This window comes from Acidimicrobiales bacterium, assembly GCA_041394185.1.
Taxonomy (GTDB): Bacteria; Actinomycetota; Acidimicrobiia; order Acidimicrobiales; family Poriferisodalaceae; genus JAAETH01.
This window is the reverse complement of record JAWKIQ010000006.1, coordinates 57672-111547: the sequence shown is the minus strand read 5'-3', so window position 1 is coordinate 111547 and position 53876 is coordinate 57672. Positions and strand designations below refer to the sequence as shown.

General features: G+C 65.7%; 62 protein-coding genes (1 of these 62 only partly in view). 20 read left to right on the top strand and 42 right to left on the bottom strand.

Going from position 1 to position 53876, the window contains the following annotated elements; genetic code table 11:
• Positions 1-109 precede the first annotated feature (109 nt).
• Both R2770_22255 and R2770_22250 read right to left on the bottom strand, forming a co-directional pair.
• Positions 110-526 (bottom strand): cyclic nucleotide-binding domain-containing protein, encoded by a 417-nt coding sequence (locus R2770_22255; protein ID MEZ5283191.1) that lies wholly within the window; start codon positions 524-526, stop codon positions 110-112.
• A gap of 13 nt (positions 527-539) precedes the next feature.
• Positions 540-953 carry a Fur family transcriptional regulator gene (locus R2770_22250; protein ID MEZ5283190.1) on the bottom strand — a complete coding sequence of 138 codons (414 nt, stop codon included), beginning with the start codon at positions 951-953 and terminating at the stop codon, positions 540-542.
• 135 nt (positions 954-1088) lie between these two features.
• On the opposite strand from R2770_22250, the gene R2770_22245 reads away from it, so the two are divergent.
• Genes R2770_22245 through R2770_22220 form a run of 6 tightly spaced genes read left to right on the top strand, consistent with a single transcriptional unit; the run spans position 1089 to position 5747 of the window.
• Positions 1089-1505 carry a rubrerythrin family protein gene (locus R2770_22245; protein ID MEZ5283189.1) on the top strand — a complete coding sequence of 139 codons (417 nt, stop codon included), beginning with the start codon at positions 1089-1091 and terminating at the stop codon, positions 1503-1505.
• Between the two features lie 51 nt (positions 1506-1556).
• Positions 1557-2918, top strand: a complete 1362-nt coding sequence (locus R2770_22240) for a heterodisulfide reductase-related iron-sulfur binding cluster (protein MEZ5283188.1) — start codon at positions 1557-1559, stop codon at positions 2916-2918.
• Positions 2919-2925: 7 nt separating this feature from the next.
• Positions 2926-3483 (top strand): DUF3501 family protein, encoded by a 558-nt coding sequence (locus tag R2770_22235; GenBank protein ID MEZ5283187.1) that lies wholly within the window; start codon positions 2926-2928, stop codon positions 3481-3483.
• A 47-nt stretch (positions 3484-3530) separates the two neighbouring features.
• The gene (locus tag R2770_22230; GenBank protein ID MEZ5283186.1) at positions 3531-4259 is read left to right on the top strand and encodes a hypothetical protein; all 729 of its coding nucleotides are present in this window, start codon (positions 3531-3533) and stop codon (positions 4257-4259) included.
• Between the two features lie 9 nt (positions 4260-4268).
• On the top strand, positions 4269-4898 hold the full coding sequence (locus tag R2770_22225; protein MEZ5283185.1) for an FMN-binding negative transcriptional regulator: 630 nt from the start codon (positions 4269-4271) through the stop codon (positions 4896-4898).
• A gap of 12 nt (positions 4899-4910) precedes the next feature.
• The gene (locus tag R2770_22220; GenBank protein MEZ5283184.1) at positions 4911-5747 is read left to right on the top strand and encodes an enoyl-CoA hydratase/isomerase family protein; all 837 of its coding nucleotides are present in this window, start codon (positions 4911-4913) and stop codon (positions 5745-5747) included.
• A 7-nt stretch (positions 5748-5754) separates the two neighbouring features.
• On the opposite strand, the gene R2770_22215 is transcribed toward R2770_22220, so the two are convergent.
• Positions 5755-5970 (bottom strand): amphi-Trp domain-containing protein, encoded by a 216-nt coding sequence (locus R2770_22215; protein ID MEZ5283183.1) that lies wholly within the window; start codon positions 5968-5970, stop codon positions 5755-5757.
• 55 nt (positions 5971-6025) lie between these two features.
• Here R2770_22215 and R2770_22210 point away from each other — a divergent pair, with 55 nt between their 5' ends.
• On the top strand, positions 6026-7486 hold the full coding sequence (locus R2770_22210; protein MEZ5283182.1) for an SDR family oxidoreductase: 1461 nt from the start codon (positions 6026-6028) through the stop codon (positions 7484-7486).
• On the opposite strand, the gene R2770_22205 is transcribed toward R2770_22210, so the two are convergent.
• The 5 genes from R2770_22205 to R2770_22185 form a co-directional block, all read right to left on the bottom strand.
• Positions 7483-8496 (bottom strand): HNH endonuclease signature motif containing protein, encoded by a 1014-nt coding sequence (locus tag R2770_22205; GenBank protein ID MEZ5283181.1) that lies wholly within the window; start codon positions 8494-8496, stop codon positions 7483-7485. The two genes, R2770_22210 and R2770_22205, sit on opposite strands and share 4 nt — an antisense overlap.
• A gap of 195 nt (positions 8497-8691) precedes the next feature.
• Entirely contained in the window at positions 8692-9021 is a 330-nt protein-coding gene (locus R2770_22200; GenBank protein ID MEZ5283180.1) for a hypothetical protein, read from the bottom strand.
• A gap of 64 nt (positions 9022-9085) precedes the next feature.
• Complete coding sequence (locus R2770_22195) at positions 9086-9268, bottom strand: hypothetical protein (GenBank protein MEZ5283179.1); 183 nt, start codon at positions 9266-9268, stop codon at positions 9086-9088.
• A 20-nt stretch (positions 9269-9288) separates the two neighbouring features.
• Entirely contained in the window at positions 9289-9651 is a 363-nt protein-coding gene (locus tag R2770_22190; protein ID MEZ5283178.1) for a hypothetical protein, read from the bottom strand.
• Positions 9638-10951 carry a replication-associated recombination protein A gene (locus R2770_22185; GenBank protein MEZ5283177.1) on the bottom strand — a complete coding sequence of 438 codons (1314 nt, stop codon included), beginning with the start codon at positions 10949-10951 and terminating at the stop codon, positions 9638-9640. Before R2770_22185 ends, R2770_22190 begins: the two co-directional genes overlap by 14 nt.
• A gap of 157 nt (positions 10952-11108) precedes the next feature.
• Here R2770_22185 and R2770_22180 point away from each other — a divergent pair, with 157 nt between their 5' ends.
• On the top strand, positions 11109-12182 hold the full coding sequence (locus tag R2770_22180) for a hypothetical protein (protein ID MEZ5283176.1): 1074 nt from the start codon (positions 11109-11111) through the stop codon (positions 12180-12182).
• 863 nt (positions 12183-13045) lie between these two features.
• Here the strand turns inward: R2770_22180 and aspS are convergent.
• The 8 genes from aspS to queA form a co-directional block, all read right to left on the bottom strand.
• Positions 13046-14791 carry an aspartate--tRNA ligase gene (gene aspS / locus R2770_22175; GenBank protein MEZ5283175.1) on the bottom strand — a complete coding sequence of 582 codons (1746 nt, stop codon included), beginning with the start codon at positions 14789-14791 and terminating at the stop codon, positions 13046-13048.
• Positions 14792-14836: 45 nt separating this feature from the next.
• Positions 14837-16102, bottom strand: a complete 1266-nt coding sequence (gene hisS / locus R2770_22170) for a histidine--tRNA ligase (GenBank protein MEZ5283174.1) — start codon at positions 16100-16102, stop codon at positions 14837-14839.
• 45 nt (positions 16103-16147) lie between these two features.
• Entirely contained in the window at positions 16148-18358 is a 2211-nt protein-coding gene (locus R2770_22165; protein MEZ5283173.1) for a bifunctional (p)ppGpp synthetase/guanosine-3',5'-bis(diphosphate) 3'-pyrophosphohydrolase, read from the bottom strand.
• A 19-nt stretch (positions 18359-18377) separates the two neighbouring features.
• Positions 18378-19424, bottom strand: coding sequence for a protein translocase subunit SecF (gene secF / locus R2770_22160; GenBank protein MEZ5283172.1), 1047 nt, complete (start codon positions 19422-19424; stop codon positions 18378-18380).
• Positions 19421-21169 carry a protein translocase subunit SecD gene (gene secD / locus R2770_22155; GenBank protein ID MEZ5283171.1) on the bottom strand — a complete coding sequence of 583 codons (1749 nt, stop codon included), beginning with the start codon at positions 21167-21169 and terminating at the stop codon, positions 19421-19423. The genes secF and secD overlap by 4 nt, the downstream gene beginning before the upstream one ends.
• Positions 21170-21255: 86 nt before the next feature.
• Positions 21256-21648 carry a preprotein translocase subunit YajC gene (locus R2770_22150; protein MEZ5283170.1) on the bottom strand — a complete coding sequence of 131 codons (393 nt, stop codon included), beginning with the start codon at positions 21646-21648 and terminating at the stop codon, positions 21256-21258.
• Positions 21649-21680: 32 nt separating this feature from the next.
• The gene (gene tgt, locus R2770_22145; GenBank protein MEZ5283169.1) at positions 21681-22766 is read right to left on the bottom strand and encodes a tRNA guanosine(34) transglycosylase Tgt; all 1086 of its coding nucleotides are present in this window, start codon (positions 22764-22766) and stop codon (positions 21681-21683) included.
• Complete coding sequence (gene queA / locus R2770_22140; GenBank protein ID MEZ5283168.1) at positions 22753-23787, bottom strand: tRNA preQ1(34) S-adenosylmethionine ribosyltransferase-isomerase QueA; 1035 nt, start codon at positions 23785-23787, stop codon at positions 22753-22755. Before queA ends, tgt begins: the two co-directional genes overlap by 14 nt.
• A gap of 30 nt (positions 23788-23817) precedes the next feature.
• Between queA and R2770_22135 the strand changes: the two genes are divergently transcribed.
• A complete protein-coding gene (locus R2770_22135) occupies positions 23818-24093 on the top strand; it encodes a DUF167 domain-containing protein (protein ID MEZ5283167.1) in 276 nt (91 codons plus the stop codon).
• Here the strand turns inward: R2770_22135 and R2770_22130 are convergent.
• From R2770_22130 to pdxS, 8 genes are all read right to left on the bottom strand, one after another.
• Entirely contained in the window at positions 24090-24707 is a 618-nt protein-coding gene (locus R2770_22130; GenBank protein MEZ5283166.1) for a hypothetical protein, read from the bottom strand. The genes R2770_22135 and R2770_22130 overlap by 4 nt on opposite strands.
• Positions 24704-25810 carry a Holliday junction branch migration DNA helicase RuvB gene (gene ruvB / locus R2770_22125; GenBank protein ID MEZ5283165.1) on the bottom strand — a complete coding sequence of 369 codons (1107 nt, stop codon included), beginning with the start codon at positions 25808-25810 and terminating at the stop codon, positions 24704-24706. Before ruvB ends, R2770_22130 begins: the two co-directional genes overlap by 4 nt.
• Positions 25811-25812: 2 nt before the next feature.
• Positions 25813-26421, bottom strand: coding sequence for a Holliday junction branch migration protein RuvA (gene ruvA, locus R2770_22120; GenBank protein ID MEZ5283164.1), 609 nt, complete (start codon positions 26419-26421; stop codon positions 25813-25815).
• Positions 26418-26924 (bottom strand): crossover junction endodeoxyribonuclease RuvC, encoded by a 507-nt coding sequence (ruvC, locus tag R2770_22115; GenBank protein ID MEZ5283163.1) that lies wholly within the window; start codon positions 26922-26924, stop codon positions 26418-26420. Before ruvC ends, ruvA begins: the two co-directional genes overlap by 4 nt.
• 20 nt (positions 26925-26944) lie before the next feature.
• On the bottom strand, positions 26945-27418 hold the full coding sequence (locus R2770_22110) for a redoxin domain-containing protein (GenBank protein ID MEZ5283162.1): 474 nt from the start codon (positions 27416-27418) through the stop codon (positions 26945-26947).
• Between the two features lie 20 nt (positions 27419-27438).
• On the bottom strand, positions 27439-28191 hold the full coding sequence (locus tag R2770_22105) for a YebC/PmpR family DNA-binding transcriptional regulator (protein ID MEZ5283161.1): 753 nt from the start codon (positions 28189-28191) through the stop codon (positions 27439-27441).
• 128 nt (positions 28192-28319) lie between these two features.
• Complete coding sequence (gene pdxT, locus R2770_22100; protein MEZ5283160.1) at positions 28320-28931, bottom strand: pyridoxal 5'-phosphate synthase glutaminase subunit PdxT; 612 nt, start codon at positions 28929-28931, stop codon at positions 28320-28322.
• Between the two features lie 104 nt (positions 28932-29035).
• Positions 29036-29914, bottom strand: coding sequence for a pyridoxal 5'-phosphate synthase lyase subunit PdxS (gene pdxS / locus R2770_22095; protein MEZ5283159.1), 879 nt, complete (start codon positions 29912-29914; stop codon positions 29036-29038).
• A gap of 243 nt (positions 29915-30157) precedes the next feature.
• On the opposite strand from pdxS, the gene R2770_22090 reads away from it, so the two are divergent.
• From R2770_22090 to R2770_22060, 7 genes are read left to right on the top strand one after another with little or no spacing between them, the layout of a single operon-like run.
• Positions 30158-31381: a glycosyltransferase gene (locus tag R2770_22090; protein ID MEZ5283158.1), complete on the top strand. Its 1224-nt coding sequence runs from the start codon at positions 30158-30160 to the stop codon at positions 31379-31381.
• On the top strand, positions 31374-32609 hold the full coding sequence (locus tag R2770_22085) for a glycosyltransferase (protein ID MEZ5283157.1): 1236 nt from the start codon (positions 31374-31376) through the stop codon (positions 32607-32609). Before R2770_22090 ends, R2770_22085 begins: the two co-directional genes overlap by 8 nt.
• Positions 32606-33700 (top strand): glycosyltransferase family 4 protein, encoded by a 1095-nt coding sequence (locus tag R2770_22080; GenBank protein MEZ5283156.1) that lies wholly within the window; start codon positions 32606-32608, stop codon positions 33698-33700. Before R2770_22085 ends, R2770_22080 begins: the two co-directional genes overlap by 4 nt.
• On the top strand, positions 33697-34221 hold the full coding sequence (locus tag R2770_22075) for an ABC transporter transmembrane domain-containing protein (GenBank protein ID MEZ5283155.1): 525 nt from the start codon (positions 33697-33699) through the stop codon (positions 34219-34221). Before R2770_22080 ends, R2770_22075 begins: the two co-directional genes overlap by 4 nt.
• On the top strand, positions 34221-35432 hold the full coding sequence (locus R2770_22070) for an ABC transporter ATP-binding protein (GenBank protein ID MEZ5283154.1): 1212 nt from the start codon (positions 34221-34223) through the stop codon (positions 35430-35432). Before R2770_22075 ends, R2770_22070 begins: the two co-directional genes overlap by 1 nt.
• Positions 35429-36700 (top strand): aminoglycoside phosphotransferase family protein, encoded by a 1272-nt coding sequence (locus R2770_22065; protein MEZ5283153.1) that lies wholly within the window; start codon positions 35429-35431, stop codon positions 36698-36700. The genes R2770_22070 and R2770_22065 overlap by 4 nt, the downstream gene beginning before the upstream one ends.
• Positions 36697-37689, top strand: coding sequence for a phosphotransferase (locus R2770_22060; protein MEZ5283152.1), 993 nt, complete (start codon positions 36697-36699; stop codon positions 37687-37689). The genes R2770_22065 and R2770_22060 overlap by 4 nt, the downstream gene beginning before the upstream one ends.
• Here the strand turns inward: R2770_22060 and R2770_22055 are convergent.
• Together R2770_22055 and R2770_22050 are read right to left on the bottom strand one after the other, a co-directional pair.
• Positions 37654-38898: a HAMP domain-containing sensor histidine kinase gene (locus tag R2770_22055; protein ID MEZ5283151.1), complete on the bottom strand. Its 1245-nt coding sequence runs from the start codon at positions 38896-38898 to the stop codon at positions 37654-37656. The genes R2770_22060 and R2770_22055 overlap by 36 nt on opposite strands.
• 23 nt (positions 38899-38921) lie before the next feature.
• Positions 38922-39611, bottom strand: coding sequence for a response regulator transcription factor (locus R2770_22050; protein MEZ5283150.1), 690 nt, complete (start codon positions 39609-39611; stop codon positions 38922-38924).
• A gap of 102 nt (positions 39612-39713) precedes the next feature.
• On the opposite strand from R2770_22050, the gene R2770_22045 reads away from it, so the two are divergent.
• Positions 39714-40391, top strand: coding sequence for a hypothetical protein (locus tag R2770_22045; protein MEZ5283149.1), 678 nt, complete (start codon positions 39714-39716; stop codon positions 40389-40391).
• Positions 40392-40401: 10 nt separating this feature from the next.
• Here R2770_22045 and R2770_22040 read toward each other — a convergent pair whose 3' ends face one another.
• The 4 genes from R2770_22040 to R2770_22025 all read right to left on the bottom strand — a co-directional run bounded on the left by R2770_22040 (position 40402) and on the right by R2770_22025 (position 42902).
• The gene (locus R2770_22040; protein MEZ5283148.1) at positions 40402-41064 is read right to left on the bottom strand and encodes a zf-HC2 domain-containing protein; all 663 of its coding nucleotides are present in this window, start codon (positions 41062-41064) and stop codon (positions 40402-40404) included.
• The gene (locus tag R2770_22035; protein ID MEZ5283147.1) at positions 41061-41576 is read right to left on the bottom strand and encodes a sigma-70 family RNA polymerase sigma factor; all 516 of its coding nucleotides are present in this window, start codon (positions 41574-41576) and stop codon (positions 41061-41063) included. The genes R2770_22040 and R2770_22035 overlap by 4 nt, the downstream gene beginning before the upstream one ends.
• A 31-nt stretch (positions 41577-41607) precedes the next feature.
• Positions 41608-42429 (bottom strand): cupredoxin domain-containing protein, encoded by an 822-nt coding sequence (locus tag R2770_22030; GenBank protein ID MEZ5283146.1) that lies wholly within the window; start codon positions 42427-42429, stop codon positions 41608-41610.
• Between the two features lie 92 nt (positions 42430-42521).
• Positions 42522-42902, bottom strand: a complete 381-nt coding sequence (locus R2770_22025) for a DUF3048 C-terminal domain-containing protein (GenBank protein ID MEZ5283145.1) — start codon at positions 42900-42902, stop codon at positions 42522-42524.
• Positions 42903-43430: 528 nt separating this feature from the next.
• Between R2770_22025 and R2770_22020 the strand changes: the two genes are divergently transcribed.
• Positions 43431-43679, top strand: coding sequence for a hypothetical protein (locus R2770_22020; GenBank protein MEZ5283144.1), 249 nt, complete (start codon positions 43431-43433; stop codon positions 43677-43679).
• A 34-nt stretch (positions 43680-43713) separates the two neighbouring features.
• Here the strand turns inward: R2770_22020 and R2770_22015 are convergent, their stop codons facing one another.
• Together R2770_22015 and R2770_22010 are read right to left on the bottom strand one after the other, a co-directional pair.
• Entirely contained in the window at positions 43714-44496 is a 783-nt protein-coding gene (locus R2770_22015) for a M48 family metalloprotease (protein MEZ5283143.1), read from the bottom strand.
• Positions 44497-44572: 76 nt separating this feature from the next.
• Positions 44573-45730, bottom strand: a complete 1158-nt coding sequence (locus tag R2770_22010; GenBank protein MEZ5283142.1) for a glycosyltransferase family 4 protein — start codon at positions 45728-45730, stop codon at positions 44573-44575.
• A gap of 58 nt (positions 45731-45788) precedes the next feature.
• Here R2770_22010 and R2770_22005 point away from each other — a divergent pair, with 58 nt between their 5' ends.
• Positions 45789-46223, top strand: a complete 435-nt coding sequence (locus tag R2770_22005; GenBank protein MEZ5283141.1) for a hypothetical protein — start codon at positions 45789-45791, stop codon at positions 46221-46223.
• Here R2770_22005 and R2770_22000 read toward each other — a convergent pair.
• Genes R2770_22000 through npdG form a run of 7 tightly spaced genes read right to left on the bottom strand, consistent with a single transcriptional unit; the run spans position 46205 to position 52256 of the window.
• Positions 46205-47104, bottom strand: a complete 900-nt coding sequence (locus R2770_22000) for a phosphatidylinositol mannoside acyltransferase (GenBank protein MEZ5283140.1) — start codon at positions 47102-47104, stop codon at positions 46205-46207. The two genes, R2770_22005 and R2770_22000, sit on opposite strands and share 19 nt — an antisense overlap.
• 22 nt (positions 47105-47126) lie before the next feature.
• Positions 47127-47816 carry a CDP-alcohol phosphatidyltransferase family protein gene (locus R2770_21995; protein MEZ5283139.1) on the bottom strand — a complete coding sequence of 230 codons (690 nt, stop codon included), beginning with the start codon at positions 47814-47816 and terminating at the stop codon, positions 47127-47129.
• Between the two features lie 53 nt (positions 47817-47869).
• Entirely contained in the window at positions 47870-48406 is a 537-nt protein-coding gene (locus R2770_21990) for a hypothetical protein (protein ID MEZ5283138.1), read from the bottom strand.
• 58 nt (positions 48407-48464) lie between these two features.
• Positions 48465-49001, bottom strand: a complete 537-nt coding sequence (locus R2770_21985; GenBank protein MEZ5283137.1) for an HIT domain-containing protein — start codon at positions 48999-49001, stop codon at positions 48465-48467.
• Positions 49002-49036: 35 nt separating this feature from the next.
• Positions 49037-50278 (bottom strand): hypothetical protein, encoded by a 1242-nt coding sequence (locus R2770_21980; GenBank protein MEZ5283136.1) that lies wholly within the window; start codon positions 50276-50278, stop codon positions 49037-49039.
• Positions 50279-50307: 29 nt separating this feature from the next.
• Positions 50308-51447 (bottom strand): cysteine--tRNA ligase, encoded by a 1140-nt coding sequence (locus R2770_21975; protein ID MEZ5283135.1) that lies wholly within the window; start codon positions 51445-51447, stop codon positions 50308-50310.
• A gap of 23 nt (positions 51448-51470) precedes the next feature.
• Entirely contained in the window at positions 51471-52256 is a 786-nt protein-coding gene (gene npdG / locus R2770_21970) for an NADPH-dependent F420 reductase (protein ID MEZ5283134.1), read from the bottom strand.
• Positions 52257-52369: 113 nt separating this feature from the next.
• Between npdG and fabI the strand changes: the two genes are divergently transcribed.
• Positions 52370-53140: an enoyl-ACP reductase FabI gene (gene fabI / locus R2770_21965; protein MEZ5283133.1), complete on the top strand. Its 771-nt coding sequence runs from the start codon at positions 52370-52372 to the stop codon at positions 53138-53140.
• Here the strand turns inward: fabI and R2770_21960 are convergent.
• The 3 genes from R2770_21960 to R2770_21950 form a co-directional block, all read right to left on the bottom strand.
• Positions 53119-53457: a WXG100 family type VII secretion target gene (locus R2770_21960; GenBank protein ID MEZ5283132.1), complete on the bottom strand. Its 339-nt coding sequence runs from the start codon at positions 53455-53457 to the stop codon at positions 53119-53121. The two genes, fabI and R2770_21960, sit on opposite strands and share 22 nt — an antisense overlap.
• Positions 53457-53738 carry a hypothetical protein gene (locus R2770_21955; GenBank protein ID MEZ5283131.1) on the bottom strand — a complete coding sequence of 94 codons (282 nt, stop codon included), beginning with the start codon at positions 53736-53738 and terminating at the stop codon, positions 53457-53459. Before R2770_21955 ends, R2770_21960 begins: the two co-directional genes overlap by 1 nt.
• 115 nt (positions 53739-53853) lie before the next feature.
• Positions 53854-53876 carry the 3' portion of an FtsK/SpoIIIE domain-containing protein gene (locus R2770_21950; GenBank protein MEZ5283130.1) on the bottom strand. 4111 nt of this gene lie beyond the right edge of the window, so the window shows 23 of its 4134 coding nt (coding positions 4112-4134); the start codon falls outside the window, past its right edge — the gene reads right to left on this strand; the stop codon is at positions 53854-53856.

Sequence of the window (53876 nt, the reverse complement as noted above, 5' to 3'; positions counted from 1 at the left end):
TGGGCCTCGAACCGATCGCCGGGCCGGGCGTACATCTGCTTCAGGGCAGCGTGAAGTGAGCCCTCGTTTAGTGTTCCGATATGAGGGACCGCACCCTCGTCGCCCAGGGTCAGTGAGCCACCGAAGGATCAACGGTGTGGAGATGGCGCATCGTGGCGGCGAGGATCTTTCGGGCGATGCCGGGGAACTCCTCGAGCAGCGACGAGAACTCGCGCCGATCGAGCACCTCGACCGTCATGTCGGTGTCGGCGGTGACGGTGGCGCTGCGGGGCTCGCCCGAGATCAGTGAACCTTCGCCGACGACATCGCCCGGACCGACGGTGGCGATGACACGCGACCCCTTGCGAACCGTCGCCTTGCCGTCGCGGATCACGAACACCTCACGTCCCACGGTGCCCTCGGTGACGAGGTTGCGCCCGGCTTTGACGACCGTCTCGGCCATCAGTTTGTTGACGCGCTTCATGTCCGACTTCGAGAGGTCGGCGAAAATCGGCAGCAGGGAAAGCGGGTCAGGGGTTTGGCTCATGCCAAAGGTTGGCCTAGTTGGTGCAGGTCGGGCAAGTACCGTGGTGAACGATTTCGGCCCGGCCCAGCTTCATGCCGTGGGTTTCGGTCGCCGCGAGCGCCGGAGCCTCGACCTCGAACTGCACGTCGAACACCATTCCGCAGCCGTCACACACCAGGTGGTGGTGAGCGCGGGTGACGTTGGGGTCGTAGCGCTTAGAGCGGCCGTCGAGATTGAGCTCGAGGACCTCTCCCAACTCGGTCAGCTCGCGCAAGGTGTTGTACACCGTCGCACGGCTGATCTCGGGGAGCCTGCCCACCGCCGCCTCGAGCACTTCGTCGGCCGTCATGTGAACGTGGTCGCCGTCGAGAACCTCGGCCACGACGCGACGCTGCGACGTGAGGCGATAGCCCCTGTCCCTTAGACGCTCCAGCAATGACGGATACATGAAATCCAAGTATAAGCGCGCCAGATCAAGACTGACAACAAAGTTGGAATCAGTCCAGAAAGTGCTAGAGTCCGGATGTCGACCCGCGCGGTCGGCGAAACCAACGGTCACTGACCATCCTCCAAGGAGAAGTTCATGAGCCTCCAGGGCACGAAGACCCACCAGAACCTCAAGGACGCGTTTGCCGGCGAATCGCAGGCCAACCGTCGCTACCTCTACTTCGCGAAGATCGCCGACGTCGAGGGTTACCCCGAGGTCGCCGGCAACTTCCGCGAGACCGCTGAGGGCGAGACCGGCCACGCTCATGGCCACCTCGACTATCTCAAGTCGGTCGGCGACCCCGCCACCGACGAGCCGATGGGCGACACCGTCGCCAACCTCAAGTCGGCCGTAGCCGGCGAGACCCACGAGTACACCGAGATGTACCCGGGCATGGCCAAGGCCGCTCGCGAAGAGGGCTTCGACGAGATCGCCGACTGGTTCGAGACCCTCGCCAAGGCCGAAAAGAGCCACGCCGGCCGCTTCCAGGAGATGCTCGAGTCGATCAGCTGATCGGCCTCGGCCCTTCCAGAATCCATACGAACTGAAAGCACATCGGCAGCCATGACCGGATCAAGCGGACCAATCTCCTACTCGCCGACCGACGGCCTCTCCTATGACCCGTCCGATCCCGTCTACTGGGATCCAAAGGGTCTGGCCAAGGAAATCGAGCGGACGTTCGAGATCTGCCATGGCTGCCGCATGTGCTTCAAGTTCTGCGATTCGTTTCCCTCGCTGTTTTCGTTCATCGACGATCGTCACGACGGCGACGTGCGCAAGATCACCGAGGCCGAGACGGCCCAGGTCATGGACGAGTGCTTCCAGTGCAAGCTCTGCGAGGTGCAGTGCCCCTACACGGTGCGCGACGAGCACGAGTACCAGCTCGACTTCCCCAAGCTGGTTCACCGATACAAGGCCCAGCGCACCCGCGAGAACGGCACGAGCTTTCGCGACAAGGTGCTCGGCGACCCCGACCGCACCGCCGTGGCAGCCAGGGCCAGCATGGGCGCCGCCAACAAGCTCAACTCACGATCGAAGCTGCATCGTCAGTTCCTCGAGAAGGTCCTCGGCATCCACCCCGACAAGGAGCTTCCCGAGTTCGCCCGCAGCACGTTCGAGAAGTGGGCCCAGAACGAGGGGCTCATCCACGACAACCCCTCACAGGGCGAGGCCGTGCTGTTCCAGACGTGCTACGTGCAGCACAACGAACCCGAGATCGGCCGCGACACCGTCGATGTCTTGCGGGCCAACAGCGTCGACATCACCTGCGAGAAGGGGCTCAACTGCTGCGGCATGCCGGCTTGGGAATCGGGCGACCTCGACACCCTTCGCAAGAAGGCCAAGAACAACCTCGACAAGCTCGAGCCGCACGTGGCTGCGGGCAAGAAGGTCTTGGCCATCAACCCCACCTGCTCGATGATGCTGCGCAACGAATACCCCGACCTCGTCGACGAGGACGACCGCGACCGTGCGGCCAAGCTGGCAGAGCAGGTGATGGACCCTTCGGAGTTCCTGTGGTCGATCCGCCGCGAGGAACGCTTCAACGAAGACTTCAAATCGACACCGGGCAACGTCTCGTACCACGCCCCGTGCCACCTCAGGGCTCAGGCGGTCGGCTTCAAGGGCCGCGACCTGATCCGCAAGATTCCAGGCGTCACGCCCAGCACCACCATGGAGTGCTGTGGCCACGATGGCACCTATGCCATGAAGACCGAGGGCTACGAGGTCTCTATCCGCATCGGCAAGAAGGCCTTCGACGGGATGAAGGCCGCCGCCGATGCCGAGGTCTGGGCCACCGACTGTCCGCTGGCAGCCATCCAGTTCGGCCAACACGCCGGCCGACGGCCCATGCATCCCATGTCGATCCTGGCCCGCGCCTATCGCCCTGACGGTTTCCCCACCCCAGTCGAGAAATCAGAGGAGTGAACACGCAATGACCCGCCTCATCGAACGCACTGACGTCGTCGACTACCAAACCTACGAAGACACCCGCGACCAGGCCCGCGCCCACATTTTCGAGGTCAAGCGGCCACGCCGGGTGCACCTCGGCGAGTACCTGACTTTCCTGTTCGAAAACAAGGAGACCCTCACCTACCAGGTGCAGGAGATCATCCGGGCCGAACGCATCGTGCGCGAGGCCGCCATCGTCGACGAGATCGAGGTCTACAACCAGTTCCTCGGCGACGACGGTGATCTGCCCTGCGTGCTGCTCATCGAGATCGAAGAACAGTTCGACCGCAAGCCGCTGCTGAGCCGCTGGCTGGGCCTCGAGAAGACCCTGTACGTCAAGCTCGAAGACGGCACCAAGGTCTATGCGTCCTACGACGCGGCCCAGGTCGGCGACGATCGTCTGTCTGCTGTTCAGTACCTGACGTTCGGCGTCAACGGCCAAACACCCGTCGCAGTCGGCTGCGACTTCGAAGAGCTGGCCGGCGAGGTACAGCTGTCGGCCGAACAGCGCGAAGCGCTGGCCTCCGATCTGGCTGCGTGACCCCGTTACCAGGCGCCCCGGCTACGGCACCTGGTAACCATTGAGATGTGGAAGAGCCGCCGCCCGCCGAGCTGATGAGCCCGGTCGAGCAGGATGTGCTGGCCCGGTCGTACGCCTACCTACAGAAGGTCGTGGGGGTAATCGCCGTTGCGCTGCCGTTCGGCGTGGCCCTCGGCGACTGGTTGCTCGATGGCCAAGCGCTGCGGGGATCGATCAGCGCGTACTACTACGGCCGCACCGGCGGCTACTTCGTGGGCAGCCTGTGCGCCCTGGCCGTGTTCTTCTTGTCGTACGACTATCGGCCGAGGCCCGGCCACAAGATCGACAACGCGCTCAGCAACGTCATGAGCGCGGCGATGATCGCCGTCGCACTCCTGCCAACTCCCAGCCAGGGGGCCGACGCCGTGGGTGCGCCCCGACTGGTCGGATACGCACACAAGCTCAGCGCCGCCGTCGTCTTCGGGTTGCTGGCCGTGTTCAGCCTGTACCACTTCACCAAGACCGCAGGCGAGGTCACCGCCGACATGTCCTGGCAGCGCAGGCTGTTACGGGTGTTCCGCAACGACCCGCAGCACTCGACGGCCACTGGCAACAAGATCAAACGCAACAAGGTCTTCCGCTTCTGTGGCTGGACGATCGTGGCTTGCATGGTCATGATCGCCGTATCCGATCTGTTCCATCTCGAGCTGGTCTTCTGGCTCGAGTCGGTCGCGGTTCTGGCGTTCGGTTTTTCGTGGCTGGTAAAGGGCGGCGCCTTGTTCGCCGACCAGAGCTAGCTTCGCTGCATGTACGTTCCGAAGGCGTTCGCCGTCGACGACCACACCCACGCGCTCGCCGTGTTGCGCGCTGTGCCATTTGGTCATCTGGTCACCTCGGTCGACCGGCTCGAGTCGACAGCTCTTCCGTTCCTTGTCGACGATGAACTGACGCTGGTCAGCGCTCACGTAGCCAGGGCCAACGACCACTGGCGCCGCATCGATGGCGCCGAGGCGCTGCTGATAGTGCCGACTGTTGACGCCTATATCTCGCCGCGCTGGTACCCCACCAAGGCCAGCGACGCCAAGGTGGTGCCCACGTGGAACTACGAACTGATCCACGTTCACGGAACTGTCGAGGTCGTTCATGACGACACCTGGAAGCTCGACACCGTCACTGCGCTGACCGACCTCAACGAAGCCAGAACCCCCGGAGACTCACCGGCATGGCGCGTCGACGACGCCCCCGACGACTACATCAACAAGATGCTCTCTGCGATCGTCGGGCTGCGAATCAAAGTCGACCACGTCGAAGCCAAGCGCAAGCTCAGCCAGAACAAGCCGCAACACGACCGGCTGGGCGCCGCTGAAGCCCTGCTGCGATCTGACCGCCAACGCGACCGCGAAGTAGGTTCGTTGATGCGGTCAGCCGACGGTTGACGACGCGCCGACGTGGGGGCACCTGTGTACGACGGATTCGAAACCCTGAGCATCGACATCTCCGATCGTGTGGCGGTTGGCGTCATCGACGCTCCGCCCGTCAACGTGATGACCCCTCAGCTGTTTCGAGATCTGCGCAACTTCGCCGATGCGACCGCCACTGACGACGAGGTGCGCGTGGTGGTGCTTCGCAGCGCCAACCCAGAGTTCTTCATCGCTCACTTCGACGTCGAGGTGCTGGAAGCAGCCCCCGTCGACGAGCCCGCTCAGCGAAGCGACACGCTGAACTCGTTTCATCGCATGTGCGAGACCTATCGCACCATGCCCAAGCCGACCATCGCAGAGATCGCGGGACGTGTTGGTGGCGGAGGAAACGAGCTGGCCATGTCGTTCGACATGCGCTTCGCTGCGCTGGGCAGTGCGGTCTTCAATCAGATGGAGGTACCGCTGGGCATCTTGCCAGGTGGGTCGGGCACCCAGCGGTTGCCACGCCTGGTGGGTCGCGGCCGCGCCATGGAGATAGTGCTCGGCGGAGTCGACATCGACGCCGAAACGGCCGACCGATGGGGTTTGGTCAATCGTGCGATGCCCGCAGACGAGCTGACCCCGTTCGTCGATGCGCTGGCGAGACGTATCGCCTCGTTCTCCCCGGGGGCCGTGGCTCTGGCCAAGCAGTCGGTGTTGAACGCCGACGAACTCGACCTGTCCGAGGGCCTACTGGAAGAGGCGTTCCTGTTCCAACAGACAATGCGTCTACCCGGCACCCAGGCCCTGATGCGCGAGTTCTTGGCGCGCGGCGGTCAGACGCGCGAAGGCGAACTGCGGGTCGCCGACCTGATGACCGAATAGGTTCGCGCTACCAGCTGATCTCGATCTCGAGGCTGTTCTCTTCCCCGATCTCGACCTCGACCTCCATGGTCACCTCGTCTGGCACCTTGATCTTGATGGGAAGACCCTTCTGCACGAACTCGACCTGGTTGTGACGCTCGAGCGTGTCGGCGAGTTGGTGTAGCCACTTGGCCGCTTCTTCTCGCGACAGCTTCTTCTCGTCCTCGATCTCGAACAGTTCCATGGATTGAATTCTGGCGAACGGTTTGGCTGATCGGCGCCCTGGGCATGGGATGTTCATGAGAATTCTCGTGCTCGGAGCTACCGGCTACATCGGGGGGCGATTGGTGCCCCAGCTGGTCGAGGACGGGCACGAGGTTTGCTGCCTGGCAAGAACGCCAGACAAGCTCAGCGGCCGCCCGTGGCGGCCCTTGGTCGAGGTGTTCAAAGGCGACCTGCTGGATCCGAACTCGCTGTCAGGCGCGTTCCACGGCGCAGACCTGGTCTACTACCTGGTGCACAGCCTCGGCGCTGGCGAAGACTTCGACGAGATCGAGCGCCGATGTGCCCAGAACGCCAGCAGGGCTGCCCAGTTCGCTGGTGTCAAGACCATCGTCTACCTGGGTGGTCTGGGCGACGACTCCGACGATCTTTCAGCCCACCTGTCCAGCCGACACCTGGTCGGTGAGGTTCTGGCGGCCGGGGCAACGCCCGTGGTCGAGGTGCGGGCGGCGGTGATTCTGGGTTCGGGCAGCGCATCGTTTGAGATGTTGCGCGGTTTGGTCGAAGTGCTGCCGCTGATGATCACACCGCGGTGGGTCGGCCGGACCCGATGCCAGCCCGTGAGCGTTGGCGACGTGCTCGAGGCGCTTCAACGGCTGGCTACCGCCGACATCGACCCAGGGGTTTGGGAGTTGGGCGGGCCAGATGTGGTCACCTACGCCGAGCTGATGCAACTGCACGCTTCGGCGGCGGGCCTTGCGCGACGCGTGATTCTTCCTGTTCCGTTCGTGACGCCTCGGCTTTCGACGCACTGGGTCGATCTGGTGACCTCGCTGCCTCGCGGGATCGCCCACGAGCTGGTGCTCGGCCTCCAGAACGATGTGGTCGTCAGCGGCCGCGATCTGGCCGACGAGCTGGGGCTCAGACCGCTGGGGGCAGCCGAAGCGATCGCAGCGGCGCTGACCGCAATACAGGACCTGGACATCCCGACGCGCTGGACCGCCGCCAGCCGCCCGCTCGACCCTGCACGCCCGAGACCATTCGACCCCGGATGGTCTGGGGGCACGGTGTTGACCGACCAGCGATCGACGACCGTCGAAGCGCCCCTGAGTGAAGCGATGTCGACGATCAAGTCGCTGGGCGGGCAGACCGGCTGGCTGGCGTTCGACTGGATGTGGCGCATCCGAGGGTTCGGCGATGACCTGTTGGGCGGGGTTGGGTACAGGCGAGGGAGGCGACATCCGACCGAGCTCGTCGTGGGCGACATGGTCGACTTCTTCGTGGTCGACGCTCTCGAGCCCGCGCTCCTGCGGCTGCGCGCCGAGATGCGCATGCCGGGTCATGGCTGGCTCGAGTGGGAGGTCGAGGACCTCGGCCACGAGCGCTCGTGTATCCACCAGCGAGCGCGGTTCGTGCCGGCAGGTCTTGTCGGGCGACTGTACTGGTGGGCCCTCATTCCCTTTCACGCTCTGGTGTTTCGGGGAATGCTGAACAAGCTGGCAACCAAGACCGAGGAACGAATCAGCCCACCCGACTAGCGGCCGCCTTTGTGGTGTTTGCGGTGGCAGGGTGTGCAGAGGGTTTGGAGTTGGTCGGTTCGGGTGTGGCCGGTTTGTGCGTGTGGGGTGGTGTGGTGGATGTTGGGTAGGTGGGTGGTTCCGCATTGGGTGCATGCGGGTTGTTCGGTTTGGGTGGTGCGTTGCTGGCGGATGGTTGGTCGTCGTCTGGCGTCTGACGCGTTGACGGGGTTTCCGGCCAGGTCGTGGACGATGAGTCGAACGGCTGCCTGGTCGAGAAGGCCTGCGACGGCGCTGTTGGTGAGTGGTGTTCCGTTGGGGAACCGGCAGCCGGTGTGGTCTACGTGTATGAGGATCTCGAATCGGTGGTTCGCGTTCGATGTGACTAGTTCGGTTAGGGCGTCGGCGCGTTGTTGGGCGAGGGTGGGCCAGGTGCCGTCGGGTTCGCGTTCGAGTTTGCGTCGCATGACCTGTGCCTCGACGGCGCGTTCGAGCACGCCGGCTTGTAGGGGTGGGAGTCGCAGGCTGATTGAGACGGTGCCGTCTGGTTCGGTGCGGGTGCGCATGGCGCGTGAGCGCCGGTGGCGGTTGTCGATGACAGTGTGGTCTTCGTGTTGTTGTGACCAGCGTGCGAATGCTTTGGCGATGTCTGCTGCTGGTGTGGTGCGTGCGATTTCCAATAGTTCGGTTTCGTTGGCGGGTGTGGCTATAGACACGAGCGCCCGGGCTTTGCTGTAGGAGAGCTCACCGGTTTGGAACGCCGCCGCGGACGCGTGAAGAACGCGCAGAGCGCGGCCTACGCGTATCCAGTCACGAACCGTGGATGCGCAGGCGTCGAGGCGTGGGGCCAGCCAGTGCGCGGCCGATGGTTGTCCGTCTGCGATCCACACCGGCCCATCAGCAAACTCGGCGCACCCGACAACAAGCCGATAGTGGGCTTGGGTGATACGGCGGCCGGTTTCGATCAGCAGGTCGGCTTCCCGACGACAAACGTCGAGTTCTTGTGTCGTGTAGATCGCTGGTTCCACCATGAATGCTCCCCTCTTTGTTCTTGTCTCACCCAGCGGGTCGAACAGGCTTTCGATCTGTGATCGAAAGCCTACTGAAGGGGTGGGACAGTCTCTATTGATAAAGAAACAGCACAGTAGGTGTCAGCGCTGATACGACCAGTAGCCACCACGCGTCCGCGGCGACGTTCGCCCAGCCGCAATCGGGTGGCCGGCTGATCAGGGTCGGGCGACGACAACCTCGAAGTCGACAACCAAACTGAGATGCTCTGGCCTCTCGCACGACAAGCACCAGCCTGACAACCACGCCCGATACATGCCCGGTTCGGTCTGGTTCGGAATGCGGATCTCGACATCGACGGGCAGCGGCACGGCGTCGGCATGCATCGTCATCATCGTCTCGTTCGGATTAGACAGCCGCGGGTCTTGCCCGTCGATGGTGGTCTGCCATGCGGCAACCCAGTGTTCGCCGGTCCAGCAGGTCACGTTGATGCTGGAGCTGATCACGAGATCGGCTGCCAGGTCAGGCGCCGCAACCGAGAGGGGCACCGATGCGCCAGCAGCGAATGTCGAACGTTCGGCTTCGATCGATACGTGCAGAACGGCCGGGCCGTCAGCGACCGCGCAGCTCGCGCTCCTTGGCGGCCATGGCCTCGCGCCCCTCGGCCACGGCGGTCTTGAACTTGGTGGCCAGACGGTCGCGCACCTCGGGCGGTGCGTAACGCTCGATGGTGCGCCGCACGCGCTTGTTGGCATAGGCCCAGCTCGAGGCTCCGAGCGTGGCACCGATGGCCATCCAGAACACCCTCCTGAACATCAGCGCGCTGCCCTACCGGCCAGGCCTCGCACGACACCCTTCAGGCCCGATGCCGCGGCCCTCGCCTTGATGGCCGGATTGGTCACGGTGGCCTGGGCCACCCGGCTGGCCGACTCGACCGTGCTCGACAGCGTTTCGGCGGTGTCGAGGACGGAATCGAGCCGCTCGAGGTCGACGTCGGCACGCTCGAGGGTGGCCCGAAGCTCGGCAACAGCCGGCACGGCCTCGTCGACCAGCGCCCTGGCGGCCTCGCGGAGGTCGACCAGAGTGCGCTGCAGACCCACCAGCACCATCACCAGTGCGGTGACCGATGCGATGGCGGCGATGGTGACGATGACGGCGGCGAGGTCAGATGCGCTCATCGCCCGCCAAACTATCGCCTCGTCGGGCCTCCAAGAGCTGCGCGACCTCGGCCTCGAACCCATGCGCCGACGGTTCGTAGTACACGGCGTCGGCGACCTCGTCGGGGCGGTACTGCTGAGCCACCCAGCCCGCAGGCTCATCGTGAGGGTACGCATACCCCTTGCCGTGGCCCAGCGATTTGGCTCCCTTGTAGTGCCCATCTCGAAGGTGAATGGGAACCTCGCGCCCCTTGCCCGCCTTCACGTCGGCAATGGCGGCCCACCAGCCTCTGGCGGTGCGGTTGCTCTTGGGCGCCGTCGCCAGGTGAACCACGGCCTGGGCAAGGTTGTGGCCGGCCTCGGGCAGACCCACGAACTCGACCGCGTGGGCGGCAGCGTTGGCCACCACCAGGGCCATCGGGTCGGCCATGCCGATGTCTTCGCTGGCCAGAATCACCAGACGTCTGGCTATGAAGCGAGCGTCTTCGCCTGCCTCGACCATGCGAGCCAACCAGTACAGGCCGGCGTCCGGGTCGCTGCCTCTGATGCTCCTAATGAAGGCAGACACCACGTCGTAGTGCTCGTCGCTGCCATAGCGCAGCGCCCGCGAATCGAGCGCCACTTCGGCGTGCTCGAGCGCAATGGTCTTGGAGCCCGCCTGGCGAGCAAGTACGACGGCGACTTCCAGCGCCGTCAACGCCCTCCTGGCGTCGCCGTCGGCGCGCTCGGCGATGTGAACAAGAGCGTCGTCTGTGGAGTCGACCCCCTCTACCGCCAGGCCCTTGCGCAACACCTCGACCACGTCTGGAGTGTCGAGCTGTCGGAGGCGAAACAGGTTCGACCGGCTGAGCAGCGGTGCATTGACCTCGAAGTAGGGATTTTCGGTGGTGGCACCGATCAGCACCAGCAGTCCGTCCTCGACGGATGGCAGCAGTGCGTCCTGCTGGCTCTTGTTGAAGCGATGCACCTCGTCGAGGAACAAGATGGTTCCAACACCCCTCTCGCCGAGCCGGGCGCGGGCTGCCTCGATGACTGCCCGCACGTCTTTGACCGAGGCCGACACCGCCGAAAGGGTCTCGAAGTGTTTGGCGGTGTGGTTGGCGATCAGCCGCGACAGGGTTGTCTTGCCGCAGCCGGGCGGCCCCCACAAGATGATCGACGTCAGACGGTCGGCTTCGATCAGCGAACGCAGCGGACGGCCGGTGTCGAGCAGGTGCCCCTGGCCGACGACATCGTCGAGGCTGCGCGGCCGCAGCCGGGCGGCCAGAGGGGCCCGACGCTCGAGGGCGTCGGCGGCTGCGCTTGCGAAGAGATCGTCCATGTGCTGGCCAACTTAGCGACCAATCCGGGAACAAATGCCCTGTTGAAGCTGCGCCATTGCCTGCATGGTGCACACAAAGAACTATTTGGGGGGGCGGACCGGCTGGGACCGCCCGATTTGGGCCGGTTGCAGGGATCGCTCCTCTCGAGGAGGAGAAATGCGACGCTTCATCGTCGGAGGGCTTGTCGCCGTAGTAGGAGCAGCCTTCATCATCTTGACCCTCACCCAGAACCTGTTCCGCGTAGGGACCGACTTCGAGGCGCTCACCACCGACTTTCGGCCGGTGATGCAGGACGAATCGATCCAGGGATATCAGGCTGGGATAGAAGGGTTGGCCGCTGCTGGTGAAGAGTTCCAGACCCAGCTGGTGCCCGCTCTGTCGCTCGCCCTACAGATGAGCCCAGAGCAACTGCAGGCCTTCATGGCCGACCAATACCCCGCCACCGCTCAGGGCATGGCGGCTCTGCCACAGCTGACCACCGAGTTTGGCGGCCTGGTCACGATGCTGGATCAACAGCAGTCGAACTTCGAGTCCGCCGATGCGATACCGACATCGAACGTGGTCGCCCAGACGGTGCCTTGGGGGTTCTTCGTGTTCGGGCTCGCAGCGCTGGGGCTTGGCATCTGGGCCATCGCCGGCCACGTGAAGTTCACATCGACAGCAGCCCTGGTGTTGGGAGTTGTGGTGATAGTCGCGACGTTTGCCATGGCGATGCCGTCGAAGGCATCAGACGCCGACGACCTGAACGCTGCTCTGAAGCCGGTCTACACAACCGAAACCGTTCAGCAGGCGCAGGGTGGCCTGGCAGTGCTGGGAGCGATGGGCAACGAGATGTCGACATCGATGCTGCCCGGGCTGGCCGAAGCCATGCAGCTCACCCCCGACCAGCTGAACGCCTTCCTCGAGAACTCGTTCCCCGCCACCGCCCAGGCGTTGGCGACGATGCCAGAAGCGCTCGCCTCGTTCGACGAGATGGCGACGGTGTTCGATCAGAACCTCGAGAACTACGACACGATCAAGCCGGTCGACATGTCCAACCTGGTTTGGGCGCTGATCGGCGGCAGCCTGCTGCTGGCACTGGCAGGCACATTTGGTCTCTTCGGTCGTGGTGACGCTCTCGAACCACACGTAGAGCACGAACACGACAGCGGGCAAGGCGAAGAACTTCGCTTCGACGCCGGCCTCGAAGAGAGCCCAGACGTATCCACCAAAGACTTGGTGAGCGTCTGAACAGTAGGCAACTGGGTAGCGTTGGCGCCTATGAAAGCGAGAGCAGGCCTGCTCACAGCGATCTTGGCGCCAACGCTGCTTGTTGCCGCTTGTTCGCGTTCGGACGACAATTCGACGGCCGATCCGGTAAGCGACGGTGTGGCGGTTGAAGCAACCTCGCCGACCACGCGTGTGCCGTCCCCCGAAGACATCTCCGCGCTGGCAGCAGCCCTGGCCGCCGACGATCCATCACCGCCCGAATACACCACGTGCATCGCCGAGGCCGTGGCTCACCTGATCTCTGCCGAAGAACTGGGCGGCATCATCGATGAAACAAGGCGCAGCGCGTACAACGCAGCGGCGCAGACCTGCTTTTCGCAGGTGTACCCGACGCTCGATGACGACCCGGCCATCGCCGCTTTCGTGCAAGCTCCTCGAACAGTGCACGATTCGACAGCGGTCAACGGCGACGCCTCGGTTTCGTATCGCATCGACCTGCCCGAGGTTCTCGAAGACCAGGGAAACAACTTCGGCGGTGGGAATGTGTTCGCCAACCCCGAACCGGCCCGCGGCGCACCCACTTTCGCCATACAGATCGGCGTCGCCGGCCAGCGCACCGAGCCCTTATCGCTGACTCAGGCGTGGGACCGCCTCGTCGACGGCTCGACAGATCCCGAGGGGCTTGCGTGGGCGACCGTCGACGGAATCACCAGCGTCGTCACCGGCGCCGATGCAATGACACTGGTGCCAGTCGACGACACGACCTGGCTGAGCTGCCGGGCCAGCATTCGGGGCCAGGCATCGCCGATGACCCAGGGTCGACGACGTGGCCCGCGAACTGCTGGAGATCTGCGCTTCTATACAGCTGTCGTAGCAGCCACGGCTCAGGCCGGAGGCGGCAACACTCTGAGGCCCAGCTCGTCGAGCTGGGCGTCATCGATGGGGGTGGGCGCATTGGTCAGCGGATCGCCGCCCGATTGGGTCTTGGGGAAGGCGATGACCTCGCGGATGTTCTCCTCGCCCGACAGCAGCGCGGTCAGGCGGTCGATGCCGAACGCGAAGCCCGCATGCGGAGGCGCTCCGTAACGGAATGCATCGAGCAGGAAGCCGAACTTGCGCTGGGCCTCCTCGGAACCGATTCCCAACAGGTCGAAGATCTGTTGCTGGATGTCGCCGCGATGGATACGGACAGAGCCCGAACCCAACTCCCAGCCGTTCAGCACCAGGTCGTAGGCCTGCGAGCGAACGTCGAGCAGGCGCTGGGGGTCGGTGCCCGCTGCTGCCAGCAGTTCGATGTCTTCGGCGTGGGGCATGGTGAAGGGGTGGTGGGCCGGAACCGGGTTGCCTGCGTCGTCGATGTCTTCGAAGAGCGGGAAGTCGACAACCCACAAGAAGTTGAGACCGCCCTCGTTGACAGCCGGGCGACCCAGCTCGAGGCGCAGCAGACCCAACACGTGCACCGTTCGGCGCCATGCGTCGGCGACCAGGAAACACACGTCGCCCGCCTGTGCGCCCAGGCGCTCGAGCACACCGTCGATCTCGCTCTGGGTCATGAACTTGGCGACGGGCGAGGTGACCTCGCCACCCTCGCCGACCTTGAGCCACACCAGGCCCTTGGCGCCCCATCGCTTTGCGCTGTCGGTGAGCTTGTCGAGCTGGTTGCGCCCCAAGTCGTCGGCCGCGCCCTTCATGCAGATGCCCTTGATGCAGGGTGCCTGGAACGCCTTGAATTCGGTCTCGGCGAACAGGTCGGTCAGCTCGGCCAGTTCCATCTCGAAACGCACGTCGGGCTTGTCTGACCCGAAACGGTTCATGGCCTCGTGCCAGGTCATCTCAGGGATATCGGTGGGACGCTCGCCGGTGATCGCCTCGGTGGCGGCGGCTACAGCCTCTGACACAGAGGCCCGAACGTCCTCGCCCGAAGCAAAGCTCATCTCCATGTCGAGCTGGATGAACTCGAACTGTCGGTCGGCCCGAAGGTCTTCGTCTCGAAGGCAACGCGCCATCTGGTAGTAGCGGTCGATGCCGCCGACCATGCACAGCTGCTTGAACAGCTGGGGGCTCTGGGGCAGGGCATAGAACGAGCCAGGCTTCAGGCGGCTGGGAACCACGAAGTCGCGCGCTCCCTCGGGGGTGGACGCGATCAGCATCGGGGTCTCGATCTCGACGAAACCCTGAGTTTCCATGGCGCTGCGGATAGCCGAGTTGACCCGTGCGCGGGTGCGCAGGTTGCGCTGCATCCGAGAGTTGCGCAGGTCGAGATAGCGGTGGCGGATGCGAATCATCTCGTCGACCTCGACCCGACCATCGATCTGGAACGGAGGCGGCTCTGCCACCGACAGGATCTCGACGGTGGCCTCACCGATCTCGATCTCGCCGGTCGCAAGCGAATCGTTAACGGTGTCGTCGGGCCGTTCGCGCACGGTGCCCGTGACGGCCAGCACATACTCGGAGCGGATGTCGCGGGCCGCCTCGACCACACACTGGACGATTCCGGTGTGGTCGCGCAGGTCGACGAAGGCAAGGTGCTCGCCGTGTTCGCGGCGCTTGGATACCCAGCCGCACACGGTGACGGTGCGGCCCACGTCGGCTCGGGTGAGGGTGCCGCAATAGTCGGTTCGAGAGGTCATTGAAGCGGAGATCTTTCTGGAGGGTCTTTTCGATACAGACGAATATCAGCGGGACAGAACTTCGGCGACGGCGCTGACGACCTCTGATCGGGCCAGGGTCTGCTGGGCGACGTCGGAGCGCAGATTTCGGAGGGTGACCACACCTGTGGCCAGCTCTTGGTCGCCGATGATGAGCGCCCATCCGGCGCCCGACCGGTCGGCGGCCTTCATCTGCGAACGCATCGACCGGTGATCGAAGGATCGGTCGGTTGCAATGCCGGCTGCCCTCAGCTCGTGCGACAGGTCGCGCGCGGCGCTGCCGTCGGTTACGTCGATGATCCAAACGACCGGCGAAGTGCTGGGCGGCGAGAACGTCTGCTCGGCATCGCAAGCGAGCAGCAGGCGTTCGATTCCCATAGCAAAGCCGATGCCGGGTGTGTCTGGGCCACCCAGCTCCTCGACCAGACCGTTGTAGCGGCCGCCACCGCCAAGCGCGTTCTGGGCGGTCTCGAGCGCCGACGACTGGTACTCGAACAACGTGTGCGTGTAGTAGTCGAGACCTCGCACCAACCTGGGCTCGATTGCGAAGGGGATGCCCAGCGAACCGAGGCCCGCCTGGACCCGCTCGAAGTGAAGCCCGGCCTCGACCGACAAGAAGCTCTCGATGCGGGGTGCCTCGGAGGTGACCCGCCGGGTGGCCTCCCGTTTCGAGTCGAGAACCCGCAGGGGGTGCGCCTCGACCTTGTCGTGGTCTTCGGGGTCTATGTCGCCGATGTTGTCGCGCAGATACTTCTGCACTGCGTCGGCATATGCGATGCGCGTCTCGGCATCACCCATCGAGTTGATCAGCAGCAGTACCCGGCGCAGACCGATGGCTTCCAGAAAGCGCGACCCCAGGGCGATGACCTCGACGTCAACGTCTGCATCGGAGGAACCCAGCACCTCGATGCCGAGCTGATTGAACTGTCGCTGGCGGCCCGCCTGAGGTGCCTCGTAGCGGAAGAATGGTCCCTGATACCAGACCTTCCAGGGCACTATGGGCCGATGCTGCACGAACGCCCGACACACCGAGGCGGTGTTCTCGGGCCGCAGCACCATGCGCCTGTCGCCCTTGTCGAGAAAGTCGTACATCTCCTTCTTGACCACCTCGGTGCCCTCGCCGATGCGTTGGAACACGCCGAGGTCCTCGAAGATGGGGGTGTGCAGCAGGCCATAGTTGGCGAGCGATGCCTCGCTTGCGAACGCGTCGATGAGAGCCTGCCAACGAGCCGACTCGGGTGGTTGCACATCGCGCGTGCCTATGGGCGTCTGGAAACTGTTCGCCTTGGCCATGACCCCGCCATGGTATAAGCACCCACGGCGGCTCGGTCGCGAGTTTCAGTCGCCCTTGTCGGACTGCGACGGCACCGAGCGGTATGCCTCGAACACGGCATCGACGGCGCGGACCTTTCGCAGCAACATCTCGAGGTGTGACGGATCGACCAATTCGAACTCGAAATGCATGGTCGAGACCTGGTCGCCACCGGTCAGGGTCTTGGCGCTGAGGATGTTGACGTGCGAGTCGGACATGGCCTGGGTGACCTCGGCCAGCAGGCCCGAGCGGTCGAGCGCCTTGACGTCTATGGACATGACGTAGCTGCCCTCGAAGCCAGAATCCCACTCGACATCGACCAGGCGCCCGCCCTGGCTGGCCGCCAGTTCGACCGCGTTGGTGCAGTCGGTGCGGTGCACTGAAACCCCTCGGCCCCTGGTGACAAATCCCATGATGTCGTCGCCGGGCACAGGGTTGCAGCACCGCGCCACCCTCACGAGCATGTCGTCGAACCCATCGACGTGAACACCGGACTCGCGCCGCTTGCGGCGGGTGCGGTTCTGCAGCGAAGGGGCAGCCAGTTGTTGTTCGGTGTCGGGGCTACGCAGCTCGCGTCCCAGACGCTGGGCCACCGACTTGGGCGACAGGTGTTTTTTGCCGATCGCGACCAGGATCGACTCGAGATCCGAGTACCCGAGCTGTTCACCGATGGCCAACAGGGCCGCACTGCCCAGGGTGGCGTTGGTTGGCAGGTTGGCGCGACGCAAAGCGTCGAGCAGCGCTTCGCGCCCCGATTCGATGGCGTCGTCACGACGCTCACGGGCGAACCATTGGCGGATCTTGTTGCGCGCCCGCGGCGTGACCACCATCGACACCCAGTCGAGGGATGGGCCGGCGGCATCGAGCTTGGAGGTGAAGATCTCGACCGTGTCGCCCGACTCGAGCGGGCGGTCGAGGGGCACCAGGCGTCCGTTGACCTTGGCACCGATGGTGGTGTGGCCCACGTCGGTGTGGATCGAGTAGGCGAAGTCGATGGGCGATGCACCAATCGGCAGGGTGACCACGTCGCCCTTCGGTGTGAAAACGAACACCTCGTCGTGTTCGAGATCGCCCCTGAGACTCTCCATGAACTCGTCTGGATCTGCGGTCTCTGACTGCCAGTCGAGCATGCGATCGAGCCAGGGCATGTCCTTGTCGTCGCCGCTCTTGTAACGCCAGTGAGCCGCAACACCGAACTCGGCCAGCTGGTGTTGCTCTTCGGTGCGGATCTGCACCTCGATGATGGCGCCTCCCGGCCCCACCACCGTGGTGTGCAGCGACTGGTAGAGGTTGAACTTGGGCATCGCGATGTAGTCCTTGAAGCGCCCTTGTACCGGGTTCCAAAGACCGTGGATGATGCCGAGAGCGGCATAACAATCGCGGTTCGAGTCGACGATGACCCGAATGCCTATGAGGTCGAAGATCTCGTTGAACTCGCGGCCGCGCATGGCCATCTTCTCGTAGATCGACCACAGGTGCTTGTGCCTGCCGTACACGCCGGCCTCGATGCCGTAGTCGTCGAGGTGAGCCCTGACCTGCTCGAGCACGTCGTCGACATAGCGATCCTGGCGAGGCGTACGCTCGGCCACCATCCGGTCGATCTCGGCGTAACGCCTGGGATAGAGCGCTGCGAATGACAGGTCTTCGAGGCGTTGGCGCATGGCCTGCATGCCCAGCCGGTGGGCCAGTGGTGCGTAGATGTCGAGGGTTTCGCGGGCCTTGCGCGCCTGCTTTTCGGGGCTCAGCGCCGCAATCGTCGACATGTTGTGCAAACGATCGGCCAGCTTGATGATGAGCACCCGCAGGTCGTTGGCCATCGCCACCAGCATCTTGCGCATGGTGGCTGCCTGAGCCGCCTCGCGCGTGTCGAAGCTGATCTGATCGAGCTTGGTGACACCGTCGACCAGGTGGGCGACCTCCTCGCCGAATACCGAACGCACATCGTCGAGCTCGAGGCCCGTGTCCTCGACGGCATCGTGCAGCAACGCAGCAGCGATCGAGACGTCGTCGAGGCCAAGGTCTGCGACCACTTTGGCCACGCTGAGAGGGTGCAGGATGTAGGGCTCGCCCGACTTGCGTCGCTGGTTGCCGTGGGCCGCGTTGGCGGTGGCCCATGCGCGACGGATCAGGTCGGTGTCGACCCCTGGCCAGCGCGTCGAGAAGGTCTCGAGCACAGGCTCGAGAGCCTCGGCGGGCGCCTCGTCACGGCGCCACGGCAGCACCCTCGTGGCGGTCATGACCAGACGCTAGCGCCGGCTAGCGCTTCTTCCCCATCTTGCGCGGACGTGGTGCCGCGGCACGGTTGTACTGGGACGCCGACAGCGCCTTGCGCGCCTCGGTGATGGACCCTGCGGTTGCGCCTCGCTGGGCCAGCTCGACGCGGCGTTGCCATTCGGGCTCGCGGTTGCGCAGAATGCCCAGGACCGGAGCCGCGACGAACATCGAGCTGTAAGCACCGGCGATGATGCCAACCAACAGCGCGACAGCAAACTCTTGGAGTGCGCCAGCGCCCATGATCCAAGCACCCACCACCAGCATGGTCATGACCGGCAGGGTCGAGGTGATCGACGTGTTGACCGAGCGCATCACCACCTGGTTCATAGACACGTTCAGCATCTCGTCGTAGGTCAGGCGACCCTTTTCGGCGATGATCGTGTTCTCGGTGACACGGTCGAACACCACAAGTGTGTCGTAGAGCGAATAACCCATGATGGTCAAGAACGCGATGACCGTGGCCGGGGTGACGTCGATCTGGAACAGGGCATAGAAGCCCACGCTCAGCAAGATGTCGTGAACTACGGCGATGAGGGCGGCCAGTGCCATCTTCCAGGTGAACCGTATGGCGATATAGGCGGCGATGATGATGAAGAACCAGATGAGGGCCTTCTGGGCCTCGCTGGTGACCCTGTCGCCCCAAGAGGGGCCAACCTCGGTGCGGCCAAGTTCGTTGACCGACACATCGGCGGCCTCGGCGAGCGCCTGGGTGATGGCCTCTTGCTCCTCGAAGTCAGAAGACTGCGCCCTGACCCGCCAGAAATCGGAACCACCGGTGACCAGCTGCACCCGGGCGTCTTGGCCGAACTCGGCCAGCACGTCGTGCAGCTCGGTGTCGGTGACCTGACCGTCGGCCGGCACCTCCCACACCACACCACCTTCGAACTCGATGCCGAGGTCGAGGCCACGGGCGACCAGCGCCACCAGGCCCACCAGCATCAGGCCGATGGACACGCGCAACAGCTTCTTCGCCAGCGACACGAAGTCGATGTGGCTCTCGCCTCTGTAGAGATCTCCGACGATGCTCACTTGACGACCTCCACTTCGCCGTCGGCGTCGGCTGATTTCCTCTGGGGCACTATCCCGAGCCGTTCGGGTTTGTCAGCGGCGAACTTGCGGGCCAGCAGCACCACGGCCGGGCGCATGAACACATAGGACACGACCATGTCGATGACGGTGGCAACACCCAGGTAGAGGGCGAAGCCGCGCACGGCGCCGATGGTCAGGACGAACAGGATGAAAGCGCCGATGAGCGACGCCATGTCGGCCTTGACGATGGTCGAGAAGGCTCCGTTGAAGCTGCCATCGGCCGCCGATCGGACCGAGCGGCCTCTGTGGACCTCTTCCTTTATTCGCTCGTAGTAGACGATGTTCGAGTCGACGGCCACACCGATCGACAAGATGATGCCGACGGCGCCCGAAAGCGACAGGGCCAGGCCCCGCGTCTCTCCGAGCCACGAGATCAAGAACCACAAGATGCCGGTAGACACGGTGAGGCTGGAGATCGCCACCACACCCAGCAGGCGGTAGTAGGCGACCATGTAGATGGCCACCAAGATCAGGCCCACGATGCCCGCCACCACACCCGCGCGCAGGGCGTCTTCGCCCAGCGTCGCCGAAACGGTTTGCACGGTCTGGGGTTCGAGCTCGACGGGAAGTGCGCCGAAGCGCAGGACCAAGGCCAGGTCTTCTGCCTCTGACTCGGTGAAGTTGCCCGTGATGGTGGCCTGGCCGTTGAACTCGCGGGCGTTGATGGTGGGAGCAGACTCGACAACTCCGTCGAGCGCAATGGCTACCTGCTGGCCGAAGAACTGGGTGGCCATGGCGTCGAAGGCTCCGCTGCCCTCGCTGGTCATGTCGACCAGCACGAACCACGACCCGTTGAACGAGGCGTTGGCGTCGGCGACGATCTCGCCCGTCAACACCGCCGGCTGCAGAAGGTGCAGCAGAGTCCCGTCAGACGAGGGCAGGATCACATACTTGGTCGGATCGTCCTGGTCTGGCGGGGTGACGACCTCGTCGACGGTCGGGGCCGTTGACGGGTCGAATTCGGTGGTCGTGGTGGTTTCGGGTGTGCTCGACGTGGTCGAGGCATCGGTGTCGCCCTCGGCCGCCCCTTCGGTCGCGACTGTGGTCGTCGTGTCGCCCTCGGCGACTGTGGTCGTCGTGTCGCCCTCGGCGACTGTGGTCGTCGTGTCTGGCGCCGCGGTGGTAGCCGTCGTCTCGGTGGTGGTCGACTCATCGGACTCGGCGACCGTGGTGGTCGTCGCATCGCCCTCGGCGACCGTGGTGGTCGTCGCGTCGCCCTCGGCGACCGTGGTGGTCGTCGTGTCGCCCTCGGCCTGCGACTGCTGGAACTCTTCGAGGCTCGAGTTCAGGCTCTCGACGAAGCTCTGCATCTGCAGTCGCGACAGCGGGTCTGAAGCCACCACGCTCTGCAGAACGGGCCTGAACCTCAGCTCGGCGGTCTGGCCGACGAGGTCCAGTGCACGCTGCGCGTCGTCGACACCTGGCAACTCGACCACGATCGTGGTGCCCTGCCTGGTGATGTCGGGCTCGGCGACGCCCAAGGCGTCGACGCGCTGACGGATGATGGTGATGGCCTGGTCGAGGGCTTGCTCGTCGGCGGTCTCGGTGGCCTCGTAGGTAACGGCGACGCCGCCCTGTAGGTCGAGTCCCAGCAGAGGTGCCCAGCCCGCTGCCGCCGCGCTGACGACCGCAACTGCGGTCAGCACAACTGTGGCGACGAGGCTGACTATGTAAGAACGGCGCACGAAAGTGGCTCCGGGTCGGTTATGGGAATGGATCTACGCGCAGATCCGCACGCCAGAGCATGGCGCAACGAGCCTGCGGATGTGTGTCAATCTCTGTCGGCCGAATCGTCGGCCGCATCAGCGGCGCCTGAATCGAACTCTTCGGACTCCGCGTCTTGCGGAGACTGTTCGGCGAACGAGCCGTCGGCGTACTGGCCGTCCCACCGTTCGCGGATCTGGGCGATCGATCGCCGCAGCATCACCACCTCGACGTCGTCTGACATGGCGACGAGCACCTCGTCGGCTGCGAGACCGTTGGAGTCGTCGTCTGGGTCGTGCTCGTCCATGATGGTGACGATGAAGCCACCGGCGGTGATGACCACGTCGCCGATTCCGGCTCGCTGGGTCAGCGACTGCTGGTCGCGCATGCGCTTTTGCTGAGGCCTCACGAAGAGGAGCCACACCAACACCATCGGGATGGCGAAAATCAGGAGTTCCATGAGGGTCCGATGCTAGCGGTAGCCACGGCGGGTCAATCCCAGTAGTGGGCGACCTCGTCGCGCACGTCTTGGAGGCGTCCCACCTCGATGGCCTGGCGCGTCCGCTGCACCAGGTCGAACAGGTACCAGAGGTTGTGCAGGGTCAGAATCCGCCCCGCGGTGGGTTCTTTGACCTTCAGCAGGTGCCGCAAATAGCCAGCGGCGAACCGATTGGAGAACGGGTTTCGTTCGTCCAGGGGGTCGGTCGAGCGCTCGAACTTCGCGTTTCGGAGGTTGACCCTGCCGTGCGATGTCAGGACCGTGCCGTGCCTGGCCAGCCTGGTTGGCAAGACACAGTCGAACATGTCGACACCCAGCGCCACCGCCTCGACGATCGAGATGGGGTCGCCGACCCCCATGAGATACCGGGGAACGTCGGTTGGCAAGACCGACAACGCCGCCTCCAGCGCCGGCAACATCTCGGCTCGGGTCTCGCCCACGCTGAGGCCACCGATGCCATAACCGGGGAACTCGAGGTCGGCCAGTACCCGCCCAGACTGCACGCGCATGTCGGGGTCGATGCCGCCTTGAACGATGCCGAACTGGGCCTGATCGGCCCGCGAGTGAGAGTTGCGGGCGCGCTCGGCCCAGCGATGGGTGGTCTCCATGGCCTTGCGCACCTCGTCGGCAGACGACGGCAGCGCTGGGCAGATGTCGAGCACCATCGCAATGTCGGCGCCGATCTGTTCCTGGATGTGGGTTGCCGACTCGGGCGTCAGGCGGACCTTGGCCCCGTCGTAGACCGAACTGAAGGTCACACCGTCGTCGTCGATCTTCGGGCTCAGGCTCATCACCTGGAACCCGCCAGAGTCGGTCAACATGTGACCGCCCCAGTCGACGAAGCGGTGCAGGCCGCCGAACTGATCGATCAGATCGGCGCCTGGCCGCAACATCAGGTGATAGGTGTTGCCAAGAACCACCTCGGCGCCCAGGGCTTCATAGTCGCGGGCGTCGAGGTGGATGACAGCGCCCCTGGTGCCCACCGGCATGAACACCGGTGTTTCATAGGTGCCCCTCGACGTGTGCACCCGGCCCCTTCGGGCCTGTCCGTCGGTGGCCAGCAACTCATAGGTCAGCATCGGAGTTCCTCTCCAGCAGCATTGCGTCGCCGAAGCTGAGGAATCGATAGCCCTCGGTCAACGCTTCGGTGTAGATGTCGCGCCACCGGCTGCCGATGAATGCATCGATCATCACCAGCAGCGTCGAGCGCGGCATGTGGAAATTGGTCATCAGAACGTCTACGACCTTCCAGTCGTATGGGCGGCGAATGAACAGATCGGTCCGGCCCGCCAGTTCGCCTGTGGTGGCCGCCGATTCGAGGGCCCGCACCGATGTGGTGCCGACCGCCACCACCCGGCGCGCCTCTTTGCAGGCATCCAGGGTTTCGGCCGGGACCCGATAGGCCTCGGTGTGCATCACATGGTCGTCGAGATCGTCGACCATCACCGGGCGGAACGTGTCGAGGCCGACGACCAGCTCGACTCGGCAAATCTCGACACCCCGCCGCTCGATGCGCTGCAACAGGTCGTCGGTGAGGTGCAGCCCGGCCGTGGGGGCGGCAACCGAACCCGGCCGGTCGGCGAACACGGTCTGATAGCGGCTGGGATCGGTCAGCTCGGCAGTGATGTAAGGGGGCAGAGGTGTTTGGCCTATTCCGTCCAGCGCCACCGCTTGGGCGGCGTCGGCGATGGCGGCCCCACCAACTTCGATGTGCACCAGGCTGCGCCCGCCTTCGACGCGATCGCCGACGACCACCACGACGTTGCCGTCGTCGCTGGTCAACCTGGTGCCAGGCTGCAGTCGGCGCGCAGGGCGGATCAGAGCCTGCCACGACCCGTCGCCCACTGGCTCCAGCAAGAAGACCTCGGCCGCTCCCCCCGTGGATTTGCGCAGCGCCAGGCGTGCCGAGATGACTCTCGTGTCGTTGACCACCAGCACGTCGCCGTCGTGCAACTGGTCGGCCAGATCGGCGACCGTCATGTGATCGGCCGGGCGGCCAGCGCCGCGATCGACGAACAGACGGGCACGATCGCGCGGCTCGACCGGGGTCTGGGCAACAGCCCCCTCGGGCAGGTCATAGTCGAACTCGGCGATGAACACGATCTGCGAGGCTAACGTCGCCGCTTGGTCATGAGGTTCTGGATACGCGTCACACCCAACTCGAAACGACCGGGGGTCGGAGGCACCTGGGACGGCCCCGCCGGGCCGGCCCTGCGGGTGAACGTGGCGGCTCCAGCGGTCGACGGCAAGGCCAACAAGGCCGTGCTGGCTGCTCTTGCCGCGGCACTCGAACTGCGCCGAGGCCAGATCGACATCGTGCAGGGCGATACCAGCCGCACCAAGCTGATCGAGGTACCCGCCTCGTCCGAAACCGAGGCCACGCTCGACCGGCTGAGGCGCGGCTAGACCAACAGCGCAGCCAGTGCATTGCGATCCCAGGCGTCTGCCCCAGGTGCGCCGGCCAGGTAGGCCACAGCATCGTCGACCGACAGCCCCATCTCGGCCAGTCCGGCCAGGATGGTGCCCGCATATGCCGCCGAAGGCCTGACGGCCGGGCGGATCTGGGGTGAGGTGAAGGTGAACACGGGCACGCCGTCGTGGCGTCCGCCCGACACGATGCGTCCGTACCACCGGTCGGTGACATCGAGCCATCCGCGGCGTTCGACCGCGGCCACGTCGACCTCGAGCTCGCCAGGAGCCAGCCCATTCTCTTGTGCTGCGATGTCGCAGAACTGCTGGACCGTGACCTTCCACATCCGCACGATGGCTCGGCCCGTGCCCGGAGCCGGGTCGACGAAGGCCACTCCCCCACCCCACCGGCGGGACTCGCCACCGAACCGCAGCTGGTGGGCAATGGTGCCCATGCGATCGTCGAGCGGATCGGACGGGTCGCGCGCCCCGGCATGTCCTATGTCTTGGCCCTCGAGCCGCCCGCCCTTCAGATAGTGCAGGAATCGTGCCCGGCTGAGGTTCGAACCAAACGACGCGTACCAGACGACGTCGACAGCACCCGATGTCATGGGAAGAGGCTGGGCGGTTCCTGGGCCCGGCTGGGTGGCTCCATACCCATATGTCGGTATGCGCCGGCCGTGGCCACCCGACCGCGAGGGGTTCGCTGCAGCAGGCCCTGCTGGATGAGGAACGGCTCGTACACGTCTTCGACGGTCTCTGGCTGCTCCCCGACACTGATCGCCAGGGTCGACAAACCCACCGGTCCGCCGCCGAAGTTGCCGCAGAGGTTGTCGAGAATGGCACGGTCGACCTTGTCGAGACCCAGGCCGTCGACGCCGAAACGGGCCAGACCTTCGTCGGCGACCGCGGCGTTTATGACGCCCGCAGCCCTTACCTCGGCAAAGTCGCGAACCCTGCGCAGCAGGCGGTTGGCAATTCGGGGAGTGCCTCTGGAGCGCCTGGCGATCTCCCACGCCGCGGTCGAGTCGACAGCGACACCGAGGATGCCCGAGGCGCGTTCGACGATGGCCTGAAGGTCGGTGGCCTCGTAGTAGTCGAGGCGTTCGACCAGGCCGAAACGATCTCGAAGCGGACCCGCTATGAGGCCCGTTCGGGTGGTGGCGCCCACCAGGGTGAACCGGGGAAGGTCGAGGCGGATCGATTGGGCTGCTGGCCCCTTGCCGATGATGATGACCAGCTCGTAGTCCTCCATCGCCGGGTACAGCACCTCTTCGACAGCCTTGGGCAACCGGTGGATCTCGTCGATGAACAACACATCGCCTTCGCCCAGCTTGGTGAGGATGGCCGCCAGGTCGCCGGCTCGCTCGATGGCAGGGCCCGACGTGATGTGCATGCCGACGCCCAACTCGTTGGCGATGATTCCGGCCAGGGTCGTCTTGCCGAGACCGGGCGGCCCGGCAAAGAGCAGGTGGTCGGCAGCCTGACCACGCCGCTTGGCCGCCTCCAGGACGATGTTCAGCCGCTCCTTGAGCTCGGCCTGACCAACGAAGTCGTCGAGGCGTCGGGGCCGAAGACCGATCTCGATCTGCTCGTCGTCGAAGTCCGCGATGGGGTCGACCAGCGGATCGCGGCCGACCGCCGGGTCGGCAGGGACGTGGTCCAAGAACTCTTCTCGGCCCCAGCCTTCGTCGGGGCCGTCGGTGAACGCCATGCTCACAACGTTGCCATCCGCTGCAGAGCCTCACGAACCAGGCTGGAAACGTCGCCTTCGTCTGGCAGGTCGGCGAGCACACCGCGGATCTCGTCGCTGCTGTAACCCAGGCCGGCCAGGGCCTGCGAAACATCACCCTTGACCGAACCCTTGGTGCTCGGCGAGTCGGCAACCGCCTGCACCACACCCGAGAGGTCGTCTGGAATCTCGAGGCGGTTCTTCAGCTCGATCAACAGACGCGCGGCGGTCTTCTTGCCCACCCCTGGCACCAGGCACAGAGCGTCGACATCGTCGGTGGCCACCACCAGGCGAAGCTGGGCCGGGCTGTGCACGCCCAACACCGCCAGCGCCAGAGCGGGGCCCACGCCGTGAGCGCCGAGCAGGCTCTCGAAGGCAACCCGCTCGTCTATGGCGACAAAGCCATAGAGGTGCTGGTCGGCTTCTCGGATCGCGTGGTGCACGTACACAAAGACGTCGCTGCCGACGTCGCCCAGAGAAACCAGGCCCGTGGGGGTCAGCGTGACCCGATAACCGACGCCGCCCACCTCGATCAGCGCCTCGCCGATGCGAGGCTCGCGGTGGATCAGCTTGCCGCGCAGCGAGCCGATCACAGCGCCACCCCAGCGGCTCGAGCAGCCGCACGCGACGGAGCATGAGCGATGTGACACAAGGCCACCGCCACCGCGTCGGCAGCGTCGGCCGGGCGGGGAGGCGACGCCAGGCCCAGCAGCGATTGCACCATGCGCTGCATCTGGTCTTTCGAAGCGGCACCCCATCCGGCAACGGCCTCTTTGACCTGGTTGGGGGTGTACTCGACGACATCGGCGCCCGCTGCGGCGCCTTCGGCCATGGCGAGTCCGGCCGCTTGCGCCACACCGATGGCTGTGCTGGCGTTCACCTGGAAGAAGACGCGCTCTATCGCAACCACCGACGGCGAGAATTCGGCTATCAGCGAACGCAGCTCGAGCTGGAGGCCGGCCAAGCGCTGGGGAGTGGACGCCGAAGGTGGCGTCCGCAGCACCCCGATGGCCCTGGCGACCGGACGGCGACCGTCGAGCTGGACAACGCCATAGCCACACCGGGACAAACCCGGATCGATTCCTAGAACGAACACAGGTTCGACTGTAGCGCGGCTCAGGGCTGGCGGGGTCCGGAACGAACCGCCTCGACCAACTCGTCGACCGGCCGGTAGGTCACGCCCGCGACGGCTCGATGCGCGTAGGTGATGACACCCTCGGGATCGATGACGAAGATCGAGCGCCGGTACAAGCCCAGCATGCCGATGATCTCGTACAGTTCGCCGACCTCTTTGTCGGTGTCGGCCAGCATCGGGAAGCCGAAGCCACCCTGCGACTGGCTGAACGCCTCGTGTTGCTCGACACCCTGAGGACTGATGGCCAACAGCGTCGAACCCAGCTCGACGAACTGGTTGAGATCGTCGTTGTAGCTGTTGAGCTGCACGGTACACACGGGCGAATAGTCGGCTGGATAGAACACCAGCACCACCGTCGAACCCCTGAACTCGGACAGGGTGAAGTTGCGTTTCTCGCCCAGCGAGTACCCGGCGAGTGTGAAGTCTGGTGCGACGTCTCCGACGCCAACGCCCATTACGGCTCCAGTCTGGGTCGTCAGTCGTTCTCGAGTTCGGCCATCACCGAGTCTGGCACGTCGAGGTTTGCATACACACCCTGAACGTCGTCGTGGTCGTCGAGGGCGTCGATGACCTTCAGAACCGAGCGAGCCTCTGTTGCCTGGGACAGCTCGATGGTGTTCTGGGGCAGCATCGTGAGATCGGCCGATGTGACCTCGATACCCGCCTCGGCGATTGCATCGCGAACGGCCATGGTGTCGGTGGGTTCGGTGCGCACCTGCCACTCTTCACCCTCGCGCACGACGTCTTCGGCGCCGGCCTCGAGTGCTGCCATCATCAACTCGTCCTCGTCGACTGCACCGGGAACGATGACCACACCCTTGCGATCGAACTGCCAGGCCACAGCTCCCGGCTCGGCGAGCGATCCGCCCGATTTCGAGAACACCGAGCGGATCTCGGCGCCGGTGCGGTTGCGGTTGTCGGTGAGGGCCTCGACGAAGATCGCCACGCCGTGGGGCGCGTAGCCCTCGTAGGTGACCTGTTCGTAGGTGACACCCTCGAGTTCGCCGGTGCCACGCTTGATGGCCCGCTCGATGGTGTCCAGCGGCACGCTGTTGTCGCGCGCCTTTTGGTACATGGTGCGCAGGGTGGCGTTGGACTCGAGCTCACCGCCACCTTCGCGAGCCGCTACCTCGACCTGCCGGATGAGCTTGGCGAACAGCTTGCCGCGCGCCTTGTCAGCCGCGCCCTTCTTGTGCTTGATCGTCGCCCATTTGGAATGTCCGGACACGTGTTGACCTCGCCTTCGTCAGCGCACCATTCTGCCAGCCCGCCGCGCCGATCGGTATCGACCCCGAACACCGGTGTATACGCGGCCTCTGACGCCGCCTGAACACCGGTGTTTGTAAAGGAGGCGGTTCAGACCGATGCAAGCCACAGTTCGTGGAGACGGGCGTCGTCGGTGAGCTCGGGGTGGAACGCACTGACCATGATCGGCCCCTTGCGACACAAGGCCGGATACTGAGCGCCGTCATCGCCGGTGACCGTGGCCAACACATCGACGTCGGAGCCGACCTCGGTGACCAGAGGGGCGCGGATGAACACCGCCCGAAAGGGCGAGTCGAGGCCCTTTACGTCCAGATCGGCCTCGAAACTGGCGGTCTGGCGTCCGAACCCGTTTCGCTTCACCGACAGCCGCAGCGCACCGAACGAGCGCTGGTCGGGACGCCCGTCGAGCACCTGGTCGGCCAACAAGATCATGCCCGCGCAGGTGCCGAACACCGGCGCACCCGAGGCCACGAATTCTGCGATCGGGTCGAACAGGCCGCTCGACTCGAGCAGCATCGACATGGTGGTCGACTCGCCTCCGGGCAAGATCAGGGCATCAGCACCCTCGAGCTGCGCCGGACGCCGCACATCGACCGCTTCGTGGCCGAGCGATGCAACCATCTGACGATGCTCGCGCGCCGCTCCCTGCAAGCCGAGAACCGCAACTGTCAGCGCCCGACTCGCCGAATTGGGTCTCGTCACCTAGAGACCACCTTCCGCTCCTGTTGGCCTGCGGCCAACGGGCCGCTCGGGCCACGGGCCCGCTGCGAGCCTTCGTCTCGCCGCAGACCCTCTTGGCGGCTCGGTCACCAGCCTCGCTCGTCGAAGCGGGTTTCGAGCTTGCCGATTTCGAGGCCCGGCATGGCGCTGCCCAAACCAGTGCTGACCTTGGCGATGATGGCCGGATCGTCGTAGTGCGTAGTTGCCTCGACGATGGCCTTGGCCCGACGTGCCGGATCGTCGCTCTTGAAGATGCCCGAACCGACGAACACAGCCTCAGCACCCAGCTGCATCACCAGCGACGCATCGGCCGGAGTGGCCAGACCGCCGGCACAGAACAACGGAACCGGCAGCTTGCCGGTCTCGGCGATCTCCTCGATGAGGCCATGAGGCGCCTGAAGCTTCTTGGCCCAGTCGTACAACTCGGCCGAATCGGCCTGCGTGATCTTGCGCATGTCGCCGAGGATCGAGCGCAGATGGCGAACCGCCTCGACCACGTTGCCCGTGCCGGCCTCGCCCTTGGAGCGGATCATGCAGGCACCCTCGGAGATGCGGCGCAGCGCCTCACCCAGATTGGTGGCACCGCACACGAACGGAACCGTGAAGTTCCACTTGTCGACGTGATGGGCCTCGTCGGCGGGGGTCAGAACCTCGGACTCGTCGATGTAGTCGACATCGAGCGACTGCAACACCTGGGCCTCGGCGAAATGGCCGATGCGCACCTTGGCCATCACCGGGATGGTGACCGCCTGCTGAATGCCCTGAATCATCTCGGGGTCGCTCATGCGGGCCACGCCACCGTCGCGGCGGATGTCGGAAGGAACCCGCTCGAGGGCCATGACGGCAACTGCGCCGGCATCCTCGGCGATTTTCGCCTGCTCGGGGTCGACGACGTCCATGATGACGCCACCCTTCAGCATGTCGGCCAGACCCCGCTTGACGCGATAAGTACCCGTTTCGCTCATGCCCGGCACTTTAGCGACATTGGCCCAGGCCACATCACGCCGATTGGCTGTGTTGATACTGCGGGCTCGCGCCCTTCGGGCGCTCACCTCGCAGACTTATCTGCGCCGCTCCTCGCCGACGGCTCGTCGCTACCCCACCCAACCACCCGCCTCGCAAGCCTGCCAGAGCTTTCCTTCAACGTTTAGGTTTCGCTTGAGGTTCACCTACCGTCCCTCAAAGACAGCCATCGTCAATGTGGGTGCGTGCCCCGATACCTGATCCACAGCCACGACACCTACGGCCTCGGCCACTTCCGCCGTTGCGCCCTCATCGCCAATGGACTCACCGCGGCCGATGACGACAACGAGGTGCTGATCGTGACCGGTTCGCCCCGAGCCCAGTCGTTTCGGCTCGGCGACCGGATCGACACGGTGACCCTCCCCTCGGTCACCAAAGACGAGGCCGGCTCGTACCACCCCCGCAAGCTGTCGGGACCCACCTCGCTGCTGGTGTCGCTGCGAGCCGGCCTCGTCGCCGCCGCTGTGGAGGGCTTCGGCCCAGACGTGATCCTGGTGGACCACTCCCCACTGGGAATGGGTGGCGAGCTCACAGATCTGATCGACGGGATGGCTGAAGCTCACGGCCGGCCGAGGCTAGTGCTGGGGCTTCGCGACATAGTCGACGAAGCTGCCAAGGTCTCGGCCGACTGGCATCGCGACGGCGTATGGGAACGGTTGGAGGCCTTCGACCAGGTCCTCGTCTACGGCGATCGGAACATCACCACAACGGCATGCGAGTTGGGACTCGAGCGGCGGCTGTCGACCCCGGTGATCCACACCGGGTATGTCGCGCCGACCATGCCCGAGGCCCACACCGACGAGCCGTTCATCCTGGTGACACCAGGGGGCGGTGGTGACGGTCAGGGACTGCTGCGGTCGGTCCTCGAAGCGATCGGCGACGGAGCGACCCGGGGACTGCGAACCGTCGTGGTAACCGGTCCGCTCCTGTCGTCGAGGCGCCGGGCCGAACTGATGGCCAAGGCCGATCGCCTGCCGTCGGTGGAGCTGATCGAGTTCACCGACTCGATGAGGTCGCTGATCGCTTCGGCTGCAGGGGTGATCTCGATGGCGGGCTACAACACCGTCACCGAAGAACTGGCGGCCAGAGTGCCAGCGCTGCTGGTGCCCCGCTCGTTCCCCAGGCTCGAACAGACCATCAGAGCCCAGCGGCTCGACCCCGCATCAGACCTTCAGCACACCCCGCTCGACCAGCTCGACAGCGCAACGATCGCCCGATTCGTGGACAGCTGCGCCACCGAGTCCGTCGTCCGGCACTCGATCGATCTAGGCGGGGTAGCGACCGCCGCCGGGGCCCTGACTGCCCTGGCACGAACCGGACTGGCTCACGCCGATTCGGCTCGCTGCGAAATCACCCGCCCTGCGGGCACCGATCATCCGACCAACCGAAGGATTCCAAGCAATGTCTGACATCCACGTCGCCTACATATCGAAGCAATACCCGCGGTTGTCCGAGACCTTCATCCTGAACGAGATCCTCGGACTCGAGAACGCCGGAGTGAAGGTGTCGGTGCACTCGCTGCGCCATGCCACAGAAGGCCGGTTTCACCCCGCCGTAGCCGACGTGCAAGCCCATGTCAGCTACCCATCGAACAGTGACAGGTCGGCCGTGTGGGAAACCCTGCGTTGGCTGCCAGGGCTCAGACTCGACCGCCTCGACGACGCCCTGGCGTTCGCTGAACTGCTTCCCGCGGAACGGCGGGCCAAGACCGTTACCGGGGCCATCGAGGTGGCGGCCAGGGCAATCGCAACCGGCGTCGACCACATCCACGCCCACTTCCTCACAGTTGCCGCTCACACGGCTCACATCGTGCACCTGCTGACCGGCATCAGCTACTCGGTGACCGCCCACGCCAAGGACATCTACCGTCACACGGTCGACTGGGAGTTGGCCGCACGCGTCGCCGGCGACGCCGCCGCGGTAGTCACGGTGTGCGATGCCAACCTCGAGTACCTCAGCCATCGGCTGGACGGGTCGGGCGCCAACGTCGTGCGCATATACAACGGGCTGGGGCCTCAGCTTCCGCCCTCGGCACCAGAGGCCCGCACCACAGGACGGCTGCTGGGCGTAGGCCGACTGGTCGAGAAGAAGGGCTTCGACCTCTTGATCGAAGCAGTGGCCCTGCTGGCCGAGCGCCGACCCGAAGTCGAGTGCGTCATCGCAGGTGACGGCGATCAGCGTTCTTCGCTGGAGGCTCTGGCCCAACGCCTTGGTGTCGCAGGACGGGTGCACTTCCTGGGGTCGGTGAACCAGTCGCGGGTTGCCGAGTTGATGCGCGACGCCGCCATGCTGGTGGCCCCCTGCCGCATCGGCGGCGACGGCAACCAAGACGCCCTGCCGACCGTGCTGATAGAAGCGCTGGCCGCCGGGCTGCCCTCGGTGAGCACACCGGTCGCAGGGATTCCAGAGATCATCGACGACGGCGTCGAGGGTCGGGTTGTAGAAGCCGAACTGACGGCCATCGTCGAGGCCATCGACGGGCTGCTGGACGATCCCGACCTTCTGGGGTCGATGTCGCTCGCGGGCCCAGACAAGGTCACCCGACGATTCGACAGGGCGTCGACGATCGGCCAACTGGTGTCGACCTTCGAGATGGCCGTCGCCACTTCTCGTCCAGCGCTGGGGGTTGCGTCGTGAGCCTCACGGTCCTTCAGCTCTGCGCCGACAAGGGCATCGCCCCCGGAGCCACCAAGGGCGCGGCCCAGCACCTGCGAGGAATCGCCGATGGTCTGACAGCCCAGGGTCACCACGTGGTCACCTACACCGCCCGACGCCCCGACGGGCCTTTCCCGGTCGAGGTGCGCGACATCGCAACCCTGACCGACATCGAGGTCGCAGGCGCCGACGTCGTGTACGAGCGTTACTCGCTGGGGCACACCCGCGGCCTCGAGCTTGCACGCCGCGCCGGCGTGATGTTCGTGTTGGAGGTCAACTCCCCGCTGGTCGACGAGGCTTCCGCTCATCGCCCCGACACTGTGCAAGATCACCACGCTGTTGCCGAACGCGAACTGCTGGCCGAAGCCGACCTGGTAGTCGCTGTTTCGAGCGACCTGGCGCGGTGGGTGTCGCTCCACCGCGACGGGCCCACCGAGGTCGTCTCCAATGGATTCGAGCCAACCTGGTTCTCGGGCGACATCACCGCAAAGACACACGACCTGGTCTTCCTGGGCCACCCCAAGCCGTGGCACGGGGCCGACCGCCTGCCGGGCCTGCTCAAGGGACTCGAGTCGTTCGGCCATCACGCATCACTGCTGGTCGTGGGAGGCGGGCCCGGCGCCGATGATCTCGAGCGAGCGGCCAAGGCGGCCGGTCTGGCCGAGCGAGTCACCATCACCGGAGCCATGTCTCCACAGAATGCGTCAGCGATGGTGCGACGAGGCCGAATCGGTCTGGCGCCGTACCCGCCGATAACGCCGTTCTATTTCTGTCCACTGAAGGTCGTCGACTACATGGCGGCGGGTCTGCCCGTCGTCGCGACGGCCCAGGGCGACATTCCCGAGATCGTCGGTTCGGGCGGGCTACTGAGCGACCCGGCCGACGACGATGCGATGGTCGCCGCCATCGCGACGTTGCTGGAAGACCGTCGTCTGGCCGTCGAGTTGGGAGCCAGAGGATGGGCTCGGGCCCATCGGGACATGACGTGGAACCAGGTGGCGCGTCGAACCTTGGAGGCCATCGACAACGTCGTTCACAAGCACTCGATGACGAGCTGTGGAGCAAATCGATGAGAGTCGCCAGCCGACGCCCACTTGGACCCGCGGCCACATCAGACATCAGGACTGCGTTCAAGACCTTCAAGCCGGCGCTTGCCGGCCAGTCTGGGCGGATGGGACTGGCGATCGTGCTGTCGCTGGCCGTCACCGGGCTGGAACTGTTGCGCCCATGGCCGGTTACGTGGGTCATCGATCGGCTGGTAGCAGCCGATGTCGGCGCCGGTGACGCAAGCTCTGTGGCCCTGGCTCCCATAGCCGTGTTCGCGGCGCTCGCCATGCTTGTGCCCACACTCATGGGCCTGGCCAACGAACGCCTCGAACTCGTCGTGGCCAAGGTGAGCCGCAAGGCGACGGTGCGAATCAGAAGCGACGTGTTCGAACACGTGCAGCGGATGGAGCTGGACGAACACCACCGTCACTACTCTGGCGACCTGCTGGTTCGCGTGATGGGTGACGTCAACATGATCCGCGACCTGTTGTTTCCCAGCTGGCTCGGCCTGCTGTCGAGGGGATCGACCCTGATCGGAGGGGCGTAGTGTTCGCCCTCGTCGACTGGCGCCTCTTCCTGGCAGCCCTGGTGCCGCTGCCTCTGCTTTGGGTGACCGTCGAGCAGGGCTCGTCGGCGATCAAGGCCGCAGCCGGCAAGCAGCGCAAGAAGGAGGGGGCCATCGCATCGTCGGCTGCCGAGTCGCTGCGCCAGGTCGGCATCATCAAGGCCTTCGCTGCCGAGGAACTGACCGCCAAGACGTTCCGCGACAACGCCCGCAGCGCTGAACGATCGACGATGGCGGCGACCAAACAGTCGGCCAGGATGTCGAGGCTGACCGAGATCCTCACCGGTGGCGGGGTGGCGCTGGTCTTGATGCTGGGCGCCTCACGGGTGCGGGCCGGGCTGATCTCGCCGGGCGAGCTGCTCGTCGCGATCTCCTATACCCGGATGATGTACAAGCCCCTTCGCAAGCTCACCGGAGAGGGCGCAAGGGTGGCCAAGGCAACCGCCTGTGCGCTGCGCGTAATCGACCTGCTGGACCGCCCTGCTGAAGACCCCCACCGGGGACACGAAGTGTCGTCGCTGGCCGGACATATCGACCTGATCGATCTCCACCACCGCTATCCAGACGGCAGGGGATCGCTCGACGGTCTGTCGGTGCGAATACCGCACGGCTCGTTCACCGCAGTGACGGGCGAGAACGGAACAGGCAAGTCGACGCTGTTGTCGCTGCTGTTGCGCCTGCACAGGCCCACCAAGGGCGAGATCAGGATCGGTGGCATCAGCATCGACGACCTCAGGTTGGAGGACTATCGGCGCCAAATCGCCTTCGTGCCTCAAGAGTTGGCACTGTTCGGCGGAACGGTGCGCGAGAACATCGCCTTCGGGAACCCCGGCGCGACCGACGAGCAGATCATGCAGGCCGCCAAGACCGCACTGTTCGAACCCGTCTTGGCGAGAATGCCCGAGGGTCTCGACACCGTGCTGGACGAGAGCGGCACGTCACTGTCTGGCGGTCAGGCCCGGCGTTTGATGTTGGCCAGAGCGGCGGTGCGCGATGCTTCGGTACTGCTGCTGGACGAACCGCTCAGCGGCCTCGACCCCGAGGCCAGGCAGCTCGTTTGCGAGGCGATTCGCAACATCTCGAGCGGGCGCACCACCCTGGTGGTGCACCATGGCGATCTGGCCGAGCTCCGACCAACCCATCACGTACACCTGACGCACGGGCCGAACGTGCTGGCGGTGGCAGCGTCGTGAACCATCCGCTGGTGGACGAGGCTCTCGAACTGGCTGTGACCGCACTGAGCACAGACGATCAGCACGGCGGCACGGCCGTGCGCCCCACCTACATCCGCCACAAGCCGGGACAAAGCACCGTGATCGCGGTCGAGGTGACCTCGGGCCCCTCGGTCGCTCATGGCTATGTGATGCGCTACGAAGACCCGGCCAGAGCACGGGTCGCATTCGCCAAGGCCGGCACGCGGCGGATGCAAGACACACCATTGGGTGCTGGAGTGCGCATGCTGGGCGGCTCGGCGGTGCTGCGGCTGATGCCCAACGACGCGCGCTTGGGCCGGCTGCGCTGGTACACCGATACACGCAAGATCAAGCGCTCGCTCGCTTCGTTGACCGACGCGGGCGATCTGATCTCGGGCAAGGCGAGCAACGTGACCGTGCTGAGGTACAAGCCCGAGCGGAGGCTGGTGGCCCATGTCGCGGCCACAACCGTTTCAGGCGCCCGACACGACTGGCTGTTGCGCTACACGGCCCGCCCCGGCGCACAGCAGCTGGCCAACATCGCGAAACGGATCGCTGACGCGGGTGTGACCACCCCATCGACGGTCGCCACCCTGGAAGACGACAGGGTGTCGATCGACCAGTTCTTGGCCGGTGTTCAACTGTTCGACCTGCTGGTAGGCGCAGAACAGACCCCATTGTCGCCACCGGTCGACCTGGCTGAGAGGTTGGCCCACCTGCACTCGATCCAATCGCCGACCACGCCAACGGCGAGACACGCCCACGCCGACCTGAACAAGACCTGCGGGGGCCTGCAAGTGCTGTCGAACTGGTCGCACAGCTTTGCTGAACCCGGTCTGCGCCTCGCTCGGGCTCTCGGTCGTAGAGTCCCCGACGACGTGTACTGCCCGACACTCATCCACGGCGACCTACACCTGAAAAACGTCATGGCAACCGCCGACGGTTACGCCTTCGTCGATCTCGAGAGGGCCCAGCCCGGTAGACCCGAGACCGACCTCGGCACACTGGTGGCCCAGAGCATCTCGGCCGCTGTGCGCCCAGGTCGCAGCTCGGCACTGGCCGACTTCTGCGCTGCAACCGTCGATGCGTACTCCGGCCGCCATGCCCTGGACCAACAATCCCTGCGATGGTGGACGTCGGTGGCGCTGGCCGAGCAGGCGCTGCTGACGGCGCGCCACCTAGAACCCGAATGGGAGCAGACGGTTGCCCAGCTGCTCGAACTTGCGATCGATCACGCTGACGCTCCGGCCGCCAGGGTCGGCCGATGAACACCGACCCCACCATTCGCTGGCCTGTCGCCCTGGGCCGCGCCACCGGACCCTGGACGCTGACCGACCGGCGTGGCCGTTGGGGCCGCTTCGACCCCGAGACTTCACAGATCGACGCGGTCGACCCCACGCAAGACCCGACTCTGCCGGCGTTGGCGCCCCTGCTCGAGAGCGGCGCCCGGTTGCTCGGTTACCGGGTGGCCAGACGGGCCGTGGTGACCCACAACGGCTCGTTCGTCAAAGTTCTGAAGCCTTCGAAGGCCAACCGGCTGGTGCTGAGGCACCAGCGCGCGGCCGAGCTGCTCGAGACCGTCGGGGTTCAGGTGGCACGAATCGAAGGGGCAACCCAGGATGGGGCCGTATCGATGGCAGCGGTGCCCGGAGTGTCACTGCACGCCTTGATGCGCGGTTCGGACGAAACGGCGGTGCTGGCCGCGATAGACGAGGTCGGTTCGGCACTGGCCCGGCTCCGAACCGCGACGGCGGTCGGCCTGGCGGCGGCGGCCAGACCCGACGTGTCGGAGGCCGTTGCCATCGTCGGGTGGATCGACCCCGAGCTGGCCACCCGAATGGCCAGCGTGGCAGAGTCGTTACCCACACTTCCCGACGGTGGATTCGACCTCGTTCACAACGACCTGCACGACAAGAACATCCTGCTAGCCGGCCAGGGCAGGGTGGGCCTGATCGACCTGGACGGTGCCGGCGCCGGGCTGGGCGAACACGACGTCGCCAACCTGGGCGTGCACCTGCACTTGAGAGCCCTGCAGGCCGGACTGGCTGCCGGGGCCGGGGACAAGCGTCGACTTCGGTTGTACGCAGCCAGCGGGGTTGGGACCGAGCTGGATTCCCAGCTGGTCGCGGCATGTGAGCGGCACGTTTGGCTGCGGTTGGCCGGGGTGTATCGACTGCGCTCCAGCAGCCGCCCCCTGGTGAATGAGATGCTCGTCAGAGCGTCAGCTCCGGAGGGGCAGGTCGAGGCTCACCTCTGAACCGCCGAGCGAGCTGGGAGACACAGCGAAATCGCCGCCCGCGTCGACGGCCAGCTTGCGAGCGATGTCGAGGCCCAGCCCGGTGGAACCGCCGCCAGATACGCCGCGCTCGATCGAGCTGGAGTCGAACCCCGATCCGCCGTCGGCGACGTAGATACGAACCCGAGCGCCATCGACCACGGCCCCCACCTCGACCGCTGCGCCGTCGGGAGTGTGGCTGAATACGTTCTCGAGCAGCACGTTCAGAGCCGCGGACAGCTCAGACTCGGTCAGCGCGACAAAAGCCGACGAGCCCGGCTCGACCAGTTTCCAAGGTCGCTCGAGGTCTTCGGCCAGAACCTGCCAATAGAGGGCCCGCTCGCGGACAACCGCTGTGGCATCGCAGCGCCGGTCTCGGTCGAGCAGGCCACGCGCCTCGGAGATGATCGCATTGACCTCGCGGGTGACCCCATCGACGTCGTCGCGAAGCTGCCCGGCCAGGGCCACGTCGCCGACTTGATCAACGCGCATCTTCAGCTTGGTCAGCGGCGTTCGGAGGCGATGCGACAACTCGGCGACCAACTCTCGCTCCCGAGCCAACATCGACGACACCTGGTAGCCGAGGTCGTTGAACGCCGTGCCCAGCTCGACCAGCTCGTCTGGGCCCTCAGGCTCGACGCTTGCACCCAGGTCGCCCTCGCCGAGCCGGCGGGCAGCACCGGCCAGCGCCTGGGTGGGGCGCACAACCGAGGCCGCCAAACGATCGGCGACTACAACGGAGATGGCCACAAGGGCCACGCCCACTCCCAGCAGGGCCAGCCAGGCTCGCCACTGGCCTCGGTAGAGCTCCTCGTCAGGGACGAAGACCCTGACCACTGCGGCCATCTCGGCACCGGTGATCACCGCCGCCACCATCTCGACGCCGCCTTCGGTCTCGGCCAGAGATGACGACGCTTCGGTGCGCGCCGACTGAACCGCAGCACTGAGGGCGAACGGCTCGCCGATGAACCAGTCGGTGGGGGTCAGAACCGCCAAGCGCCCTTCGGCCCCGGCCCTGGTCGCACCCACCGCCGACTGCACCTGCTCGCGGGTGGCGCCAGCGGCCAGCACGGGTACCACCGCCGACACCTCCGAGCGGGCCGCGTCGATGGCGCGATCTTCGGCCGTGTGCCTGACCAGGAACCCGAGCGGAACTATGAAGGCGGTGACCACCATCGTCGACACCGCCATGAAAACCAGTATCAGGCGCCGCCTCACGTCTGGTCGCCCGGGTCGACGAGCTTCACACCGACCCCTCTGACGGTGTGGAGGTAGCGGGGGGAGGCAGCGGACTCGCCCAGCTTCCGACGCACCCACGAGAGGTGTACATCGATGGTCTTGTCGGCGCCGCCATATGGCTCGCGCCAAACATGGGCATACAGATCCTCGCGGGTCACCACCGACCCTGCGTTCTCGGCCAGATACGCCAGCAGGTCGAACTCCTTGCGGTTGAACGTCACCTGCTGACCGTCGACCTCAGCAGTTCTGGCCCTGAGATCCATACGTATGCCGCCCACTTCGATGAGGCGCGACTGGCCTGTCATGGTCGCTCGTCGCAGCAGCGCCCGAACCCGGGCCTCGAGCTGAGGGCCAGAGTATGGCTTCACGACGTACTCGTCGGCGCCGGCGTCAAGCAGACGGACGATCTCGTTCTCGTCATCGCGGGCGGTGGCGATGATGACCGGCACCTCAGAAACCGCCCTGAGCATCAGCAACAGGTCGCTTCCGTCTATGTCCGGCAGGCCGAGGTCGAGCACGACCACATCTGGGGCGCTGTCGACAATGCCCTGCAGGGCGGCCATGGCCGAGGACTCGGCCCTGACCACATGACCAGCCGCAGCCAGCGCCCTCACTGCCAATCCTCTGATTTGATGGTCGTCTTCGACCACAAAAACCGATGCCATGGTGCGAAGCTACGAGATCGAACCCCGTCCCGCGTGCCCTTTAGGGTCCATTTAGGGTTCGCTAAACCGGCGCATGAGGATGCACCCTTCACAATGCAGAACATGATCAAATCCGCTGGATTCGCACTTCTGTGGCTCGTCGGCAGCGGCGCCGCCGTGTCCGTGGCATGGGCAGGTGTCTCAATCGTCGATGACGAACTGGGCGATCCGATTCCCACCGCCAACGTCTTGCTGGCCACCTCGGGCCAGACGCCCGGCACTGCCGCAGCTTCGCCCCTGTCGATAACCCCGTCGGGACTCGACGAAGTGGTGGTCGTAACGTCGATCGTGGAAGTCGAAACAGACACTTCGGCTCCCAGCACGACCACCCAACCCGAGTCGGCGACAACCCAGGCCACAACGCCCACCAGCCAGGGCCCAACGCCCACCAGCCAGGGCACGACGTCCACCACCCAGGCCACGACGTCCACGTCGCAGGCGACCACCACAACAACGCCGGCAGCGACAACCCAGGTCACCACGACGACCACGCAGGCCACCACGACCACGCAGGCCGCGCAGGTGCTGACGTTCAACCTGATTGGCGGTTCGACGGCGATATCCGTGTCGCCCAGCCAAGTGACGGTCATGTGGGCGGTCGCCAACCCAGGGTTCACCGCCAAGATCGAGCCCGAATCGCCGGGCGTGAAGGTCGAGTTCCGCTCCGACGACCACCGCTCGAGGGTGGACGCTTGGTGGTCGAACGGCCCCCGCCACAGCATCGACGAAGAGCCCAGGTGATCGCGGGCGATCAGGCCTGGGCATCCAGCACGATGTCATCACGGTCGGACGACGTGATGACCACCCGGTCGAGGGTCGCGGCACCGACCGATGCAGCGCCGGTGAGCCTGGCTGCTCCCGCGGCGGTCGGACCCCATGAGGCCGCCAGGCTCCAACCTCCGTTCTGAGCGACGGTCCACAGCTGGTACTGGTCGCGCCAGGGCAGGTCGCTCAGTTCGAGTTCGATGCTGGTACCCCACGCCTTGTCCTCGATGGCGACGCGTCCGGTCGCATCGGAAACAAAGGCGAGTTCGACCGCGGCCGGCGCAGGGGCATCGGAGGGCCTCGATACCCTCCACGTGGCCAAGCCCAGAACCGCCGCCACCGAACATGCTGCAATCGCCAGCACCCGCCAGCGCTGTGCCGAGCGCAACGCGCCTGCGTACTCAGACCGGGCGCCTGCAATCGCCATATCGGCGATTCGGTCTTGGGCGAACGTTCCAGAGACCGAATCGCTGTCGACCCTGGCCAACAGCCCGGGAAGCGCGGCGAACGCTGCGACATCTGCCCGGCACCCGGCGCAGTCGCCGAGGTGCCGTTCGAACATCGCACGCTCGTCGGGTTCGAGGGCACCGAGTACGTAGGCCCCCGACCACTCGCGAAACTGGTCGTCGGCGCTGTGTCGAGACGTCATCTGACAACTCCTCGCTCTTCCAGGTGGCTTCGCATCGCCTTCAGCGCGTAGTACAGCCTCGACTTCGCCGTACCCGTCGGTATTTGCTGGTTGCTTGCGATCTGTGACGTCGTCAGCCCGCCCAAGTAGGCGTCGAGCACGGCCGATCGATGTTCGGCAGACAGCGACCGCAGAGCGTCGAGCACATGGGATGTCTCGACCAGCCGATCGATTTCGGTGTCTGACCGCGATCCCATGTCGGGTTCGGCCACGGGCACCGAGTGGAGGTGCCGTCGCGACCTGCGATGGTGATCGGCCGCCGCGTTCTTGGCGATGGCGAACAACCACGCACGCTGAGAACCCTGCTGAGGGTCGAAGCGGTCGATCGCTTTCCACGCCTTGACGAGGGTGTCGGCCACAACCTCCTCGGCGTCGCGCTGATCGGCAAAACGGCCCTTGGCCCAGCTCAGCAGTGCCTCTGAATGATCCCTGCTGAGCTGAGTGATGATGCTCTGGGCGCTATCTGTACTCACCTCGTCGTCTCGGGTCTAGCTGCAGGTCGGGTCACGGCACCACGGTGACCATTCCGGTCATTCCCGGGTGGATCGCGCAGAAGAATTCGTAATCGCCGGGCGTGTCGAAGGTGAACTCGAACGTCTCACCAGGGCCCAACGTGCCCGAATCGAAGGCTCCCGTGGTCGAGGTCCAGGTGTGATCGGCCGTGTCGTCGTTGGTGATGGTTACCGTCGTTCCGGCGGTGACGGTGATGGGTCCGCTGAAGCTGAAACCGGCAATGACGATCTCGGCAGACCCAGACTGAGGTTCGGCGGCCGAGCCATCGCCCGCGTCGTCGCCACCGTGCATGTCCAGATCGGCGTCGACTTCGATGTCGACAGGCAGCACGGCCACCGCTCCATCGGAGGTGAGCGCCGGCCCGTCTGTTGTGTCATCGGGTGGGTTGAACTCGTACACGCCGTCGCCGTCCACGTCGATGTGTGCCATCGGGAAGACGGTGCCCGATTCGGTGAGCGGCGAGTCGAGATGGATCTGGACTTCCACCGATTCACCGGCGGGCAGCAGGTCGGAGTGGCCGATGACTGCGCCTGGTGATCCACCCCCGTCGGCGTGGATCACCACATAACCGTCTGCTGGCAGCGTCACCGAGTCGATGACGACGTGTACTCCGTCAGACACCTGGTCCGACACCGACAGTTCGGCCGGCGCCATCGGTGGCCCGTCACCAGCTTGTGAGTCGTCGGCGGTGGCCTGTGTGGTCGTCGGCACATCCGCATCGGCCGTATCTCCGGACTCGGCCGAGTCTCCACATGCCCCCAACAGCAGCACGGCTGCAAAGCCAATGGCCAGGCCCCTGTTCGATACTGACATCGTCCCCTCCAGGTGTCGTGTGCCACTGAATACGCACCACCAACCCGGAACGGTTCAAAAGGCCGGCACAAAAACTCGCCGGCCTTCAGGTGTCAGAGCAGCTCTGCCCTTCCGGGCTCGGCCAACAGAACCCAGGTCGAGCCCGGTGTCAGCAAGATCTCGCTGCCGTCGGCGTCGAGGTACACGGTGGGCGAGGTCACGTTCGATTTCGACCATGTGCCTTCCACGACCAGCCCGTTCATCAAGACCCAGACATCGCCGGAGCCCACCAGCTCGGCTTCGGGCACCTCTGAGCCGGCCGAGTCGACCTGGCCCGAGGCGCGGTACTGAACGAACTGGACGATGACGTTCTCCGGGGCCACCTGCACGCCGTCTGTGTCGACATGGGGCGAATCGTTCTGCTCGCGAACCCAGCCCGAAACCTCGGGCGACCAGGTGTGGGTTGCGGTCGTGCCGCGATAGTTGACCGCCACACCAGACGCCGCCTCGCCGACGGGCTCTGGATCGCCGTCAGCCCTGTAGCTGAAGGCGGCGTGGGAGACATGTCACCCTCGACCGGGGTCAAAGACCAAAGGGCGTCGGTGGACGTGAAGAGGTTGCTGGGGGCCCTTCGGCCCGCTCGACGCTCGTAGGCCGATGGCTGGGCCTCGAACCCCACGTCGCGAATGGCCACGGAGCGGATGAGGTTGGCGAAGGCCTCGTTGGCACCCGACCACGCGAACAGCGGCTGATTGAGCGGTGTCAGCAATGGAACGTCGGTCGAACGCGCCGAACGAACCGGCCCCAGGTCGGGGGCGTCGGTGCTGTGGAACACGGCGAGAAGCCGGGTGAGGCCACCTTCGACACGCTCCTCGTAGACAATGTCGGCCTGGTTGATACCGGCCTGGGGCCTGGCCGCCGAAACGTTGTCGATCTTCACCGCCAACGCCGGGCGCAGGGCGATTGCCTCGTCACCGACCGCCTGACCTGTTAGCGGCAACGATGCAGGCGCAGGCGCTTCGGTGGTGGTGGTCGAGGTCGAAGTCGTGGTGGTTGGCGGTGCCACCGTGGTGGATGTGGTGGTGGCTTGGGTGTCGTCGACGACCACGGTCGTCGAGGACGAATCGTCGCCGCCACCGCCACAGGCAGCGGCGAGGATCACCACGGCCACGGTGGCGACGGCCAGACGGACCGCGAGAAGCGAGCGGGCTGGACGCGCCGACTCAGCGGTGGTGGAGGGGGTGGACATGGAGTACTCCAAGACGAGATGAGGCAGTCGAGCGCCGGGTCTGGCCCGGCGGGCTTCTAGAGCTCGCGCAAGGCGGCGATGCGGGTTTCGGTTGGCGGATGCGTACCCAGCCCTTCACCGGTGCCGACCATCCAGAGATGCTCGACGACGTGTGGGCTGACGGCGGGTTTGGTGCTGGACGCCATGACGCGTTCGTAAGCGGCGACCAGCCCAGGTGGGTACCGGGTGATAGCGGCACCCAACGCATCGTTGCGGAATCTGCGGTCGGGGTCGACGATGCGGCCGACCACCCTGTCGTACTGCGATGCAGCCATCGAAGCCACAGGCGCCAGCAGGGCGGCAGCAACGGTGCGAGGAACGACGTCGGCGGTGCGGATCTGCACCAGGAGCTGGGCGACCACGGCCTCCAGCTCGACCCGATCGAACGCGTCGAGGGCGCCCGTGGTGATGACAAGGGCGGCCCTGTCGCCGGAACGTCCCACCACAAGTGCATTGACCGCGGGGTCCTCTACGGCATAGAGGGCGGGTTCGCGAACCCCGGCCGAGGCGATCAGCCCCTCGACCAGGTTCTCGAGCCGGGCTGCGCCCACATGATCTGGCCCCAGGGTGGAGAGTTCGAAGCCCCGAACAGACTGAACGATTCGGGCTTCGGCGCCGTTGAGGCGCCACAGGACGTAGGCGGCCGGCGCCACAAGTGCGATGATCAAGCCCAGCCACCATGGAAGCAGTAGCACGAGGATTATCGCCAGCACCACGAACGGCACGGCGAACACCGCCATGGCCAGCCGCTGAGAGCGCGAGTAGTTGGCTTTGATGAGTGCAGGATCTGGTCTGTTCACTGCTGAGTCTGGTGTGTTCACGACGGTGTCGAAGTCTACGACCGTCGACGGTGTCGCGTGGCGCACCCCGCGAGGTTCAGATGCCTTCGACTATGGCCTCGCGGTAGATCGCCTCGTAGCGCTCGGCCAGCCGCGCCATCGAGAACGACTCGGCACGCAGCCGGCCCGCATCGACCAGCTGCCGACGCAGCACCTCGTCGGCTAGAACACGCTCGAGGCCCGAGGCCAACGCCTTGGCATCGCCTGGCGCCACCAGCAGGGCCTCGTCGCCGGTTGACACCACGTTGCGATATCCGGGTAGGTCGCTGGCGACGACCGCCGTGCCTGCGGCCATGCCCTCGAGCAACACGATGCCGAACGATTCACCGCGTAGCGACGGAACGCAGAAAACGTCGGCACCGCGCAGCCGGTTGAGCTTCTCGGCCTCGTCGACGGCGCCGAGCCATTCGACGCGACCGTCGCCTTCGGTACGGCGTTTGAGATCGTCGGTGTCGGGCCCCGACCCGGCAACCCACAGACGTACGTCTGCAGGCAGGTACTGCATGGCCTCGATCAGCACGGCCAGGCCCTTTCGGGGCTCGTGCCTGCCCAAGAACAAGATGGTGGGACCGTCCTTGTCGTGGGCAGGCCCCCGAGCAAAGCGGTCGACCTCGATTCCGTTCCAAAGGATCTGGTACTCGCCCCCGAGAGCCTCAGATGCCATCTCGCGTGCGTCGGCCGAAACGACCACCCGACGTTTGACGCGGTTGGCCAGAACCTTGACGCCAGGCACCTGGTAGGCCAGCGATCCCCCGGCCGCATGCCATGTACCCACCACAGGCACGGTGTTGAGGATCAGCACTGCCTGGCACGGACCGGGCACTATGGGCTCGTGCAGGTGCACCACGTCGAACTGTTCGTCGCGCAGCACACGGATGGTTCGCAATATGCAGGCGACATCGGGTGCGATCGGGGCCACAGACCCATTGGCGTCGGTTGGTATCGATGCACCCAACGGCGTGATGCCCGGTTCCGGTGGCGGCCCATCGCACGGGGCCAGCACCCTGACCTGGTGCCCGCGGGCCGAAAGGGCCCGCGCCAGACCCAGAACCTGGTTCTGCACCCCTCCCCACACGGTGAGGCTGTATGGGCAGACGATGCCGACCCGCAGAGGTCCTGAAGACAGGCGCTCCAGGTCGGCAGGTGTAGGTGGAGCGGGCTTCAGCCGGCGCCGCATGGCCCATCGTTCGAACATGGCTGGCCCAACACTAGGCCCGCATGCGCCGATGCGGTACCGCTGCCACACTGGACCCATGCGCGTCACCTCGTTGTTCCTTGCCGATCACGCTCAGGCGGTGAACGGCAAGCTCTATGTGACGGGTGGCGCCTGGGACACCATCAACGCCAGGGCGTTCCCGGTCACCCATCCACATCTGTCCGTGTGCCTGGCCCTCGAGGTCGGCTGGGAAGACCACAACCGCGAAGTCAGGGTCGAGGTCAAGTTGCTCGACGCCGACGGTCGCTCGCTGCTGCCAGGGCCGGTGGGCGGTGTCACAACCGCACGCAGAGGGCCCGACGCCGAGCCGGGCGACACCACTCCTCTGTTGTTGGTGTTCAACCTGCTGGGGCTGCGCTTCGACCGCCCGGGCGACAACACGGTCAGCGTCGAGATCGACGGCGTGCCCAGCGGTCACGTGAGGTTGAAGGTGCGCCAGCGCGGCGCACACCCTCAGCCGCCCGCGCCTTGATCGCTGGGCCAGTTCGGCTGCAACAGATGCCATTGCTCGGGCGCCTGGCGGATCAGGAACTCGAGTTCGTGAGCCAGGGCCTGGGTGCCCGCCGATACGTCGTCGCGAAACGATCCGCGACGCTGCAGCGGCAGCGGAGGCCGCACCAAACCCAGATGCCCACCGCCCGGTCTGAAGTAAACCCCAACGGGTAGAACCGGCGCAGACTTTCTGAGACCCAGCATTGCGGGCCCCGCCGGCAGGCGGGTGCGCTCGCCGAAGAAGTCGACCTCGACACCGCCGCCCATGACGTCGCGGTCGCTCAGCAAGCAGACCACCTCGTTGCGGCCCAACGCCGCGGCTACCGCGGTGCCCGCACCCGAGTCGGCGACCACCACGTTCATGCCGAACTCGCTGCGCAGCCCTGTGAACCATTCGAACAGCTCGGGCGGCTCGAGCGCCTCAACGACAACGGTCACCGGTAGCCGCTTCACAGCGGTCAGCCAGAATCCCGCCCACTCCCATCCGCCCAGGTGGGGCAGGGCCAAGATGACGCCATTGCCTCGCTCGAGGGCGTCCGAGACGTGATGGAAGTGTGGAACCTCGATGCCGGCGTCGAGCTCGGCGGGGGTCTTGTCGGGCAGCCGGAACGACTCGACGTAATACCTGGCGTAGCTCTCGAACCCGCGAGCCACCGCTCGGGTCAGGGCCTCACCATCGAGCCCCGGCTGAGCCCGGCGAAGGTGCCTGCCCAGCATGTGGGCCTGCGAAGACATCGAGCGAGCCAGTGCAGGGCCCAGCCACCTGGGAAGGTTCTGGGCGATGCCCGAGGGCAACGCCTTGGCCACCGCCGAAGCGCCTCGGTACGCGCCGACGGTCAGTTTGGCCGAGGCGGCTGGCATGCGAAATCTTGGCGGCGGCGGGTCAGTTGCGGCTGTTGCGGCGGCGGTTGACGGCAGCGCGGCGCTGATCGCGTGCCCTGCGCCTGGTGCGCCACACGTCGCGCTCGCGTGGGGCCGGTGCGGGGCGGTCCTTGCTGGCCTGCTTCCACACCTTCTGGAACCGGAAGATCGCGGTGCCGATAGTGCCTACCAGCAACACCCAAAGAACCGGGATCAGCAGCCCCTCGAACAACAGGCCCACCGCGAGCACGATGATGCGCTCGGCACGCTCCATCAGGCCGCCCTTGGCCTCATAACCCAGCGACTCGGCCTTGGCGCGCTGATAGCTGATGAGCGAGGACGAGGCCATGACGGCGAAGGGCAGCACGGCGATGCGACCCGCGCCCGGCTGGCTGGCGAGGTACCAGGCGATGCCGCCGAGCAGCATTGCGTCGGTGACACGGTCTGCGGTCGAGTCGAAGAAGGCACCCCGCTTGCTGGAGGTGCCGGCCGCCTTGCTGACCGGACCATCGAGCAGGTCGGGGATGGCGGTCGCGACCAACAGCACCAGGCCCAGCTGCAGATAGCCCATTCCGACCACGACAGCCATCGCGGCCGACATCAACAGGCCGAGCACCGTGAGCATGTCTGCGGTGACGCCCGCTCGGTGCAGGTTGCGGCCCATCGGCCGCACTACCTGATCGACGCCTTGGCGCCAGTTTCCGTCGAACATGTGGTTCTCCTCGGGAGATCAACAATCAAATCTATTGGCCGCAGGCCCCGATGTCACTGATCGTGGTCGGTGGCGAACGACGACCAGTCTTCGGGGTTCTCTTCGACCAACTGGTCGATGACCCGGCCGTCGTAGGCATCTATCAGCACCAGCCCGCGCTGGTCGGGCGGGTCCTCGGCCGAGTACACCAGCACCCGCCAAGTCGGGCGGCTGCGAAAACCGCGCCACCCCATCTGGGCCGACGCGTGCCCCACCGGAAAGCCCACGGCACGGGTGGCAATCACCAGCGCATCGTTCTCGTCGCGCTTCATCGGCACCGCGGTGATGATGTGCAGGATGCCGATCACGCCGAGGCCGATGGCACCGACGACAAACCCCCGGTTGACCAGCACCGCGTCATCACCGGCTATCAGGGCTATCGCCAACGCCGCAGCCGCCAACAGCAAGTACAAGACGCCGGGCACCCGTCGCCGCTTGTTGTCGGGGAATTGGTATGGCCCGACAAAGCCGCGGTCGAGATCCTCGGGCAGCTCGTCGCGCAACTCACCCAGGTCGGGCTGCTCGTCTGGCTCTTGGTCGTCGGCGGTCATCGGGGCGAAACCCTAGCGCCGTCGCGAGCGCATCCGGATGAACATCGCCTCCAGCGGATCATCGAGGCCAGACGTCGCGTATGCGAGCCGCCGATGCCTCCAGGTCTTCGGGGATGACGCGAGTGCCCGCCACAGTGGTGGTGAAGCTGGTGTCGCCGAACCACCTCGGCAACACGTGGGCGTGCAGATGATCGGGCAGCCCCGCACCCGCCGCTCGCCCCTCGTTGATTCCCATGTTGATGCCGTCGGGTTGGTAGGCCCGCCGCAGCGCCGTGGTGGCGTCGGTGACCAGTTGCCAGAACTCGGCGCGCTCGTCGTCATCGAGGGCCTCCACCCTGTCGACGTGACGGCGGGGCAGCACCAACACGTGTCCGTTGTTGTAGGGAAACGCGTTCATGACCACCACTGCCAAGCCGCCCTGATGCACGTGCCTGGTGGGTACCTCTGATGCCGAGGCGATCACCTGGCACATCACGCACTGCGGGGCGTGGGCTTCGATGGCGGCAGGCTCGTCTGCCATCGCTGGGGGGCCAACTCCCGAGACCATGTACGCGGCTCGCCATCCTGCCCACAGCCGTTCGAGGTTGTCGCTCACGCGACAAGCCTAGTTTCGCCGCCTGAAGCGCCGGTTCAGGGCGACACCAGGCTGCCGATTTCGACCCCGAACAAGTCGTGAACGGTCTGAGCCAAGATGACGTCGCTGTTGCCCACGACCAATCGAGCGCCGCCCACCCGGTCGAACAGGTCGAACGGGGCATCGGGACCAAACGTGGCCGCCAACTGCGCCATGGTCTGCGCTGCTTGGTCGTACACGCGAGCGATCTGAGACGCCGTGCCGGTTCGGAACAGGTGCAGGTCTGGAAACTCGACCGCGTCACCCGCGGTTCCGAGCGGGCGGCCTTGGGTGACCCAGTCGGCCAGGCCTTCGTGCATCCAGAGGGGTGTCATCGGGCCCGAGTCGCGCACCGAGGCCACGTGTGCCAACTCGTGCACCAAGACCTCGACCTGGCGCTCTGTGCTGCGCCTGGAGAGGTTCGACTCCTGAGCCACGATCCGGGGAGCCACCACGTTCCAGCCCTGCGCCGACCCTTCTGCAACCGCCTCTATTGCGCCGAGCTCGATATCGAGGGTGGTGAAGGCCACGAACTTCGAAGCGTCGATGGTCGGGTGCAGCAAAGCCTCGACCTCGGCCAGGTCGCGCGGAACCATCATCGCCACCTTGCCCGTCCAGGGCCGAGGCCAACTCTGGTCGAACCGGTCGATCGCCTGCTCCAACAGTGTCGCCAACTGCTCGAGCCGCGCTCGCGAACCCGAGCCGACCACCACCGCTCGCTGCGAGCGAACGACGTCGACGGCAGCCAGCTCCCAGAGCTCGCGTTCGCCGTATATGCCGATGGTCACGAGCGAATCGTCGGCCTGCACCCGCCAACTGCCATTCTCGTTGACGAACGTCAGGTACAGCTGGCCCAGGTGGTCTGTGGAGTCCACCCCCGCGATGCGGTGGCGCCGGTCGACGGCCAGTACGGGCCCGGGCGATCCGGGCGGAGACAGGTCGACCACGGGTGTGGAAAGGCTCTCGGAGTAGCTCTCGAGACCGACGGCCGCGGCCCCGGCAATCGTCAGAGCGTCGCGGTCGGCCAAGGTCTGGTTGGCGGTCGAAGTGCGCGTCGACGCCATGGCCTCGACATCGCCGACGATGACCGCCTCGCTGCGAGCGGCGAGCAAAGCGTCGATGGCAGCGAGGTCGGCCTCGGACAGCCCAGTAGGCAACCCGGTCGACTGGCCTGACCGGCTGTGGGACACGACGGTGTCGGCCCCTGCCGGGTGAGGGGCGACCCACGACGCCGCAAACACCACAATGGCGGTCACCACCGTCCGAACGTTCCCGTAAACCGACCAGGTCATGTCCCGCTGCCCCGCTCGCGTGGACCGACCAGGTCGATACCGAGCAGTGCGGCGGCCTGGTCGACCCCAAGGCCTGCCGCGGCGGCCTGGTCGATGGCCTTCACGGCACCGGGCGTGTCGAGGTCGTCGTCGAGGGCGCAGCGCACCTCGTGCAGGGCCGCCGAACCAGCTCCGGCCGCGGCCCACCGCGCCAGCCTGTTGGCGGCCTCGACGACGAGGCCCTCGTGCCACTCCCACTCGTGGCGGTAGTGGTTGGTGACGATCGCCAACCTCACGGCCATGGGCGAATGCACCCGGCGCAGGTCGGCGATGAACTCCATGTTTCCCGCCGATTTGGCCATTTTGGCCCCGTCGACGTGCACGGTCGCCGTGTGCATCCAGTGACGCACGAAGGTTCCTGCGATCGCGGCCTCGGCCTGTGCCTGCTCGCACTCGTGATGGGGATACACGAGGTCGGCGCCTCCGCCGTGAATGTCGATAGGGGCGCCCAGTTCGCGCAGCGCCATGACGGCGCACTCGACGTGCCAGCCCGGCCGGCCCGGCCCCCACATCGACTCCCAGGTCGGCTCACCCGGCCGGCTCGGCTGCCACAACGCGAAGTCGACGGCCGATCGCCGGCCTGCCAGGGGGCGCTCGACCCTGGCGTTGGCCTCGGCCATCGCCGTCGGGTCGAGACCACCCAACTGGCCAAAGGTCGGAGCTGTAGACACATCGAAGAACACCGAACCGTCGGCCTCGTAAGCGTGGCCGCTGTCGAGCACCCGGCCGATGAACGCCCTGACGTCCGAGATCGCCGAAGTGGCTCGGGGTTCGCTGAAAGCGGGCAGCAGCCCCAGGGCCGCCATGTCGGCCTGGAAGGTGGCCACGGCCCCTGCGGCCAGGTCGAGATAGTGGACGTCCAGCTGGGCGGCACGGTCGAGGATGTCGTCGTCGACATCGGTGATGTTGCGTACGCAGCGCGTCTCGTAGCCCATGTCGCGCAGGCGTCGCTGGAGCACGTCGTATGCCAGGAAGGTGAAGGCGTGGCCCACGTGGGTGGCGTCGTACGGCGTGATGCCACACGTATAGATGCGTGCTACCTCTGAGGCGGGTTCGAAGTCGACGACCCGCCCCAGCCTGGTCTCGTACAGCCGCATTCGAACCGGGCGCCCGCCCTGGCTCAGACCGAGTCTGGGATGCCGAGCAGGTTCAGCTCGACCCTGGTCTTGTACCTGACGTTGAGCTGCAGCAGCACGGCGGTGAACGCCTCGATGGCGGTGGCGTTGGACAACTCGCCACAGTCGAGGGCCCTGAAGCTGGGCACGTGTTTGACCAGCTCTGTCACCGCGTCGACGGCCGAGCGGTGATCGCTGCAGATCAGAACGTCGCTGTTGATCGGATTCCGCAGATCGCCCAGCTCGTGGGCGGGAACGTGCTGGAACGCTGCGGCGACGCGTGCGTCTGGCACCATCGCCTGCACGCTGGCGGCCACAGACCCGCGCGGCGGGATCAGCGGGATGAACTCGTCGCCGACGCGCGTCAACGCGTTGGCCATGGTGATGACCACCTTGCCACTGACGTGCTCGGCAACGCTGCGCGCCGTGATAGCGGCTGCGGCCCAAGGGGTGGCGATGACCACGATGTCGGCCTTGGCTGCATCGTCGTTGTCGCCTGCCACTATCTCGAGGTCGTGGTCTGGCCACTCGGCCAGCACACCGTCGACGATCTCCATGGCGCGGTATTTCGAGCGCGAGCCCAACACCACTTCCATGCCCACGCTGGCCAACCTGACCGCCAATGCAGACCCGGCCGGACCGGTGCCACCGACGATGCCGACCGAGGGGAGCTTCGCGCGGGCAGTGTCCGAAGGGGCCTTGCCAACCGGAACGTCGGGATGCGCAGTGCCCGCGTTCTCGGAACCGTCCGTTTGAGGGTTGTCTGATTCGGAGTTGGACTTGGTGGCCATGGGCGAAGCGTAATCGTTCGGCGAGGTGTGCAATACAGTCTTGACCGGGTCACGGCGGCGGTCCGCCGACACAGCCATCACACCGACCAGGCCGACCCAGGAACGGAGGACCCGTGGGATTGCTCGAAGGCAAGAAGCTGCTGATCACAGGTGTGCTGACCGACGCCTCGTTGGCCTACGCCGTCGCCAAGCGAGCCGTTGACGAAGGCGCCGAAATCGTGCTGACCGGCGCCGGACGCGGGCTTCGCCTCACCGAGCGCACTGCGCGCAAGCTGCCGTCGACACCCGACGTGCTCGAGCTCGACGTGACACAGCCAGACCAGCTGGCCGCCGTTGCGGCCGACCTGCAGCAACGCTGGGGCCGCGTCGACGGGGTGCTTCACGCCATCGGCTTCGCACCCGAGTCGTGCCTGGGCGGCAACTTCATGAACGCCGAATGGGAAGATGTGTCCGTGGCGGTCAACATCTCGGCCTTCTCGCTGAAGGCTCTCGCCGGGGCGTTGCGCCCCTTGTTGGCCGAAGCCAAGGGCTCGGTTGTCGGCCTGACTTTCGATGCCACCGTGGCCTGGCCGGCATACGACTGGATGGGCGTGGCAAAGGCCGCATTCGAATCGACTGCCCGCTATCTGGCACGCGACCTGGGCGCCGAAGGAATCCGCGTGAACCTGATCTCGGCGGGGCCCATCCGCACCATGGCGGCCAAGTCGATTCCTGGATTCAGCGAATTCGAGGACGCCTGGGATTCCAAGGCTCCCCTGGGCTGGGACGTCAACGACCAGGACGTGGTAGCGCGCTCGACGCTGGCCCTGCTGAGCGACTGGTTCCCGGCCACGACGGGATCGATCATCCACGTCGACGGCGGCTACCACGCCATGGGCGCCTGAGGCCCAACCACCGTTTGGGCCAAGGCCTGGCGCACCGCCCGGTTGTGGGCGGCCGCCAGGCTCGATGCCTGCTCGATGCGGCGGGCCCTGGCCCTCAACTCTGCTGCCAGACGCCTGGCGTCGACCGAGGTGCGGGCGAAGGGCTCGTCGAATGCTCGCCGCGCTGGGCCCTGCCACTGGCCCAGTCGCGCCACGTCGCCCGCAAGCGCTGCCACCGCACCTTCCAGTGAAGCGGCAACCCTGCGGTAGGTGGCGGCAGCCTCCGAAGCCACGCGGTGGTCGAAGCTGATCTCGCCGGTGCCGCCACCCAGGGCCATCAGCCGTTTCCGCCAGCGACCATGATGTTGCGGTTCACCCGCTCGATGTGCTGACGCAACATTTCGAGAGCCTCAACGGCTCGGGCCAGCGCACCGCTGGTGGCGGGCCAGGTGTCGCCCCGAAAGCGCGTGGCCTCGAGGCCGTCCCAAATGGAGGGGTCCGACAGCAGCGAACCTTCGCGCTGCAGCGCGGCCAACTGGGACAACAGCTGGTCGTTGGCGATGGAAGCGATGCGGGCTATGGCGCCCTCGGCCTCGGCCGTCGAAAGAACACGGGTCATCTGGTCTTCTCCTGATAGGCCGGCGACCCGCGGGGAAGACCAGATCAGCCGGTTGGTTGCAGACAGAGAATACCGAAAGACATTGAAATATGTCAACAGGCAAGACCCGAAGTCCTCAATAGCGCAGCGCCTGCACCG

What these genes read in the sequence shown, in the direction of transcription:
- R2770_22255 (MEZ5283191.1), bottom strand. Translation starts at nt 526, where the DNA reads ATGAGCCAAACCCCTGACCCGCTTTCCCTGCTGCCGATTTTCGCCGAC.
- R2770_22250 (MEZ5283190.1), bottom strand. Translation starts at nt 953, where the DNA reads ATGTATCCGTCATTGCTGGAGCGTCTAAGGGACAGGGGCTATCGCCTC.
- R2770_22245 (MEZ5283189.1), top strand. Translation starts at nt 1,089, where the DNA reads ATGAGCCTCCAGGGCACGAAGACCCACCAGAACCTCAAGGACGCGTTT.
- R2770_22240 (MEZ5283188.1), top strand. Translation starts at nt 1,557, where the DNA reads ATGACCGGATCAAGCGGACCAATCTCCTACTCGCCGACCGACGGCCTC.
- R2770_22235 (MEZ5283187.1), top strand. Translation starts at nt 2,926, where the DNA reads ATGACCCGCCTCATCGAACGCACTGACGTCGTCGACTACCAAACCTAC.
- R2770_22225 (MEZ5283185.1), top strand. Translation starts at nt 4,269, where the DNA reads ATGTACGTTCCGAAGGCGTTCGCCGTCGACGACCACACCCACGCGCTC.
- R2770_22215 (MEZ5283183.1), bottom strand. Translation starts at nt 5,970, where the DNA reads ATGGAACTGTTCGAGATCGAGGACGAGAAGAAGCTGTCGCGAGAAGAA.
- R2770_22210 (MEZ5283182.1), top strand. Translation starts at nt 6,026, where the DNA reads ATGAGAATTCTCGTGCTCGGAGCTACCGGCTACATCGGGGGGCGATTG.
- R2770_22205 (MEZ5283181.1), bottom strand. Translation starts at nt 8,496, where the DNA reads ATGGTGGAACCAGCGATCTACACGACACAAGAACTCGACGTTTGTCGT.
- R2770_22195 (MEZ5283179.1), bottom strand. Translation starts at nt 9,268, where the DNA reads ATGGCCATCGGTGCCACGCTCGGAGCCTCGAGCTGGGCCTATGCCAAC.
- R2770_22190 (MEZ5283178.1), bottom strand. Translation starts at nt 9,651, where the DNA reads ATGAGCGCATCTGACCTCGCCGCCGTCATCGTCACCATCGCCGCCATC.
- R2770_22185 (MEZ5283177.1), bottom strand. Translation starts at nt 10,951, where the DNA reads ATGGACGATCTCTTCGCAAGCGCAGCCGCCGACGCCCTCGAGCGTCGG.
- R2770_22180 (MEZ5283176.1), top strand. Translation starts at nt 11,109, where the DNA reads ATGCGACGCTTCATCGTCGGAGGGCTTGTCGCCGTAGTAGGAGCAGCC.
- aspS (MEZ5283175.1), bottom strand. Translation starts at nt 14,791, where the DNA reads ATGACCTCTCGAACCGACTATTGCGGCACCCTCACCCGAGCCGACGTG.
- hisS (MEZ5283174.1), bottom strand. Translation starts at nt 16,102, where the DNA reads ATGGCCAAGGCGAACAGTTTCCAGACGCCCATAGGCACGCGCGATGTG.
- R2770_22165 (MEZ5283173.1), bottom strand. Translation starts at nt 18,358, where the DNA reads ATGACCGCCACGAGGGTGCTGCCGTGGCGCCGTGACGAGGCGCCCGCC.
- R2770_22150 (MEZ5283170.1), bottom strand. Translation starts at nt 21,648, where the DNA reads ATGGAACTCCTGATTTTCGCCATCCCGATGGTGTTGGTGTGGCTCCTC.
- tgt (MEZ5283169.1), bottom strand. Translation starts at nt 22,766, where the DNA reads ATGCTGACCTATGAGTTGCTGGCCACCGACGGACAGGCCCGAAGGGGC.
- R2770_22135 (MEZ5283167.1), top strand. Translation starts at nt 23,818, where the DNA reads ATGAGGTTCTGGATACGCGTCACACCCAACTCGAAACGACCGGGGGTC.
- R2770_22130 (MEZ5283166.1), bottom strand. Translation starts at nt 24,707, where the DNA reads ATGACATCGGGTGCTGTCGACGTCGTCTGGTACGCGTCGTTTGGTTCG.
- ruvB (MEZ5283165.1), bottom strand. Translation starts at nt 25,810, where the DNA reads ATGGCGTTCACCGACGGCCCCGACGAAGGCTGGGGCCGAGAAGAGTTC.
- R2770_22110 (MEZ5283162.1), bottom strand. Translation starts at nt 27,418, where the DNA reads ATGGGCGTTGGCGTCGGAGACGTCGCACCAGACTTCACACTCGCCGGG.
- pdxS (MEZ5283159.1), bottom strand. Translation starts at nt 29,914, where the DNA reads ATGAGCGAAACGGGTACTTATCGCGTCAAGCGGGGTCTGGCCGACATG.
- R2770_22085 (MEZ5283157.1), top strand. Translation starts at nt 31,374, where the DNA reads ATGTCTGACATCCACGTCGCCTACATATCGAAGCAATACCCGCGGTTG.
- R2770_22075 (MEZ5283155.1), top strand. Translation starts at nt 33,697, where the DNA reads ATGAGAGTCGCCAGCCGACGCCCACTTGGACCCGCGGCCACATCAGAC.
- R2770_22060 (MEZ5283152.1), top strand. Translation starts at nt 36,697, where the DNA reads ATGAACACCGACCCCACCATTCGCTGGCCTGTCGCCCTGGGCCGCGCC.
- R2770_22055 (MEZ5283151.1), bottom strand. Translation starts at nt 38,898, where the DNA reads ATGGCGGTGTCGACGATGGTGGTCACCGCCTTCATAGTTCCGCTCGGG.
- R2770_22050 (MEZ5283150.1), bottom strand. Translation starts at nt 39,611, where the DNA reads ATGGCATCGGTTTTTGTGGTCGAAGACGACCATCAAATCAGAGGATTG.
- R2770_22045 (MEZ5283149.1), top strand. Translation starts at nt 39,714, where the DNA reads ATGATCAAATCCGCTGGATTCGCACTTCTGTGGCTCGTCGGCAGCGGC.
- R2770_22040 (MEZ5283148.1), bottom strand. Translation starts at nt 41,064, where the DNA reads ATGACGTCTCGACACAGCGCCGACGACCAGTTTCGCGAGTGGTCGGGG.
- R2770_22030 (MEZ5283146.1), bottom strand. Translation starts at nt 42,429, where the DNA reads ATGTCAGTATCGAACAGGGGCCTGGCCATTGGCTTTGCAGCCGTGCTG.
- R2770_22010 (MEZ5283142.1), bottom strand. Translation starts at nt 45,730, where the DNA reads ATGTTCGAACGATGGGCCATGCGGCGCCGGCTGAAGCCCGCTCCACCT.
- R2770_22005 (MEZ5283141.1), top strand. Translation starts at nt 45,789, where the DNA reads ATGCGCGTCACCTCGTTGTTCCTTGCCGATCACGCTCAGGCGGTGAAC.
- R2770_22000 (MEZ5283140.1), bottom strand. Translation starts at nt 47,104, where the DNA reads ATGCCAGCCGCCTCGGCCAAACTGACCGTCGGCGCGTACCGAGGCGCT.
- R2770_21995 (MEZ5283139.1), bottom strand. Translation starts at nt 47,816, where the DNA reads ATGTTCGACGGAAACTGGCGCCAAGGCGTCGATCAGGTAGTGCGGCCG.
- R2770_21990 (MEZ5283138.1), bottom strand. Translation starts at nt 48,406, where the DNA reads ATGACCGCCGACGACCAAGAGCCAGACGAGCAGCCCGACCTGGGTGAG.
- R2770_21975 (MEZ5283135.1), bottom strand. Translation starts at nt 51,447, where the DNA reads ATGCGGCTGTACGAGACCAGGCTGGGGCGGGTCGTCGACTTCGAACCC.
- npdG (MEZ5283134.1), bottom strand. Translation starts at nt 52,256, where the DNA reads ATGGCCACCAAGTCCAACTCCGAATCAGACAACCCTCAAACGGACGGT.
- R2770_21960 (MEZ5283132.1), bottom strand. Translation starts at nt 53,457, where the DNA reads ATGGCCCTGGGTGGCGGCACCGGCGAGATCAGCTTCGACCACCGCGTG.
- R2770_21955 (MEZ5283131.1), bottom strand. Translation starts at nt 53,738, where the DNA reads ATGACCCGTGTTCTTTCGACGGCCGAGGCCGAGGGCGCCATAGCCCGC.